The 49,613-nt window shown below is 48.2% G+C and carries 48 protein-coding genes; 31 read left to right on the top strand and 17 right to left on the bottom strand.

Features of this window, described 5'->3' with window-relative positions:
* Positions 1-210: 210 nt before the first annotated feature.
* Positions 211-684: a hypothetical protein gene (locus OXN25_12790; protein ID MDE0425734.1), complete on the top strand. Its 474-nt coding sequence runs from the start codon at positions 211-213 to the stop codon at positions 682-684.
* On the opposite strand, the gene OXN25_12795 is transcribed toward OXN25_12790, so the two are convergent.
* Positions 678-806 carry a hypothetical protein gene (locus OXN25_12795; protein MDE0425735.1) on the bottom strand — a complete coding sequence of 43 codons (129 nt, stop codon included), beginning with the start codon at positions 804-806 and terminating at the stop codon, positions 678-680. The genes OXN25_12790 and OXN25_12795 overlap by 7 nt on opposite strands.
* Before the next feature lie 268 nt (positions 807-1,074).
* Between OXN25_12795 and OXN25_12800 the strand changes: the two genes are divergently transcribed.
* The 22 genes from OXN25_12800 (at position 1,075) to OXN25_12905 (ending at position 22,262) form a co-directional block, all read left to right on the top strand.
* Positions 1,075-2,316 (top strand): alcohol dehydrogenase catalytic domain-containing protein, encoded by a 1,242-nt coding sequence (locus OXN25_12800; protein ID MDE0425736.1) that lies wholly within the window; start codon positions 1,075-1,077, stop codon positions 2,314-2,316.
* 5 nt (positions 2,317-2,321) lie between these two features.
* Positions 2,322-2,594: a BrnT family toxin gene (locus OXN25_12805; GenBank protein MDE0425737.1), complete on the top strand. Its 273-nt coding sequence runs from the start codon at positions 2,322-2,324 to the stop codon at positions 2,592-2,594.
* Positions 2,581-2,820, top strand: coding sequence for a hypothetical protein (locus OXN25_12810; protein MDE0425738.1), 240 nt, complete (start codon positions 2,581-2,583; stop codon positions 2,818-2,820). The genes OXN25_12805 and OXN25_12810 overlap by 14 nt, the downstream gene beginning before the upstream one ends.
* Positions 2,821-2,848: 28 nt before the next feature.
* Positions 2,849-4,819, top strand: a complete 1,971-nt coding sequence (locus tag OXN25_12815) for a hypothetical protein (protein MDE0425739.1) — start codon at positions 2,849-2,851, stop codon at positions 4,817-4,819.
* Positions 4,820-4,835: 16 nt separating this feature from the next.
* Positions 4,836-5,072: a hypothetical protein gene (locus OXN25_12820; GenBank protein ID MDE0425740.1), complete on the top strand. Its 237-nt coding sequence runs from the start codon at positions 4,836-4,838 to the stop codon at positions 5,070-5,072.
* Between the two features lie 301 nt (positions 5,073-5,373).
* The gene (locus OXN25_12825; protein ID MDE0425741.1) at positions 5,374-5,607 is read left to right on the top strand and encodes a hypothetical protein; all 234 of its coding nucleotides are present in this window, start codon (positions 5,374-5,376) and stop codon (positions 5,605-5,607) included.
* Between the two features lie 7 nt (positions 5,608-5,614).
* The gene (locus OXN25_12830) at positions 5,615-6,142 is read left to right on the top strand and encodes a hypothetical protein (protein MDE0425742.1); all 528 of its coding nucleotides are present in this window, start codon (positions 5,615-5,617) and stop codon (positions 6,140-6,142) included.
* Positions 6,143-6,322: 180 nt separating this feature from the next.
* Positions 6,323-7,873 (top strand): lactate racemase domain-containing protein, encoded by a 1,551-nt coding sequence (locus tag OXN25_12835; protein MDE0425743.1) that lies wholly within the window; start codon positions 6,323-6,325, stop codon positions 7,871-7,873.
* A 17-nt stretch (positions 7,874-7,890) separates the two neighbouring features.
* On the top strand, positions 7,891-8,925 hold the full coding sequence (locus OXN25_12840; protein ID MDE0425744.1) for a cobalamin-independent methionine synthase II family protein: 1,035 nt from the start codon (positions 7,891-7,893) through the stop codon (positions 8,923-8,925).
* Positions 8,926-9,070: 145 nt separating this feature from the next.
* Complete coding sequence (locus OXN25_12845) at positions 9,071-10,633, top strand: AAA family ATPase (GenBank protein ID MDE0425745.1); 1,563 nt, start codon at positions 9,071-9,073, stop codon at positions 10,631-10,633.
* A 63-nt stretch (positions 10,634-10,696) separates the two neighbouring features.
* Entirely contained in the window at positions 10,697-11,431 is a 735-nt protein-coding gene (locus OXN25_12850) for a chlorite dismutase family protein (protein ID MDE0425746.1), read from the top strand.
* A 40-nt stretch (positions 11,432-11,471) separates the two neighbouring features.
* Positions 11,472-12,197, top strand: a complete 726-nt coding sequence (locus tag OXN25_12855; protein MDE0425747.1) for an ABC transporter permease — start codon at positions 11,472-11,474, stop codon at positions 12,195-12,197.
* A 3-nt stretch (positions 12,198-12,200) separates the two neighbouring features.
* Complete coding sequence (locus OXN25_12860) at positions 12,201-13,799, top strand: Gldg family protein (protein ID MDE0425748.1); 1,599 nt, start codon at positions 12,201-12,203, stop codon at positions 13,797-13,799.
* Positions 13,796-15,694, top strand: a complete 1,899-nt coding sequence (locus tag OXN25_12865) for a DUF4340 domain-containing protein (GenBank protein ID MDE0425749.1) — start codon at positions 13,796-13,798, stop codon at positions 15,692-15,694. The genes OXN25_12860 and OXN25_12865 overlap by 4 nt, the downstream gene beginning before the upstream one ends.
* 13 nt (positions 15,695-15,707) lie before the next feature.
* Positions 15,708-16,916 (top strand): glycosyltransferase family 2 protein, encoded by a 1,209-nt coding sequence (locus OXN25_12870; GenBank protein MDE0425750.1) that lies wholly within the window; start codon positions 15,708-15,710, stop codon positions 16,914-16,916.
* 115 nt (positions 16,917-17,031) lie between these two features.
* Complete coding sequence (gene msrB, locus OXN25_12875; protein MDE0425751.1) at positions 17,032-17,448, top strand: peptide-methionine (R)-S-oxide reductase MsrB; 417 nt, start codon at positions 17,032-17,034, stop codon at positions 17,446-17,448.
* 119 nt (positions 17,449-17,567) lie between these two features.
* On the top strand, positions 17,568-18,788 hold the full coding sequence (locus tag OXN25_12880; GenBank protein MDE0425752.1) for a radical SAM protein: 1,221 nt from the start codon (positions 17,568-17,570) through the stop codon (positions 18,786-18,788).
* A gap of 143 nt (positions 18,789-18,931) precedes the next feature.
* Positions 18,932-19,795: a sugar phosphate isomerase/epimerase gene (locus OXN25_12885; GenBank protein MDE0425753.1), complete on the top strand. Its 864-nt coding sequence runs from the start codon at positions 18,932-18,934 to the stop codon at positions 19,793-19,795.
* Positions 19,796-19,874: 79 nt separating this feature from the next.
* Positions 19,875-20,801: a phytanoyl-CoA dioxygenase family protein gene (locus tag OXN25_12890; GenBank protein MDE0425754.1), complete on the top strand. Its 927-nt coding sequence runs from the start codon at positions 19,875-19,877 to the stop codon at positions 20,799-20,801.
* A gap of 79 nt (positions 20,802-20,880) precedes the next feature.
* A complete protein-coding gene (locus OXN25_12895) occupies positions 20,881-21,204 on the top strand; it encodes a hypothetical protein (protein MDE0425755.1) in 324 nt (107 codons plus the stop codon).
* A 242-nt stretch (positions 21,205-21,446) separates the two neighbouring features.
* Positions 21,447-21,710 (top strand): hypothetical protein, encoded by a 264-nt coding sequence (locus OXN25_12900; protein ID MDE0425756.1) that lies wholly within the window; start codon positions 21,447-21,449, stop codon positions 21,708-21,710.
* Positions 21,711-21,887: 177 nt separating this feature from the next.
* Positions 21,888-22,262, top strand: coding sequence for a hypothetical protein (locus tag OXN25_12905; protein ID MDE0425757.1), 375 nt, complete (start codon positions 21,888-21,890; stop codon positions 22,260-22,262).
* 49 nt (positions 22,263-22,311) lie between these two features.
* Here the strand turns inward: OXN25_12905 and OXN25_12910 are convergent, their stop codons facing one another.
* Entirely contained in the window at positions 22,312-22,803 is a 492-nt protein-coding gene (locus OXN25_12910) for a hypothetical protein (GenBank protein MDE0425758.1), read from the bottom strand.
* Complete coding sequence (locus OXN25_12915) at positions 22,803-23,363, bottom strand: sigma-70 family RNA polymerase sigma factor (GenBank protein MDE0425759.1); 561 nt, start codon at positions 23,361-23,363, stop codon at positions 22,803-22,805. The genes OXN25_12910 and OXN25_12915 overlap by 1 nt, the downstream gene beginning before the upstream one ends.
* A gap of 269 nt (positions 23,364-23,632) precedes the next feature.
* Between OXN25_12915 and mdh the strand changes: the two genes are divergently transcribed.
* Positions 23,633-24,559, top strand: coding sequence for a malate dehydrogenase (gene mdh, locus OXN25_12920; GenBank protein MDE0425760.1), 927 nt, complete (start codon positions 23,633-23,635; stop codon positions 24,557-24,559).
* A gap of 87 nt (positions 24,560-24,646) precedes the next feature.
* Here the strand turns inward: mdh and OXN25_12925 are convergent, their stop codons facing one another.
* The 9 genes from OXN25_12925 to OXN25_12965 form a co-directional block, all read right to left on the bottom strand.
* Positions 24,647-25,252, bottom strand: coding sequence for a hypothetical protein (locus tag OXN25_12925; GenBank protein ID MDE0425761.1), 606 nt, complete (start codon positions 25,250-25,252; stop codon positions 24,647-24,649).
* A gap of 51 nt (positions 25,253-25,303) precedes the next feature.
* Positions 25,304-27,238, bottom strand: a complete 1,935-nt coding sequence (dnaK, locus tag OXN25_12930; protein MDE0425762.1) for a molecular chaperone DnaK — start codon at positions 27,236-27,238, stop codon at positions 25,304-25,306.
* A gap of 525 nt (positions 27,239-27,763) precedes the next feature.
* On the bottom strand, positions 27,764-28,486 hold the full coding sequence (locus tag OXN25_12935) for a phytanoyl-CoA dioxygenase family protein (protein ID MDE0425763.1): 723 nt from the start codon (positions 28,484-28,486) through the stop codon (positions 27,764-27,766).
* Between the two features lie 73 nt (positions 28,487-28,559).
* Positions 28,560-30,056 (bottom strand): Nramp family divalent metal transporter, encoded by a 1,497-nt coding sequence (locus OXN25_12940; protein MDE0425764.1) that lies wholly within the window; start codon positions 30,054-30,056, stop codon positions 28,560-28,562.
* A gap of 54 nt (positions 30,057-30,110) precedes the next feature.
* Positions 30,111-30,839 (bottom strand): ThuA domain-containing protein, encoded by a 729-nt coding sequence (locus tag OXN25_12945; protein ID MDE0425765.1) that lies wholly within the window; start codon positions 30,837-30,839, stop codon positions 30,111-30,113.
* Between the two features lie 129 nt (positions 30,840-30,968).
* Positions 30,969-31,373 (bottom strand): hypothetical protein, encoded by a 405-nt coding sequence (locus OXN25_12950; GenBank protein MDE0425766.1) that lies wholly within the window; start codon positions 31,371-31,373, stop codon positions 30,969-30,971.
* Positions 31,370-31,705: a type II toxin-antitoxin system RelE/ParE family toxin gene (locus tag OXN25_12955; GenBank protein ID MDE0425767.1), complete on the bottom strand. Its 336-nt coding sequence runs from the start codon at positions 31,703-31,705 to the stop codon at positions 31,370-31,372. The genes OXN25_12950 and OXN25_12955 overlap by 4 nt, the downstream gene beginning before the upstream one ends.
* A 39-nt stretch (positions 31,706-31,744) precedes the next feature.
* Positions 31,745-32,938: a trans-2-enoyl-CoA reductase family protein gene (locus OXN25_12960; protein MDE0425768.1), complete on the bottom strand. Its 1,194-nt coding sequence runs from the start codon at positions 32,936-32,938 to the stop codon at positions 31,745-31,747.
* Positions 32,939-32,961: 23 nt separating this feature from the next.
* The gene (locus tag OXN25_12965) at positions 32,962-33,423 is read right to left on the bottom strand and encodes a RidA family protein (GenBank protein ID MDE0425769.1); all 462 of its coding nucleotides are present in this window, start codon (positions 33,421-33,423) and stop codon (positions 32,962-32,964) included.
* A gap of 429 nt (positions 33,424-33,852) precedes the next feature.
* Between OXN25_12965 and OXN25_12970 the strand changes: the two genes are divergently transcribed.
* The gene (locus tag OXN25_12970) at positions 33,853-34,875 is read left to right on the top strand and encodes a zinc-binding dehydrogenase (protein MDE0425770.1); all 1,023 of its coding nucleotides are present in this window, start codon (positions 33,853-33,855) and stop codon (positions 34,873-34,875) included.
* Between the two features lie 233 nt (positions 34,876-35,108).
* Here OXN25_12970 and OXN25_12975 read toward each other — a convergent pair whose 3' ends face one another.
* Positions 35,109-35,930, bottom strand: coding sequence for a LamG domain-containing protein (locus tag OXN25_12975; protein ID MDE0425771.1), 822 nt, complete (start codon positions 35,928-35,930; stop codon positions 35,109-35,111).
* A gap of 83 nt (positions 35,931-36,013) precedes the next feature.
* On the bottom strand, positions 36,014-36,325 hold the full coding sequence (locus tag OXN25_12980; GenBank protein MDE0425772.1) for a nucleotidyltransferase family protein: 312 nt from the start codon (positions 36,323-36,325) through the stop codon (positions 36,014-36,016).
* Between the two features lie 143 nt (positions 36,326-36,468).
* Here OXN25_12980 and OXN25_12985 point away from each other — a divergent pair, with 143 nt between their 5' ends.
* The 4 genes from OXN25_12985 (at position 36,469) to OXN25_13000 (ending at position 39,585) form a co-directional block, all read left to right on the top strand.
* Complete coding sequence (locus OXN25_12985) at positions 36,469-37,281, top strand: phytanoyl-CoA dioxygenase family protein (protein ID MDE0425773.1); 813 nt, start codon at positions 36,469-36,471, stop codon at positions 37,279-37,281.
* A gap of 128 nt (positions 37,282-37,409) precedes the next feature.
* Positions 37,410-38,177: a hypothetical protein gene (locus tag OXN25_12990; GenBank protein ID MDE0425774.1), complete on the top strand. Its 768-nt coding sequence runs from the start codon at positions 37,410-37,412 to the stop codon at positions 38,175-38,177.
* Positions 38,178-38,243: 66 nt separating this feature from the next.
* Positions 38,244-38,651 (top strand): GNAT family N-acetyltransferase, encoded by a 408-nt coding sequence (locus tag OXN25_12995; GenBank protein ID MDE0425775.1) that lies wholly within the window; start codon positions 38,244-38,246, stop codon positions 38,649-38,651.
* A gap of 19 nt (positions 38,652-38,670) precedes the next feature.
* Positions 38,671-39,585 (top strand): phytanoyl-CoA dioxygenase family protein, encoded by a 915-nt coding sequence (locus OXN25_13000; protein MDE0425776.1) that lies wholly within the window; start codon positions 38,671-38,673, stop codon positions 39,583-39,585.
* A 66-nt stretch (positions 39,586-39,651) separates the two neighbouring features.
* On the opposite strand, the gene OXN25_13005 is transcribed toward OXN25_13000, so the two are convergent.
* Entirely contained in the window at positions 39,652-41,313 is a 1,662-nt protein-coding gene (locus tag OXN25_13005) for a CRTAC1 family protein (GenBank protein MDE0425777.1), read from the bottom strand.
* Between the two features lie 166 nt (positions 41,314-41,479).
* Between OXN25_13005 and OXN25_13010 the strand changes: the two genes are divergently transcribed.
* Both OXN25_13010 and mtaB read left to right on the top strand, forming a co-directional pair.
* Entirely contained in the window at positions 41,480-42,451 is a 972-nt protein-coding gene (locus tag OXN25_13010) for a Gfo/Idh/MocA family oxidoreductase (GenBank protein ID MDE0425778.1), read from the top strand.
* 238 nt (positions 42,452-42,689) lie between these two features.
* Positions 42,690-44,045, top strand: coding sequence for a tRNA (N(6)-L-threonylcarbamoyladenosine(37)-C(2))-methylthiotransferase MtaB (gene mtaB, locus OXN25_13015; protein ID MDE0425779.1), 1,356 nt, complete (start codon positions 42,690-42,692; stop codon positions 44,043-44,045).
* Between the two features lie 2 nt (positions 44,046-44,047).
* Here mtaB and mutS read toward each other — a convergent pair whose 3' ends face one another.
* Together mutS and OXN25_13025 are read right to left on the bottom strand one after the other, a co-directional pair.
* Positions 44,048-46,735 carry a DNA mismatch repair protein MutS gene (gene mutS / locus OXN25_13020; protein ID MDE0425780.1) on the bottom strand — a complete coding sequence of 896 codons (2,688 nt, stop codon included), beginning with the start codon at positions 46,733-46,735 and terminating at the stop codon, positions 44,048-44,050.
* 277 nt (positions 46,736-47,012) lie between these two features.
* Entirely contained in the window at positions 47,013-49,529 is a 2,517-nt protein-coding gene (locus OXN25_13025) for a DEAD/DEAH box helicase family protein (GenBank protein MDE0425781.1), read from the bottom strand.
* Positions 49,530-49,613: the final 84 nt, after the last annotated feature.

Raw genomic sequence — 49,613 nt, forward strand, 5'->3', positions numbered from 1 at the left:
TCGTGATAACATTAAGAAAACTGAAATTGCCTATGTCCAAAACTACTTATTGCGAAAAAGAATCGTCTAAAAAAAGACGAATCTGATTTGATAGACCTTGTGCTTGCTATGACATGGACAAGAAATCGTATGTTAGAAATCAGAAAAGAAAAAGAACAAGAACCAAAGCAAATTGACTTGTTCCAAAATAATCCATAAAGGAGAGCTATAATGTGTAAAACCGTTTATGATAATTTCAAGTCCGAGCATATTCAATACAATATGTTTGATGAAGTAGATAATCCCAAATATCCGAAACATGCCCGCAAAGCATTTCCAATTCTTATTGAAAGAGCAAAAAGTAAAGAGCAACCCATCGGCTATAACGAACTTGCAAACCAGCTGCATATAGAGCCTTACCCATCCCGTGCCATTAATATAGGCAAATGGGTGTTACCGTGTATCTCTACAATGCTCTATCAACTGGAACAAAGAACAGGCGAAAAACTGCCGAGACTCACAAATATCGTTTTCTCCTACGATTCTTTATCTAATAGCGATAACTGGATTGTAAGAAATTATAAACAATTACATGGAGACGTACTAACATGGAACGATTATAATAATAAGCTACTTGCACCTATTCATGCTTACGAAAAGTGGGAACAAGTGTCTAACCAGATAAATGAATTTTTTGATCAGTAGTTGAGAAGAAAAAGTAATGTATCAATAAACTGTGAATCTGCTTTTAACCGATCCCAACACTGCTTATTGCGAAGGGTTTTGTCAATATAGAGGCATGTGAGGCTTGGACGTGATCGTCTCATTGACAAGCATTCCGACAACGCATCAATCACAACCGATGCCGAACACTAAAGAGTATTCTAACATCTTTGACACTATTTGTCAATAGAAAACATAGGCAGCGGCTACATCTCCGCCTTAAAAGGCTCGAGTTTTGACGCTGAAGAAATTGATAAATCCGTGGTCCCGTAACCTAAGGTAAGTTCAGGGAAACTTTGGTAAGTCGATCGTCTGAGGGATCGCGACAGAGAGCACTCCTATCCGAGAACCGAGGCAAGTTAGTATAGCACAGTGGAATCCGTCCAATATACCAAAAGCATCCCACGTTATCTTACAATGCGCTACCTTGGGAAGAGGTGGGGAAGCCTCTATACGTCTCCATTCTCCTGCACGCGCCTCGTTGATATCCCAGAGCCGCAACTGCTAACGCCTGAATGGGTCAAAGTCAAAACCCGACTCAGTGGTATCTGTGGCTCCGATTTAGCGACAATCACTGCGAAAGGGAGTCCCTACTTCTCGCCGTTCACATCAACGCCCTTTGTGTTAGGACATGAAATTGTCGGTGATATTGCAGAGATTGGTGATGCAGTGGACGGCTTCCCTGTCGGCGCACGCGTGGTCATCGAACCTGCCTTGTCGTGTAAGGTGAGAGGTATATCGCCGGAGTGTCATCAGTGTCGAAACTTCCGTTTCGCCAACTGCGAAAATATCACAAAAGGCGATATTTCCGAAGGCGTTCAGACGGGTTATTGTCGTGACACAGGCGGTGGATGGAGCCGATACGTCCTCGCACATCAATCACAACTTCATCTCGTTCCTGATGGGATTTCGGACGAAGCGGCGGTACTCCTCGAACCTTTTGCCTGCGCGTTACACGGCGTTCTGAAAGCACAACACCCGGTAGGAGGGATTTGTAATCCCGACTCTTCGATCTGTGTTATCGGCGGCGGTACGATGGGGCTGCTGACCGTTGCTGCGCTGCGGATCCTCGGTCATCGGAATCGAATTATCGTCTTCGCCAAATATCCGCATCAACAGGAATTGGCACGCCAACTCGGTGCGGACGATGTACTCTCACCAAACAAAAGTCGATACGCCGCGTTCTGTGAACTCACCGGCGCAGCATCGCATCAACCCGAACTCGGACAGCAGGTACTGATTGGTGGTGTGGATGTGACCTTCGATTGTATCGGCTCCAGTGTTACGATAGACGACGCGCTCCGTTTTACACGTGCAGGTGGAGAAGTTATTTTAGTCGGTATGCCGGGGATACCGAAAAATGTTGACTGGACATCTATTTGGTATAAGCAGTTGCAAGTAAAGGGTGCTTATACCTACGGACTCGAAACCCACAACGGCGAACAGATCCATACCTTCGCGCTCGGTATGCGACTCCTTCAGCAGATGGAGTCCCATTTGCGTCCGCTGGTGAGCACGCTGTTTCCGCTGAGGGATTACAAACGCGCCATTCAGACGGCTCTGAATACTGGCAAGACCGCTACGGTGAAAACTGTATTTGATTTACGGAACTAATTTTAATGGAGTTTGAGTGGAACGCAAACAAAGCAGCATCTAATCTGTCAAAACATGGAGTGTCATTTGATGAAGCACAGACTGTTTTTGATGATACCTTCTATGTCGACTTTTATGATCCAGACCACTCTTACGATGAACATAGGTATATTATTATTGGACAATCGGCACAGAACCATTTATTGATTGTGTCATATACCGAACGAGGCAATGTAATTCGTTTAATCAGCGCGAGAAAAGCAACGCGCGGGGAGAGAGAAATGTATGAAGAAAGATAAAACAACAACCGAAGACGAACTGAGACCGGAATACGATTTAAAGAGTTTGCAGGTAAGAAAAATGGGACCCGAACGGAAGCACTTCGGTAGATTTGTTGTCCAATTAGAGCCTGATGTTGCTGAGGTATTTCCAGATGCTGCATCTGTAAATGAGGCACTACGGTTTCTCATCCGGATCACCAAAGAAAACAGCGAGACCACTCAGAGCATTGGTACCGATATCTAATATCCGATGTGAAACTGACGCACTTTCTATGACACCTCTCGCTACTTTGCAGAACTCTCCACAAACTACGCTTTCCACCCACAGAGGCATTACAGCACGGAGTCTACTTATCGGCATAGTCGGGGTAATATGTCAATGCCTCGCCACGCCTTACAACGACTTCCGCGTCGGCGGCACCTACCTCGCAGGCAACCACCTGCCGATCGCCGTTGTCTTCATCATGCTCATCTTCGTACTCGGCGTTAATGTCCTTCTCAAGCGACTGAAGCCGGGCAGCGAATTACAAGCGAGCGAACTCCTCATCATCTGGGGCATGATGCTGGTTGCCTCCGGCATTCCGTCTTCAGGATTGATGCGATACCTCGTTCCGCTCGCTGTGAGTCCATACTATTTCGCAACCGCTGAAAACGAATGGGCAACCCTGTTCCACCAGCACCTTCCAGAGTGGATGGTCGTAAGTGATCCGAAAGCCGTCTTCTATTTCTATGAACAGTTACCAGAGGGGGATCCGATCCCGTGGCGGGCATGGTTAAAACCGATTGTTGGGTGGAGCGTGTTTGTCTTAATTTTTTATTTTGTCACAATCTGCTGGACAGTGCTTCTCCGAAAACAGTGGGTCGAATACGAACGGTTCACCTTTCCGCTTGTTCAATTGCCGATAGAGATGTTCCAATCGCCATCCGGTGGCAATCTTCTGAACCGATTCTTTAAATCACGCCTGATGTGGTGCGGTTTTGCAATACCGGTCATCCTACACGGTTTGAGGGGGTTACACCTCTACTTTCCATCTACACCCAACCCACCGCTCTATTTTCCGATCGCCCAATTTTTTACCGAAAAACCGTTCTCCGCCTTGGCGTGGTGGCCCTCGGTGCATCTTTTTATCTACCCGACCGTCATTGCGATTGTCTATCTGCTGACGCTTGAAATCTCGTTCAGCTTCTGGTTTTTCTTTCTACTCGGAAAAATGGAGACGGTATTCATCTACGCAACAGGTTCAAAAGTGAACCAGTGGGACTTCCACCAAAATCAACAGATGGGTGGGTTCATCGTTTTCATCGGATTAATCCTATGGAGTGGCAAACGGCATTTCACGCGTGCCTTCACCACAATATTTGGACGAACACACGCGAATGACACTGACGAACCGCTCTCTTACGCCTTTGCAGCCTGGGGAATGGTTCTCGGCATCCTGGCACTCTGTCTGATATGTGCCAGTGGTGGTATGAGTTTCTGGGTTGCGCTTTTCATTTTAGTTCTTTTCCTCGGATTGACAACAGTTATGACATGGATGGTTGCCAATGGCGGACTGTTGTTTGTGCTTTATTCCTTTCTGCCGGGTGAATATCTGATTACACTTTTCGGGAGTGCGCGTGTAAACGCACCGAGTTGGACGTTTGTCGCCTACGAACGTGTCTTGATGTTTGACATGCGTGAAATCCTGATGCCGAGTGTGATGAACAACTTTAAACTTGCGGAACCGTTGCGTCTCAAACAACGTCCATTTCTACTGGCGATGGGAATCGCAATCGTCTTAGCAATGGGTGTCTCCTACTATTCCTCTATAGATCTCGGCTACAGGTACGGTGCAGTCAATCTACAGCACTGGACGTATATGATCTCTACAACGGTTCCATTTAACCGACTCACAAGCATCCTCCAACATCCAAGTGGTATTGAATTAGAGCGGCTGGGTTCGTTCATCTTCGGTGGTGCTATGATGTTCGGGATGCTCTGGATGCGCCACCACTATCTCTGGTGGAAATTGCATCCGATCGGTTCCCTCATGATGACGAGTTATGCGACTTACTGTTTTTGGGGATCGTTTTTCATCGGTTGGTTTCTGAAATACACTGTTTTGAAGTTTGGCGGTGTTGCGCAGTATCGGAAACTCCGTCCACTCGTTTTGGGTGTTGTATTAGGGGAGTGCTTTATTGGGGGCATCTGGATCGTTGTTGGGCTTTTTACGGGTATTGGGTATCGTTTATTGCCGGGTTGATATAAGGAGAACTATTATGTACATCGTTACGGATGACTTGGAAATCATAAACTTCGATCAGTACCAAAACCTGCGTGTAGAAGGGGAAGATCCTGGTAAAGGCCAACTCGTTTTAACTGCCCAGGATGGTTCCAAACGCGTTATTGCCGAATTTACTAACTTTGATGAAGCATTCAATACCTTTGAAGATATTCGCGAGGCCCTTGCAGCAGGGGAGACATACTATAGTTTAGAGGAATACGAGCGCGGATAGGTAGTCTAATTTTGTTCATCTTAAGAATATCTGCTGACAGCCGTCTGCCATCTGTATCAGATTTTCCCATACTTTCCCATACTTTTGCACACACATACCTATCAGCACGCCAGACAACAAAAAATGGGGGAAATGAGCTCTACGAATGTATTGATTTTCGCTTTGGAATATGTTAAGATATAATCATGATAGACAGCCTTATTCTATAGAAAGATTAACTTACTTTTTAGGAAACCATCATGGCGAATAATGCCCCAACACCTCGTGAGGACCACTGGAACCGTCCAGAGGGGATAATACAATGAACGATCAACAATTCCATAAAAATGTAAAAATAACATATCCAAACGACAGGAATGAACCCATCGTTGTGGAATGTTATGTCAACGAGTATATGCAGGTTAATGTTAACGACCCGAACATCCTCCGTTATGCCGATGAAAGTGGTCAAATTCAAATTGAGTTTCGCGTCGTTAACCGTGAAACAGATTCTGTCATTCGGAGCGAAGTAAAGAATATAGCCATGGAGACCTGAATTCATAATGGAGTGGTTGAATGACAACAGTGGCGCGCTTACTGTAATTTCGACTTTCGTGCTGGTAATCATCACGGGTTGGTACGCCTATTTGACAAGGAAACTCGTAGATACTGCCAACAAACCTGAAATTATAGTTTATCTACTTCGTGAGAAGGTAATCAGCGGTCTTGTAAGTGAGAAAGAGTTACACCAAAGCATTTTTGAAACCACTGTGGCTACACTTTGTGTAGAAAACGTAGGTACAGGAGTTGCCCGTAAAATCAAGTTTGGAGTCCCCGTTGATTTCACGCCTCACGGAGGGATACCCCTCAATCAGATTGGGTTTCTTAATAAGGGAATCACTCTCCTGGCCCCTGGACAGAAAATAGAGCGTAATCAAGTCAGCCGGTTAACTGAATCTGTTGATTTGAGCCAAGTGTCAGTCGATATTGATGTTACCTACGAGGACTTACAAGGCAAAGAATATTCCCGGACTTTTACGCTTGATTTTAATGAATCAGACTTACCACCTCTTCAAGGTGTACCTCAATGAACAAACCCTCGGAGGTTTGTTGATAACCGACCACTGATCGCTAACGATCGGATCCTACAAATCCCAAAATCCTATCCCTCCTGATCCCGATAATTTCACAAAAAGATTTGCAACACCCGCATAAACTATGCTAAAATAGAATAAAATTAGGAGTGAAACAACATCAGTTAAAACCGTCGCATGAAATACTTCACCTACTTCGGAAACCACCTTATCAACGCGAAACTGCCCGATAATTCGGAGGTCTACTACGCGAAGCCACCACTGCCGGGCATTAAGCGCGACGCACTCAGTGAACACACGCAGCACGCCTTTGAAAACCCGCTTGAGATGTCACCGCTCCGTGAACTCGTCAACGGCAACTCAAAGGTCCTCATCCTGTTCGACGACAACTGTCAACCTTTTCCGCTTACCAAAAAACCGGATATGCGGCAGATTATGATTGAGACGCTTCTGAAGATGCTGGACGGGTACGGCGTGGAGAAAAAGAATATCCAACTGATGTGTGCCGTTGCGCTGCACCGAAAGATGAAAGAACACGAACTCGCCTATATGCTCGGCAAAAACATTATGGACGCGTTCTATCCGCATCAACTCCGAAACTTCGATGCCGAAGACCCTGAACAGATCGTCTACGTCGGGAAAACGGAAAAAGATGAAACAGTCGAGACGGATAAGGCAGTGCTTGAAGCCGATCTGGTGATTTATGTCGATATGATACAGATTCCGCTCAACGGTGGACATAAGTCTGTAGCGGTGGGTCTCGGCACGTATAACTCTATCGCGCCGCACCACTCGCCACACATGACATCAGAAAGTCCGCATGTGATGCAACCCGAAGGCTCACACATGCATGCCTGTATCGAACGGATGAGCCGCCTCATTCAGAAAGAGACACCGATCTTGGTCCTCGAAGCCGCAATGAACGGTGCAATCTATCCGTTTCATCTACGCTACGTTGGGAAACCGAACGGGGATTGCAACATCGCAGAGAAGGTTTTGAAAACCTTTACACCCGCAACCTTATCACTCCTGCCTGAATCGCTTCGCTACGGAATTCTCAAGAGCGTCCGGACAGACTATGAACCGATACAGATTAACGCGGGCGACATCGATGCAGTCCACGAGAGAACGTTGACATCCATGAAGGAACAATTAACAGTAGACATTCCGCGCCAGTTCAGCACATTGGTGTTCGGATTGCCCGATATGAGTCCCTACGCCGTTGATGCACGTATCAATCCTGTGTTGGTGGTCAGTGACATCTTGGGATACGTCTTCAACTGGTTCTATAATAAACCTATCATCAAAAAGAATGGGGTTGTTATCATCATGAATCCAACGTATGAAATCTTTCATGAAGCGTATCACGTTGCCTATAAGATGTTCTACGATGAGGTGCTCGCTGAGACAACAGAACCGTTTGAGATGCAACAGAAGTTTCAGGAGAAATACGCGAAGGATCCGTATTTAATCGACTGCTATCGGAACAAGTTTGCGCACCACGGTTTCCACCCGTTCACAGTTTGGTATTGGGCGACGTATCCGCTGAAATATCTCGCGAAGGTCATTCTTGTGGGTCCAAAAGAGCCGCGGGTGGCGCAACGGTTAGGTGTTGATTGGGCGAAAAACTTAGACGATGCGCTCGCAATGGCACGCGAAATCTCTGGGGAAGATGACGTGGTTGCCTTGACGATGCCACCGTTTTTCTATGCGAATGTTGGAGGATAGGACAACAAGAGGAATTTATGATAGAATCGGACATTTTGATACCAACCAGTACTATTGGGAGTTATGCACCGCCGAGTTGGTTGTGTGTGACATTAGAAGCCATCGGACGCGGAGAACTTGGCGAAACCGACATCAACGAAACGCTTGACGACGCAGTTCGCACCGCCATTGCGGATCAAGAACGCGCCGGTGTTGACATCATCACAGAGGGTGAGATGCGTAGGCAGGACTTTGTGCTCGGTTTCTATGAACGGTTTACGGGATTAGAGGAACTCCCTGCGCCGAGAACACAGGGACCCGACGGACACGACCAACGTGGCAAATGGTTGCCGTCTGTCCCGCTTGTCGCACCTGATGGCCTCGGTATTCTCGCTGAATTTGAATTCGCGAAAAACGAGACAACAAAACCGCTCAAGGTGACGTGTCCCGGTCCATTCACGCTCTCTGGACGAATCCAGACCGGAGGCATCTACAAAGAACGGCTCGAAGTCGCCTACGCCTGTGCTGAGATTATTAACACAGAACTCCGGCAGCTCGTCGCAGCAGGCGCAGAATTCATCCAACTCGATGAACCTTCCTATGCTGTTTACCCCGACCGTCCACAGGAGTTCGTGAAGTTGTTCAATCACACCCTCGAAGACGTTTCGGCAAAGATTGGACTGCATATCTGTTTCGGCAACTACCGCGGGAGAGCCGTCGGCAAGCGTTCGTATCGTCCACTTTTTCCACACATCCTTGAAGCGAATTTCGACCAACTTGCCCTCGAATTTGCGAATCGCGAGATGGCAGAAATCGCATTGTGGAGTGAATTCCCGAACGACAAAGAACTTGCCGTAGGGTTAATCGACGTTAAAAACTACTATGTGGAAACACCAGAGGATGTCGCCGAACTCCTGCGCGAATCACTCAAGCACGTACGTCCTGAAAAACTTGCTATTACCCCAGATTGCGGTTTCAGCCAAACGGCGCGATGGGCGGCGGCAGCCAAACTGAAAGCGATGGTTGCTGGTACTGAGATTGTTCGTCGCGAATTAACAAGAACAACATCCTAATGGTCTATCCAGTTTCAACTCGGAGACGATACTGTTAGTAGTAGGGCAATTCATTGCCCGTTCGGAACGTGCGATAAATCGCACTACTACAAACCAACCCTTAAATTTAAGGTGAACAGAACACCAATAGAAATTACATAAAGCCATGAATACAAATAAAAAAATACCCACAGCCGAAGAGATTGAACAAGAATTCCAAGATTTCGTTCAACGCAAGTATGGCGGCAGCGTCCGTCTGATTAACGCCACTGCGAGCGAAGCAAAACCGGAAGCGCAAACCGAAGAGCCGGAACCTAAAAAGACTTTCGATCTGAAGTTTGATCTCAAACCGAAGGAAATCAAGAAATATCTCGACCGATATGTTATTAAACAGGACGAGGCAAAGAAGGCACTCGCGATTGCTGTCTGTGACCACTACAACCACGTCCGAGAATGCCACGAAAACCCAGAGGCTGCCGATACCGATTACTCAAAACAGAATATCGTCATGCTCGGTCCAACGGGGGTCGGTAAAACCTATCTCATTAGACATATCGCTAAACTCATCGGCGTTCCGTTTGTCAAAGCCGATGCCACCCGATTCAGCGAAACCGGCTATGTCGGTGCGAATGTAGACGATTTAATTCGGGAACTGGTGGCACAAGCCGAAGACAACCTCGAATTAGCACAATACGGCATTATCTATCTCGATGAAGCCGATAAAATCGCGACACCGCCGAATATCATTGGGCGTGATGTCAGCGGACGTGGGGTGCAGATTGGACTCCTCAAGTTGATGGAGGAGACTGAAGTAGACCTACGCGCTGGAAACGATGTCGCTTCACAGATGCGCGCGGCGATGGAATTCCAGAGACGCGGCAAAGTCGAAAAAGAGGTTATTAACACGCGCCACATCCTCTTTATCATCAGCGGCGCGTTCACGGGTATAGAAAAAATTATTAAAAAACGGTTGCATCAAAGCCGAATTGGGTTCAACGCAGCGGTAGTGAGTCAAAGTGAGGACGCAGCAGACTATTTTGGACACGTTACACCGCGAGACTTCATCGACTTCGGTTTTGAACCTGAATTCATCGGACGCCTTCCCGTACATGTCGTTTGCACAGAACTGGAAGTTGATGACCTTTTCCACATTCTGAAACACTCTGAAGGCTCAATTGTTCGACAATATGAAAACGCCTTTCGCGCTTACGGTATTACGGCTCTATTTGCAGACAGTGGACTACACCGAATTGCTGAAAAAGCCATTGAACAGAAAACAGGGGCGCGCGCCTTGATGACGGTCTGTGAAAAGGTCTTACGCAACTACAAATTTGAACTCCCGTCCACAGGTGTTAGCGAATTTGTTATTACCGCTGAGGTTGTCGATGATCCAGATACCGAACTAAAGCGCATTATTGAAGATGCCGACTACAACCGGAACATTGTGATGCACGAGCAGGTGCGTCGGTATGAAGCACGGTTTTATGCCGAGCATCAATTGCAAATTCAGTTTGACCCCGAAGCGACTGCCCTTATCTGCGAACGTGCGATCGCCGAAGAAAAATCGACAGCGCAGATATGCGATGAACGCCTCGAAAGTTACCAACACGGTCTGAACCTCATCAAGCAGAATACAGGGCAATTTACATTCACCCTTCCAAAGGCAGTCGTGGAAAACCCGGATGAACGCCTCGAAGCGTGGATTCGTGAATCGTATACCAAAAAGTGAACTAAAGTCCGTAAAGTGTCCCTAAAGTCTGTAAAGTTAGATTAAGGATATATAAAAACAACTATGCACACTCAGCCGCATGAACCGATAGATATCCGAGAAACCGGTGCGCCGATTGAGGGAGAACCGCAGTTTGGTGATCAACGCCTATATTTTCAACTCCATGTCTTTTCAAAATGCTTAGACGCACAGTCCGTCAGTCAAATACTTGAACATCAAGTGCGTGAAAAAGACAGTCTAAACGCCGTTTTATATGACGATTTGAATCATCCAATAGGTGTCGGTGTGCTTCTTATTGCAGAAGATCCGGGAGTGCTAAAAACGGAGTCGCGCCTTCTACTGGTGAACGTACAAAATTACCTGCTTTCGTATCGTCCAGAAATGACGATGCTCGGTCGCACCTATTCAAGCGGTAGAGAGCCGAATTTAGAGGAGTGGCTTATCAACAAACCGCTCCGAAACGTCTTGAATCCCAATTTCCCGTGGGCGATTTGGTATCCATTGCGTCGAAAACCAGAATTCTATCAACTTGAACGCCGTGAACAAGGCAGAATCTTAGGGGAACACGCTATGCTCGGCCGCAGCTACGCTGCGGGTGGGCATGCCAGTGACATTCGGCTCGCCTGTTTCGGATTAGATACCAACGACAATGAATTCGTTATCGGGTTAGTCGGTCCCGAATTATACCCGTTATCACGGCTCATACAGGATATGCGCCGAACAGAACAGACGACCAAATACATTGAATCGCTCGGTCCCTTTTTCGTTGGAAAAGTTCGGAAGCAATTTAGCAGATAGCAAACCGCGAATAGCGAACCGCGAATAGCCAATAGCAACAATGAGAAATATCCTTGCCGTTTGCGCAAAAGAACTCTACACCTATTTCGTCTCACCGATCGCCTATTTCGTCTGTTTCGTATTCACAGCGATTTCAGGCTTCCTCTTCTCCATTTTGCTAATTAGCACAAGCAACATCGGCGGAACGGGTGCGGATGTGATGCAGACCCTCTTTGGCAATATGGCGATCATTCTACTCTTCTTTACACCCGTGTTAACAATGAAACTCTTCGCCGAGGAACGGAAATCCGGAACGATTGAACTCCTACTCACGTCTCCGATTACAGACGGACAGGTCGTTCTCGGTAAATTTCTGGCGAGTTGTACGCTTGTACTGATTATGCTCGCTTTAACGCTTCTATTCCCGTTACTTGCAGGACGTTTTGGATACCTCGACGCAGGTCCGTTGCTAACGGGTTACTTGGGCATCATCCTGATTAGTTCCTCCTTCCTCGCACTGGGGCTGCTCATGTCGTCAATGTGCAGAAACCAACTCGTTGCGGCACTCACGAGTTTCGGCATTCTGATAACGCTTTGGGTCATCGGTGCGCTCTCAGCCCGCGGGGGTCCAATTGGACAATTTCTCAGCTACCTGTCACTACCTGAACACTATGCCGATTTTGGGCGTGGTGTCATTCTTCTGCGAGATGTCGTCTATTATGTTAGCTTCACGTGTGTTTGCCTGTTTGCGACGTTCAAGTCCATCGAATCGTCAAAATGGAGATAAGACATGGAAACTAACAAACGCATTGCAGCCCCACTTTTTGGAGTGCTTACCCTAATTTTTACTTTTGTTGGGATCGCCAACTGGATTTTCCAAGCGCGACTCGCCTCTTGGATTTGCCTGCTCCTCGCACTCGTCTCGTTCATTATCTTTGTTCGCTTGAGATTTTCGGCGGTCATGGACTTCTTCGTCAGTCGTCAAGCCCGTTATGGTGCCAACGTTGCGTTGAGCATTCTCGGCGTTATCGGTATCGCAGTCTTCGTAAATGCTATTGTTGTACAGCGTTTTGATAAAAGGGTAGATATTACGCTTAACCAACTGTATACCTTATCAGAACAGACGCGGAAGATTCTCAAAACCGTTGACAAAGACATCCGTGTCACGGCATTTTTGGGACAAAACGTTCCTGCCCAAAACCAGCAACGTGCCAGAGATATGTTAGAATTGTATACATACGAAACCCAATTCGTGACCGTCTCCTACGCCGATCCGTACATCGACCAACTCCTTCGCAATAAGTACGATATTCGAGTAGACGGAACAATAGTTTTTGAAAGCGACACGCGGTACGAAAAGGTAACAACGATTGAAGAGCAGAAATTCACGAGTGCGATCCTCAAACTCATCAAGGACGAAACGAAAAAAATCTACTTTCTTGTCGGTCATGAAGAACATGAAATAGAGGATTTTAACACCGAAGGATACAGTAGCGTGCGCGCCGAACTGGAGAATCAGAATTACGCTGCATTCTCGCTCTCGCTTTTGACGGAACCAGACATTCCAGCGGATTGTGAAGTGCTTGTCATCGCGGGTCCAAAAACCGCCTTAAGTCGTCATGAACTCGATATAGTAACGAAATACTTAGCACGGAACGGAAAATTGCTCCTCATGTTAGACCCATCACTTACTTCTGCAGAAGACGCAAATAGGGGACTCGTTCGTCTCATGAAAAGATGGGGGATCACGATAGGAAACGATTTTGTCATCGATGAAACAGACTTTGTTCCGCTATTTGGACCGAGTGCCCCTGTGCCGGGATTTGAATTACACGAGATTACACGTGCCATGCGGGATTTTGTAGCGTTTCCGATAACGCGTTCGGTTACACCGGCTGCTGATAGTCCGGCAAACCTCAGCGTTAAATCCCTCGCGAAGACCGTGGGTGGTACACAAGACAGTTGGGGTGAAACCGAGCGCACTCCTGACGGCACTTTCAGCACTGAATTCAATTACACTGCAGGTGTGGATACCGCGCCCCCGGTATCTGTCGCTGTTGCGATTGAACAGAAGATTGACAGCAACAATCAAGATGAAGCTACAGGTGCTTCCACCCGGATTGTCGTTTTCGGGGATTCAGATTTCGCAGTGAATGCCGCCCTCCGAGAGGCAAATCGCGACCTCTTTTTAGCGACAATCAATTGGCTCACATTAGAGGAGGACCTCATTGCGATTCGTCCCCTCGATTTACAAAAGCAGGCTTTGCGTCAGATGCGTGTCCAAGATGTCCAACTCGTACAAATAATCTCTGTTTTTCTGATACCTGCAATCGTCTTTATTGCTGGGTTAGTTGTCTGGTGGCAACGTCGTAAAGGAGAAGACGTGTGAATTTTCGGACGACCTTGGTCATTATCATTCTGCTCGTAGGCACTGCTGGCGCGTATTTTCTATTCTTTCAGGAACCGACGGATAACGGGTCAACAGACGAAAAACCCCCAATTCATGAGGTCTACGGTATAGCCCGTGACAGCTTACAACAAATAGAACTTTTGTTCGCAGACGCAGCATATCAAAATTTGAAGTTGGTCAGAGAGGTAAATAGAAATTGGGAACTACAGACTCCGTTTCTGGCAAATGCTGACAACGAAAAAGTGAAGCAAATGTTAGACGATATTCTCAACAAACGCGTCAAACACACGCTTGAAGTACCAGAGTTGACACAGTATGGACTCGATACACCGAACATCACGCTTTCACTTTGGACGGATGGCACTCATCCGGCAGCGACCTTCTTCATCGGCAGTAAAGCGATTAACTACTCAGTTTACATCAAGGAGAAATCAGAAACGCACATATTTTTAATTGAATCCAGTGCGCTTGATGATCTGACGAAATCACCGACCGATCTTCGAGACCGGTCAGTTGTTAGATTCAACCCGGAAACAGTGTCTAATATTACGTTTAAATCTGAAGATGCCGATTCATCTTCGCAATCAAGAACCGTGAATTGTGAAAAGCAAGGTGGCACGTGGCACCTTACATCCCCAATTGAGGTGAAGGCGGATGTTCAAGAAATTGAACGGATTCTTTCGGAGTTGCTTCTATTGCAAGTGGTGACCTTTGAGGTAGATAACACAGATACAATCTCCTCATCCGAATTAACAACATACGGATTAGGGGCACCGCGTATCCAAGTGAAACTCACAGATACAGATCGGGCCTATGCCCTTGACGTCGGTTCGACACTCCCGACAGAAACCGGGAGTCCCAGACACGTCTATGTTAAGTTAGCCGTCAGCCGTCAGCCGTCAGCCATCAGTAAAGAAGCTCTTGATGTCTTGGAGGCTAATAGCCAATATACTGAAGGTCCTCACTCAATCTCCATTGTCCCTGATGACATCTATCACCTTCTCAACAAATCCGTTTTTGACTTACGCGATAAGCGGGTTATCGACTTTGAAAGGACTGCTACAAACCGTTTCGTTATTTCCATAAACGGGGAACAAGACACTGTCTGCACAAAAGGTTATGATAATATATGGGAATTGCAAACACCGACAGGAAAAATAAAGGCAGATGCAAAGGCAGTGGATGACCTACTTTTTGGCGTAGACTCGCTCGAAGCCGTTGCCTTTGTTGAATCATCCGCTAAAAATCTACAGACGTATGGGTTAGCAGCACCGTCAATCAAGGTTGCATTTACACAGCGCGGTGAAGAAAAGCCAACTATTTTGCTGATTGGAGACACCGCGGAAGATAGAACTGTCTACGTCAAAGCGGAGCATTCATCGCAAATCGTCCGTGTTAAACGGGCACTCATTGATAAGATTGCACTCGGTACAGCGTGGTTACGAGATAAGCAAATCCTCAATTTCCACATTGACGATGTAATCCGACTTACGCTGCGTAGCGAGGACACAGAACCTCTCACATGTCAACGTCTCGGAACGAGTTGGCGACTTACAGCACCCGTGAAAGAGGCAGCGAATAATATAACGGTAAACGCCATCATCTACGAACTCGACACTCTAATGGCAGACGCTTATGTTGGGAGCAATCCTGTCCTTACGGATGACATCACAGGTTTCAGCAATCCGCACGTGCAGCTAACTGTTGAGTTAGGGAATCAAAAAGTCTATACCTTGCAAATCGGCAACCCAGACACTTCCGGGCATTATTACGCACGACTTCAACATGAACCCGGTTTAATCTTTCTCCTTAATGCGGATCTCGTTCCAAAATTGAAAACGACGCTTGCACTGCTCCGGACCTCGGAACAGTAGACGATTGAACGCTATGCAGACGTACATTATCGCAACCGCCTATTTCCTCTTTATCCTTGAGTTACTCATCATCAGCCGTTCTTTTTGGTACGCGCGGCGTGAACGTAACGCAGAACGTCCACCCTATACACCAAAGGTGGCGATCATCGCACCTCACTATGGGTGGGACGCTGACACGGTAGAACACGCTAAAAGTCTTTTACGCCAAGACTACGCGGGTGTGTACGAAGTCTTCTTTGTCACACATGAAAAAGCGGACTCAGGGCACGATGCCTCCTATCCCCACCTATGTGAGATTGCCGAATCGCACCCGAATATTCATGTCCTCTTAGCACCGAACATCGTCGAGAACAACCTCCCACGCTCGCAAAAGGTTCAGAACCTGCTGACGGCGATAGAAAAACTCCCTGACGATACCGAAGTCATTGCCTTTGTGGATGCCGATGTCGCTATCCGAGAAGATTGGTTAACACTCCTTGTTACTCCACTCCAAGAATCAGACATAGGAACAACTGTCGGTGGACGGTTCTACTTCCCACAAACATGGAACCTCGCGTCCCTCGTGGAAGCCATTTGGGTAAACTTCCAAATGAGTTTCCAAGGGGACCATTCGCATACAATGGTGTGGGGTGGTTCTAACGCATTTCGACGCGAAATGCTCAAAAAAGCCCGAATCCTTCAACGCTGGGAAGAGGCAACAATCGAAGATCACAATACCACGCTTGCGATGAAAGATGTCAAACGCAAGGTGCATTTTGTCCCAGACTGCGTAGCCATTACGCGTACTGCGAATCGCAGATGGCATCAAATCGTTGAATTTACGAATCGCCAGATGATTATGACCCTTCACATGGGACTCTGGAGGCAGTGGCTTGCGAGCCTCATTGTGCTTCTACCGAAAGGCATCTTCGTGTTTGGGGCAATTCCATTTCTATTCTTTCGTGAAGGGCTACTCCCTATTGTCTTCATCCCTTTTTTGGAAGCATTTGGTTACAGACTCTACACCAAAAATCTACCGCAATGGCTCCGTGAAATGCCTAAGATGCGGGAAACAATTGGCATAACCTCTTATGTCACTTCAATTTCGGTATTCCTCGGCGGTATCAATGCTCTCTATGCAGTCTTCCAACGCAAAATCACGTGGGGTGGCGTGCGATACGAAATCTTGTCGGCGACAAAATGTAAAGTTTTAGGACGGGTTAAGCCAAAACGAGAAAAATGATGGTTTTCAGTTTTCAACCGTTGACCAGCATGCCATGAAAACAGTCTTGTTTTTTTTTTGAAAATATGGCATAGTATTTTTCAAAGAAATCTGGCACATTCGTAAGGGGTAAAAAATGGGTGTAGAAAAGGTTGTTAAATCAGAAAAAGAATGGAAAGAACAACTCTCACAGGAAGAGTATCAGGTAACCCGGAAGAAAGGGACAGAACGCGCCTTCACGGGGCAATACCACGATTGCAAAGAGCAAGGGACCTATCACTGTATCTGCTGCGGCAGTCCACTTTTTAGCTCGGAGACCAAATACGATTCAGGGACAGGGTGGCCGAGTTTTTGGGAATCTATTACGCCCGAATCTGTTGAGACCAAACCGGATCGTAGCATATTTTTTATGCCACGCACGGAAGTCGTCTGTAGTCGGTGCGACGCACATCTCGGACACGTCTTTAATGACGGACCTAATCCGACAGGTAAGCGTTATTGTTTGAACTCTGCGGCACTTACATTGGTCAAAGAAGAACCAGATAGCGAATAGCAATTGGCAGTTGGCAATTAGCGATTGGCAGTTGGCGAATAGCCATAAACCATAGACCAGCAGCCATAGACCTGACTGCTATTTGCTAACAGCAAACTGCGAGAAAAAAAGGAGAATTAATGGCACTACGTAGCCGAATTTCACCACGATTTTTTATCAATGAACTTTCGAGTGCTATATCGGAAGATTGGGATACCTCCAGGAAGTTCGCGCGCTACCAACTCGCTAAGGAAAGTTTCAACTGGCGACATCCGCTCGGCGCAAAACACGGTAGAGGCGACGCTATCCAACTGGTGAGTCTCCGCATTACCGATATGTGTAACCTCCGTTGCCATTCCTGCGGACAATGGGGCGATAACGGCTACCTCCTCGGAAAATCCATGAAAGAGCTCAAGCAGCGCGAGGTCCCAGTCGAAGTCTATAAAGACCTCGTGGACCAGATTGTGGATGAAGGCTGGTCTCCTGTGTGGTACATCTGGGGTGGCGAACCGATGCTTTACCCTGACATCATCGAATTGATGCACTACATCAAGGATCGTGGAATGCCGATATCACTCGTTAGCAACGCGACACACATCGCCAGACGCGCTGAAGATATTTTGGAAACCTGTAAAATTATCTACTTGAGCGTTGATGGACCGAATGAGGAAATTCACAATACACAACGTCCGGGTCTAACCGCAAACTACGACAACTTTAAAGATGTCAAGGCTGCGTTAGAAATACTCAGCGCAGAAAAAGAGAAGCGGAATGTCAAGTTTCCTTATATTATTCCGCTCAGCTGCGTTACGATGTATAACATTGACGTTGTTGTAGACCTCTACAAGTTCACGAGCCAATACGCTGATGCGCAGATCTTCTATCTGACATGGTGGATAGACTCGGAATCGGCACAGGAACACACGGAAGACTTTGAGAGCCGTTTCGGTTTTAAGCCACAAACCCATTACGGTTGGATAGGGACGTGGAAGGACTTCGACCATGGGGTCATTCTTGACAGATTTGAAGAGATGGAAAGCCTTTCCGAAAAACAGCAGAAATGTCCGCCTATCATGATGCCACGCCTCAATACACGTGGCGAAATTCAACGGTATTATACCGACCACCAGCAGACCTTCGGTTATAACCAGTGTGTCAGTATCTATATGACGATGGAGATTGACAGCAACGGCGATGTGAGCCTCTGCCGCGATTACCACGATTACATCATCGGCAATATCAAAACAGATAAGGCTGTCGATATGTGGAACAACCAGAAGGCGATGAAGTTCCGGCAGTCCGTGAGTAATGATGGGCCGATGCCTGTCTGCCGTCGCTGCTGTGGACTCATGGGGTTTTAATGGTTGTTAGTTGTTAGTTGTTGGTTGTTGGTTGTCAGTTAAAAGAGTTTCTGTAACAATTTACCAAGGCTTGTTTTACACCAGCGGAAACAATTTTTTGTAGAAATGCGTTAATTGATAATCGATGATATATTGGAGAGACTATGAAAATAGGATTACGTATCCCCGGCACAGCCCGTCAACTGCCTTTTGCAGATTTCTGTAAATGGTGTGCAGACAACGGGTTTGAAGCCGTTGATATTGGAGAAGTTACACCCGGAATTGTTCAAACCGCGCGGGATGCCGGTCTCGCGATCGGCAGTGCGGACCTCCCCGGTGTCCGAGACCTACTCAGCCCTAAGAAATCCAAGCAGAAAGCCGGTGCTTCAGCAGCAAAGGACGCTATCGAAGCCGCCGCTGACAACGATGTGCATATCATGTTCTGTGTCTTCGTACCCGAAGATGCAAGTCTCGGTCGCGCCAAAAACTTTGAGATTTGGAAGGATACTATCCCACCGATCGCTGAGTTTGCGGCATCTAAGGATGTGACAATCGCGATTGAAGGGTGGCCGGGTCCCGGACCTGCTTATCCTGCCCTCGGCTGCACACCAGAGATGTGGCGTGCGATGTTCGAGGTGTGTTCCTCTCCGGGTTTGGGAATCAACTACGATCCGTCCCATCTCGTCAGAATCGGCATTGATTACCTCCGCGCGCTTGACGAATTCGCATCCTATGTTAAACACGTCCACGGCAAAGATACCGACTTCGACGAAGAAGCACTCTATCTGCACGGTAATCTGGGACCGAGTTTCCGTGATGCTCGTGGGTTCGGTGAAGATTGGTGGCGGTATACCATTCCTGGCGATGGTATCGTCGATTGGCTGAAAGTCGTTCAACGTTTAGAAGATGAAGGTTTTGACGGTATCGTTAGCGTGGAACTCGAAGATTACCGCTATTGGCGAACATGGGAAGCAGAATCTGACGGTCTGCGCCGCTCACGCGAATACCTGGCACAGTACGTACGCTAACTTGTTGTGGGAGGGGTTTTTAACCCCCGATATATCCAACTATTCAGAACAGGCAACAGCACTGCTAAGGAGAATCACTATGAAGGAACTTCTTAATATGGGCATGGAAGCTGCACCTGAAAAATACCTTGCCCACCTCATCACAGAAGAAGAACGCACCTTTTTTGAAGAACACGGGTATCTATACGTCCCGAACGCTCTCTCTACAGAGATGCGCGAACAGCTAATCAATGCTGTAGATACCTTGCATAACAAAGCACTTGCCAATGGCAGAGCAACGCCGGGTTCACATTGGGGCTGGTCGGATTTCCTCGGTGCCGATGACGCACTCTTAAATCTCGTCGATCTACCGACGACGTTACCGAAAGTCTGGGGCATCTTGGGTTGGAATATCTACCTCTACCATGCCCACATGCACATCAAACCCCCCGCGGCACCTGACACCGAAGCGGGTGAAGGCTGGCTGGAATGGCATCAAGACAGCGGACGCGTTAATATCGAGTTGGAGACGAATCCACGCCCGCGTTTGTCTCTGAAAGTGGGGTATTTCCTCACCGATGTCTCTGAACCCGGTCGCGGTAACTTCTATATCCGTCCGGGCAGTCATTTGTCAGATATGGACGTTCCAATGGCTGAAATTGCACGAGACCCGCGCGAAGCGACAGCAGACGATGTGCCTGACGATGCGATGCCGGTCTGTGTAGCGCCTGGAACCGCCGTGTTGTTTGATAGGAGACTCTGGCACTCCCGGAGTCCGAACCACTCCGATATGACTCGGAAAGCACTCTTCTACGGTTACGGCTACCGCTGGATCCGTCCAAAAGACGAGATGAGCGTTGAAGCACTCTACGACCGGTGCGGTCCAATCCGTCGGCAGCTCCTCGGTGCCGCCACCCGAAATAACGGACGCTACGTTCCCTCCGAAGATGACGTACCGCTCCGCGGTTGGTTGATTGATAACCTTGGGGACAACCCTGCATTCGCAATGGGACCCCGCCATGCTTAAGCTCTAATCTCTCAAGGCGAGGCTTAGTGCCTCGCCTAACGCTCTCCTCTCAATCTGTAGTACTCCGTAGGAATTTCAAATGGACGACGAGCTGCAAAGGAAACGCGAAGCTGTCAAAAAACAGATGATTGACTTCGGACATTCAAAAAAAGCGCAAATTATTTTCTTCGGTACAATAGGTGTATGTTGCACAGGTGCTTTCATCACCCTTTTCCTGGGTGATGCCTATACGATTCTGAATCTCTGTTTGGTGGTGCCGAGTATATGGATGGCGTTTTTACGGTTGCTGCTTTTTAGAATGGAGTTTCCGGAGTCGCGTTTCCTCCGCTGTGCCTTCTATTTTGTCCTCCTTCTCAGCGTTGTCAGCTCCATATTACTCATCAAACATCTGGTAAAAGGATGATGACTAATGAACAGTGGAATGGTGGAAACTCCTGATTTTAGGTGTTCTCTGCGTAGGAATGTATTCTTGGCGGATATGGCAGTGGCGGCGGCTGCCGCCGAAACGTAAGAAATGGTGGTAGTAGAGACCTCTGTTTGATGTGAGGAAGTTCTGCATTTTTCTGAACATTTTCAGGGAATGTTGCTCTCTTTAAGAGGAGGATCTGGGACAAGGATATTATTTTTTAGAGTAAGGAGTATGTTATGAAATTCCGAATTTTAACAAGCAGCCAACGCAGGCGAGAGAGGGTATTTGATATGTGCCTTGTGATGTCTTACATTGGATGGCTACTGAAGAGTGTTCGCGAAGCACATCTTTTGCAAATGGTTGGCTCTCTTGGGCTCTTATGGGCGTGCATGTCCTGGTTGATGCAAAAAATTGAAATTGACAAACTTTGGTTTCACATTGCCGCAACTGTTCTACTATTAGTGTGGATGTATCTGGCACCAATTCTTTTTACCCCGTAAATTTACTCGAGGCGATTCACGTGAACGCGAATCGCCCCACAGCATATTGCAACAGTTAGTTAGTTAACTAAATTTGATTCCAACGCACTGGGTGAACATTGATTATCATTTTACACTGACACCACTGCGACACTTCAAACATCCTGTTATTTCATAAGGCTATAAGGAGGTATTCTAATGGCTGAGTCTTTTTGGACAGGCATAAGTAGTATACTAACCTTGATCACTCTACTGACAAGTTGTCTGTTGGTCCTTCCAGTCTACTATAGTTTAAAAGAAAAAAAAATCAAATTTAGAGTTTTAACATCTTCAAAACGTACTCAGGAGAGAATATTTGATGCCGGTGCGCTGTTATTGTTTATCGGTATACTGCTTGGAAGAAATCCTGGAGCAGAGGATTTGCGGTGCTTTGGAGCACTTTTTTTGGCATGGAGCACCATGTCATGGGTTTTTCAACGAAGAAGAATCCAAGATACTGTTCAGGTTCATTTGATAGCATTGGGGTTATTGATTTTGATTGTTTGTTTGATTATGATTTTTATGGTCAGATAAAAAATAGCACGGGCAGCAATGCCGCCCGTGAGGATAGAAAGAATTCTCTCTATTGAGATTGTTCTGCTACGCCATTATAGGTATTACCCATGTAGCCACCTGAGTTTCGAGTTGTTTCCCCCATTTCCCTATTAACGGCTGGATTAAAGATAGTCTCACCAACAGCAATAACCACATTTATCACTGGAGCCTCTTTAAGAAGACCTACAAAAGACTTTGCAGCATTCCACAAGCTCGATCCTCCACCACTGTTAGAGCTAGACTCACGCTTTTCTACACACTCCGAACAAGAGCAATCAGAGGCATGAGCATATTTGACACAATCATTTGGATCATGATGCGCTGCGCCCCCACAGTCGGAACAACGTGCTCCGAATGCGAAAACCAAAGCTGGTGTAAGTGTCAGCGTAATTAACATAATCAGTACTATCAATCGTGAATATTGACACATTCTTTTTCTCCTTAATTGGAAAGTCGTATTATGCCCAACAGAAAGGTTGAGCAAACTTAAAACACAATCCAACCAAGCCACCGCTCTCATCACTCAGGCTCCACGCCGAACTCTTTTCGGAGAAGTCCTCTCGCTTCATGAAGTTTGCGCTTGACCGTGCCAAGTGGCAGATCAAGTTCTTCCGCAATCTCCTTTAGCGACACATCGTGAAGATAAAACAATATCGCAACTTCCCGCAGATACTCAGGCTTATTCGGTAGATGTCGCACTGCCTCAACTAACCTTGCCTTCAATTCTGTCTCGCGAAAAAGCATGAAAGCATTCCGATCGGCGTGGTATGTCAACACTTCATCCTCGTAAGGACGCTCGCCCCGCGAATGGTAGGCGGTGTTGTAATACCGTCTACATTGGTTAGAGGCGATTTGTCGCAACCATCCCCCGAAGCTGCTGACATTCCGTAAGCCGCCTATGTTCTCCCAGACCGCCTGCCAAGTATCTTGTAGGATTTCCATGGCATCTTCATAGTTACGCGATTCTGCAAGGATCAAGGGCCATACACGCGGGGTGTAGTGTTCCATCAACGCACGAAGATGTCTATCATCTCCCGCTTGGAGCCTCCGAATTAAATTTGTTGCTATATCGTTGTTCATTCAGCGATAACCCGTTCGGATTTGGGCATAGAGGGAAGGTTATCGCAAAAAGGTTCAGAAAAATGTGAAAAAAAGCAAGTTAGGAAGTTGGAAAAGAGGAAGGTTGGAAGGGAGCGGTGTTTATCTGATGACGCGAATTTTAAGAGCAAGAGGTCGGTATTGGAAAATCCCAGTCCTACAAGAGACTTGATTATTTCCAAATTTCTGGGTATAATTAATAGAAGTCATTTTAAGAATAAAAACTGTATATTTTCACATTGGAGGTAGAAGTGGCAAGAAAAAAAATCAGTGTTATTGGTGCGGGGAATGTCGGTGCAACAGCGGCGTTTCTGATCGCACAGAAACAACTCGGGGATGTCGTCCTGATAGACATCGTTGACGGGGTCCCGCAAGGTAAGGCATTGGACATGGCACAAATGGGGCCCGTGGAACTGTTTGATGCCGCAGTTGACGGCGATCTCGATTACAGTGCAACTGCAGGTTCCGATCTCGTAATTATTACATCAGGTTCCCCACGTAAACCGGGGATGACGCGCGAAGACCTGTTGCAAACGAATGCCAATATCGTCGGCAGCGTCACAGAAAACGTCGTGAAACAGTCGCCAGACTGCGTTATTGTGATGCTCACCAACCCGTTGGACATCATGACCTACCACGCGTGGAAAGTCTCAGGATTTCCTTCACACCGCGTCGTCGGGCAGGCGGGCATACTCGACTCGGCGAGGTTCCGTTATTTCATCTCTCTTGAACTCGGTGTTTCCGTAGAAGACATCCATGCGCTCGTTCTCGGTGGACACGGCGACACGATGGTGCCGCTTCCGCGCTATACGACCGTCAACGGCATCCCGATTCCGCAACTCATACCGGAAGATCGTATTGAAGCGATGGCACAACGCACGCGGGACGGTGGTGCTGAGATCGTTAACCTTCTCAAAACAAGTGGCTATTACGCTGCGGGTTCATCGTTAGCACAGATGGCGGAAGCCATTATTCTCGATAAGAAACGGCTGCTGCCCTGTTCTGCACATCTCACGGGGCAATATGGGATTGACGATTTGTATATTGGGGTTCCGATTAAACTCGGTGGGAACGGTGTGGAGGAGATTCTTGAGATCGAATTGACTGATGACGAACTTGGGTCTTTACAGCATTCTGCTGCGACCTATCGGGAAGGGATTGCGTTGTTGGGATATTAGATAGATAAGAAAAAAAGCACCCATCACGCCGATTCGCTGTTGAATCGAGCGATGGGTGCTATAATAAACCCTATTGCCTGTCTAACCTCACGCCTTTTGTGCCACCATACCGGCGAGGGTGCCGAGGATCCTGTCGCACCGCTCAATCGTATAGGTTGCGATATCAATCTGTAAGCACTTCCCTTGCAACTTGAGGAACTGCCACTCTATTCCTGTTGTGGAGGCACCGTAAATCCAAGAGATGTCATTCTCTCTTTCAGTGTTAAAGCGTTGGGCAGCGAGCATCTCTGCGACACACTGCCCAAGCCCAAGTTTCAGATCAAGATTCTTTGCCTCAACAAGCGCGATAACAGGTGCCTCTACATAAGATTGCCGAGGCGACAGGCTCACCAAAAAATCACACACACCAGTTAATCCACTTTCAGCGTCAACGTTGAAGTCGATTCCCGAAAAAAGACTAATTTTGCGATCAAATTTCTCCCGCAATTCAACGAGAACAGGGGAGACAATCAGTTCCGAGCGGGCTTTCTCTGTGTTTATAGTAGCGGCTAAAGGCACATTTCTCGCCAACGCATTTGTGAGTTCTGCACTTAGGCTCACCGGTTCGATTTCGGCAAAGATACCGGCGTGTTCAACCAATTCAAGTTCAAATTCTTTTTCCACTGTTTCGAGAGTAAAGTTGCTATAAGCCATCGTGGAAACCTCCTACATCACACCAAGGGAATCGCAATTTAGAGGGCCCGCTTAACTTTTATCCTTTTTTTCATCTTCGTCAACAACTTCATATTCAGCGTCAACGACATCGCTGTCAGCGGCATCAGTTGTCGCCTCAGCAGCGGACGGATCGCCTGCAGCTGCCCCTGGATCTGCCTCTGCTGCTTGTTGATATATCAACTGAGAGACCTCGTGCCAGACCTGCGTTAATTCGTCTGTTGCGGATTGGATCTCGGCGTTGTTATTAGACTCCAACGCCTGCTTGACACGGGCAACAGCGGCGTTCACCTTCTCCTTGGAAGCGTCGTCTATCTTGTCTCCCAATTCGCTGAGGTTTTTCTCTGTCTCGTAAACCAGAGAATCCGCACGGTTGCGCGCTTCGACTTCTTCCCGTTTCTGCTTATCCTCTTCAGCGTGCGTTTCGGCATCCTTGACCATCTGATCAATTTCGGCTTCGCTCAGTCCAGAGGATGCGGTAATGGTAATCTTCTGCTCTTTACCCGTCGCTGTATCTTTCGCGGATACGTTAAGTATACCATTTGCATCAATATCAAAGGTCACTTCAATCTGCGGAACACCTCTCGGTGCAGGTGGCAGTTCACCCAATCGGAACCGTCCAATGGTTTTGTTGTAAACCGCTTGCTCCCGTTCGCCTTGGAGGACATGGACATCAACGGCTGTCTGATTGTTCTCAGCAGTCGTGAATATATTCGATTTCTTAGTAGGAATCGTCGTGTTCCTATCAATCAACCGTGTGAACATCCCACCGAGGGTTTCAATACCGAGGGAAAGCGGTGTAACGTCTAATAAGAGGATGTCCTTAACCTCTTCATCGCCTGCGAGGACTCCCCCTTGAATTGCGGCACCGATTGCGACGACCTCATCCGGATTGACCCCTTTGTGCGGTTCTTTGCCGAAGAGTTGCTCAACAGCCTCCTGGACTTTGGGCATACGCGTCTGACCACCGACGAGGATAATCTCATCAATGTCAGCGGGTTGCATCTCCGCATCGGCGAGTGCCTGTCTGCAGGGTTCAAGCGAACGTTGGACTAAATTATCTGTAATTTGTTCCAACTTTGCCCGGGTAAGCGTCAGGTTCAGGTGCTTCGGACCACTGGCATCGACAGTGATAAAAGGCAAGTTGATGTCGGTTTGTAGTGTACTGGAGAGTTCACACTTCGCGGTCTCTGCCGCCTCTTTTAGCCGTTGCAGTGCCATCTGATCAGTGCGTAAATCAATCCCTTGGCTACTGAGGAACTCCTGCGCCATCCAGTCGATAACCGCCTGATCAAAATCGTCGCCACCGAGGTGTGTATCGCCGTTTGTGCTTTTTACCTCAAAAACCCCGTCCCCGATTTCCAGAATAGAGATGTCAAACGTCCCACCACCGAGGTCATAAACAGCAATCTTTTTGTCGCCTTCATTCTGAAGACCATAAGCGAGCGATGCGGCGGTCGGTTCATTGATAATCCGCTCGACTTCCAATCCAGCGATTTTACCGGCATCCGCCGTCGCCTGACGTTGGGAATCATTGAAGTAAGCGGGAACAGTGACAACCGCTTTCGTAACATCTTCACCGAGATACGCCTCAGCAGTTTCCTTCATCTTCCGCAAAACCATAGCAGAAATTTCAGGGGGCGAATAATCTTTTCCGTCGATGTTCACGGCGACATCGCCGCCTGTATCGGCTTTTAATTCATAAGGCACGCGGGAAGCATCATTACCTATTTCGTTAAATTTCCGCCCCATGAACCTTTTAATCGAAAAAATTGTATTTTGCGGGTTCGTGATCGCTTGTCTTTTAGCAACGAGTCCAACGGGGCGCTCTCCCTCTTTGGTAAAACCGACAACAGAGGGGGTAGTCCGATTCCCTTCCGTATTTTCGATGACCTTGGCATCACCGCTTTCTAAAACGGCTACGCACGAATTTGTTGTACCTAAATCAATTCCAATGACTTTGCTCATTTCTCAATACTCCTATGCATAAATAATTTCAAAGGCAGGCAGATTACGCAACAACGTACCTACCCGTTATAAGGCATTTCCTCGTTCTCCACTGCCTCCACACATTCCACAGCAGAAAGTCCACCGACAACACCTCACCCGTTTATAGTAGATTTTAGAATTAATTTTACACTTCGCATCGGTGCGGTTAGAAACCGCACCTACTGGGGGTGTTTGAGAATGTAAATGTATTTACGGAATCTACTATAATGAATAAGTTGCAATATTCATGCCAACGTTAATTGCTTGAAATAGCCAAATTCCTATCAAATGTCTGCCAAATTGGCACGGTCTTAAGAATGCAGCGATACCACAAGTCAATTTGACTGACCACGGACATCGTATTTCTGCTTGAGAAGTCCCCAAGCCGTCGGCAGTTTTGCATCAGGGTTAACTGCCAAAATTTCTTGGATGCCTCCTTGGATATTTTAAAAAAAACTGAGGCGGATGTAAGACACACCCGCCCTTGAAAACTAAGGCATCTCTCTAAGCGAAGGGGAATGTGCCTTGATAACCGCGCGGGCGAGAGACATGCCAAACGCCCTCATACATCGGGGTTACCTGATAATGACACACGACGTTGCTCCGTTCCATATCGTCGCGTTCTTTCGCGCCTTGGTGTGGAATGTGATTGATGAACAGGACACAATCACCGGCTTTCGGATGCAGGATCACGTGTTCTTGCGCCTCACACCACGCTTCAAATTTGGGACGATCTAACGGGTAGAGATGCGGTGGTTCTGACAGATGCCCGCCTTTGATGAACTTGAGGTGTCCCTCACCGGGATCGTTGTCCTGAAAATAGAACGTCGTGTTAATTCCTACAGGTGCCATCGCAAACGGATGTTCTTCGACGTATCGCTTCTCCTGCCAGTAGCCGTAAAAATCCATGTGCCACTCTTGGAGATACGGCCCCGGATTGATGTGTGCCCGTAGGCTTCGGAGCTGGCACTGCTTGCCCATTAACCCTTCCAAATAGGGACGGACACTGGGATGCCCGACGAGAGGATCGTAGGTATCGGGTTCCCGATCCAAGAGGGTATCAAACCACATGTTCCCTACGGCGTTTAAGCCCTCTTCCCACCCCATTTCGCGTGCATAATTGATGCGCTGACGAATACGTTCTGTCTCTTCTGGAGACAACGCGCCCTCTATTAAAACGAAACCTTCTTCTTGTAGTTGCGCGAGTTTATCTTTGATGTCTGCCATGTTCCATCTCCTTCTGAAGATTCAGAGTTATTGACGGTATTTTATACCTTTACGTGAAAGGGGTCAACCTTCATTAGAACCATTGAGCGAGAAGTTTGGAGATTTTGACGTACAACCCCCAGCCACTAATTCCAGCAAACACAATAAGCACCCCTGCCGAAATAAGCGCACCGACGAACATAAACGGCTTCGTCCGATACGCGCGCGGCAGTTTAGCGTTCAAATATAACGCAGCAAGCATCATCACAGCAATTGAAAAATTTGCCAAAATAAATCCAGCAATCTGTGTCAAAATGTCAAATGGGATGTTCAACCAGATGAGTACCATCGTCGTAACAAAGATGTAGAGACAGACCCATTTGCGAAGCGTCCCGTAGTTCCATTGGTGTTGGGGCCAGATCGCCTGAAAGAACTCCTGCATCACGCGGGCATAAATCTCTGGGAGTGCCTGCAGTGTTCCCCACAATGCGACGATGATACAAATATAATACACCCAGACGAGTGAGCCGTGAATATTTTGCCAGACGCTCGCCTGATCGGTCAGCAAACTCCACCCTTCAAAGGTGCTTTGCATGCCATACAGGACAGCCGCACCTGAAATCATGAAAGCACCCGTCACAATGAAGAGGACGATTGCACCCATGCCGATATCCCAACGGAGCGGTGCCAGGATTTTACGGAGTTGGCTTACTTGTTCGGGTTGCTCAGGGAGGTAATCGATTCTATCACGTTCACCGGCGAGTCGGCGCACATCCACAATGTTCTGATGGGAGGTCATACCCCAGCGGTGGATGCCGACCCAATTGGCGTAGACGATGTACCCCATCACAGATCCGCCGACATAACCGAATGCCGTCGCCATTGTCAATAACGGGTTCTCAACTGCATCCTGCGGTGCCCATTCAGGAAATTCAGGCAGATGTCCAAAACGGAGGCTCCCGACAACGGCTTTACCTAAGTCTGGACGCACCATCAAGGTGCCGATGATAGTCCCGACAACGAGGATAGCACAGATGATGAGTTGCTGCTTTTCGAGCCTTTCAAAGGAGATACGCAAACCGAAAAGGAGGGCAAGGGTGATGAAACAGGACGTGATAAGGTTTTCCCAAACAGGTTGCGAGATCCCGGAAGGCAGGGCGTCCCTAAATAAATGATGGAGCAACGCGCCGCACGGTTTTCCAATTGGCACCCACGCCAAAGGCGCGCCTATCATTTCAAAGAGAACAATCCCGATAAGAAGCCATCCGCGCGGTCCAGGCAGCTTGACGAGCCGGTGTCCGATATATTCGCCGCTGACTGCGGTATAACGCCCAAGGAGATACGTGACAAAAATGCCTTTGACAGCGCAACTGAGAAGCACAAGCCAGAGCAAGTTATATCCTGCCCACGCCCCTGCTCGAACGACAACAATCGTTTCACCTGCGCCAATACTCACAGAAGCGACAATCGCCGCGGGTCCAAATACGGCAGCGAGCGCAATTATTTTCTTCAGAGACCACGGTTCAGCATGAGGACCCGTAACGGGTGGAATATCCACAGTCTCAGTACTTCGGTTTTCTTCTGTCTGCATAGAGATTACCCAATGAAATGAGCGGGTTCAGAGACCCGCTCACTTCTATATACCCTATTCCAAAGGCTCTAAGGGTTGTGCGTTTCCAAAGACCGGTGTCGGCGCGTTACCGGGTGCTGCCCACCGTGCAGCGTTTGCGATGACATGCCGAACGTTTTCATCGTAATAGATCGGGTAGGTCTCATGACCGGGACGGAAATAGAAGATTTTGCCCCGCCCGCGATAATAACAGCATCCACTTCGGAAGACTTCACCGCCGGGGAACCAACTCACGAAAATAAGTGTATCGGGTTCAGGAATATCAAAGGGTTCGCCATACATTTCGGCGTGCTCTATTTCAAAGTATTCACCCAAGCCTTCAACAATCGGATGTCCGTGTTCAATCACCCAAAGCCGTTCTTTTTCAGCGGCTTCACGCCATTTGAGGCTACACGAGGTCCCCATCAAACCGGTGAAGGGTTTAGAATAGTGTGCAGAATGGAGGACGATAAGTCCCATGCCGTCCAACACACGTGCGCGAACTTTCGCAGCGATAGCGTCATCAACGGCACCGTGTGCGGCATGTCCCCACCATATTAAGACATCCGTGTTTGTGAGCACATCGTCGGTTAAGCCGTGTTCGGGTTCATCTAACGTTGCGGTCTGAATTTTGAAACCGCCCGCTTTGTCGAGACCCTCCGCAATCGCACCGTGAATCCCATTGGGGTAGAGACCACCAATGAATTCGTTTGTTTTCTCGTGCCTAAATTCATTCCAGACCGTAACTTGAATTGGTTGCGCCATAACTTTCTCCTTTAGAATAATTATCAGTTAAATCAACGGTATGAATGCGAATCAACGGTATGAAGCCCGTATGGGCTTCCCCGGATGGCATTCCCCGGGTTGTCGGTTAAGAGGTTTCTATGTAACAATTCATCTTTTTTCTACTGAAACTTCAGAACTGGGGGTTGATATTTCTGATGCCACTATTGAGGTTTCTGCTGCAGCGAGTTCAGCATTAGGTTCTATCGGCTCTAAGGGTTGAATCAACAGTCGGCATCCGAGGGCAGCAAGAATCGTGATAAGCATATCCAGACGCGGTGCTTCGTCGCTTGCGAGCATATCCGAGAGGCATTGTGCCTTAATACCCGCTTGCTTAGCAACTTCCGCGACCCCGCCTCGCGCTTCTACAACATTCTGGAGGCCAAGCAGAAAGAAGGGCGTATCCCCATCCTCTTGATATTCCTCAAGTGCTACATCAAGATAACCGATTGCCTCCTCCCAGTCGGAAGTAAACCGTTCCATTAGAATTTCTTCCCATGTTCGATACTCTCTCATCGTTGCGCCTCCTTATATTCCAGCCAACACCTTTTCGCGCGTTCAATATCCCGCGCCTGGGATGACTTGTCACCCCCACAGAGCAGCAGAACGATCGTGTCATCCACTTCACCAAAGTAGATACGATAACCTGCCCCTAAAGAAAACCTCAATTCAAACACGCCAGCACCAACAGTGCGGTAATCCCCAAAATTGCCAGATCTGATCCGGTCAAGTCGCCTTTCAATTCTGTTTCGCGTATTTCTATCGTGAATGGATATAAGCCACTCGGTAAAAGGCTCTCGTCCCTTTGAAGTCCGGTAGGCTTGGAGTTTTCTCGGTCGTATGCTCAGCATTCAGGTTCTGTTTGACCTCCACAGCCTACTATGTCCTTAAAACACCAACTCCGTCTCCACCGCTTCATCGTAGTCCACCCGTTCAACCTCAAACCCAAAAAGGTTTCGGAAGCGTTGCCTGAAGCCTGCGTAATCAGAGAGTTCGTAGAAATTGTCGGTATCAATCTGGTCCCACCGCTCCGTCACTGCGTCGGTCACCTCAGGCTGCAACTCACGATCATCAAGACGGATATAGCGTTCAGCGTCGAGTTGGGGTTCCAACCCCGGTCCGAGATGCTCAGAGAAAAGCCGTTTCATCTGTCCAATGGGTGCTTCGTTGATGCCTTTAGCGTTCATAATGTCATAGAGGATGCTGACGTAAAGCGGCACAACAGGAATTGCTGCGGAGGCTTGCGTAACGACGGCTTTGTTCACCGAAATATAGGCACTCCCACCGAGTTGGTTCGCGAGCCGTTCATCAAGTGCGTCCACACGCGTCTTCAAATCGTCTTTTGCTCTGCCGATAGTCCCATCTCGGTAAATCGACCACGTCAAGGCACTTCCGATGTAGGTATAGGCAACGACTGTCACCTCTGGTGCCAGCAATTCCGCCTCGGTTAATGCGTCAACCCACATCTCTAAGTCTTCACCTCCCATCACGGCGATTGTATCAGTGATCTCCTGCTCATTTGCAGGTGCAATCATTACAGGCGTAATGACTTCACGATTCAGATCAATCGTTTTTCCCGTATACGGTTCGCCGATCGGTTTGAGGACGGATTCATGTGAGGTCCCTGTGTTCGGATGGATTCTACGGGGTGCGGCGATACTGTAGACGAGGATGTCTATTTTTCCGAAATCTGATTTGAGTCGGCTAATAGCTTCCGCTTTCATCTCATTGGAAAACGCGTCTCCATTGAGACTGGCGGCGGAGAATCCGTCTGCTGCTGCCTGTTGATGGAAGGCAGCAGTGTTATAGTAACCAGCAGTTGCAGTGCGTCTGTCATCAGGTGGACGTTCATAGAGGAGCCCAAGCGTTTTGGCACCGTAAGCGTACGTCAAAGCGATACGCGAGGCGAGTCCATATCCCGTCGATGCCCCGACAACAAGTGCATTCATACCCGTCTCTTTGTGTGGAATGCCCTGTTTAATTTCATCGATTTGGTTTTGAACATTGGTCTGACACCCAACGGGATGGGCGTTGGTACAGATAAACCCGCGTATCCGCGGTTTAATAATTTGAAGTGCCATTGTCCCCTTCTTTTCTGAAGCGATTAGTCTTCAATTTCGACAACCATTTCAACCTCAACGGGAATCCCACCCGGGAGCTGTACCATACCGACTGCGGAGCGGGCATGTCTGCCTTTATCACCGAATACCTCGACGAAAAAATCGGAGGCACCGTTGACAACGGCGGGTTGGTCGGTGAAGTCGGGTGCCGAGTTGACGAACCCGACCACTTTGACGACGCGTTTGATTCGGTCGAGATCGCCGAGTGCGTGTTTGAGGGTGCTTAGCAAGCAAATCGCCACTTGGCGCGCCGAGGCATAGCCTTCTTCAATCGTGGCATCCGTACCGAGTTGGCTCTTATAGATTGGACCCTCGCCGTTTCCGGGTCCATGTCCCGAAGTAAATATGATATTACCGGTCTGCACAGTTGTGACGTAATTCGCCACGGGCACCGCTGGTTCCGGGAGTTCGACACCTAATTCTTCAAGTCTTTGTTCTATTTTCATCTGATATGTCCTTTTACAAATGGATTAAATTATAGTATGCCGCGAACATGGTGTTCTTCGCGTGCTTTGGCATATTCGGTCTACAAACCGCATTCTAAAGCATGCGGTAATTGTTTACATCCGCCCCTATTATTAAACAGATTTTCGCCAATTTTGTCAAGCAAAGTTTTTGGCAGTCAGCGGTCCGCAAGCGTGACAATTATCAGCATTTGTTGTTTGAATCCGGTTTTGAGGATAGTGAACTAACCTATCAGGACAGTGGACTTCGGTTCGCTGCCTTGTTTTTTTACCTCACTGTTCGCGGTTCGCGAATCGCGGTTCGCTATATCAAAACTCCACAATTTGCTTTATAGGTTTACTTATGCTAAAATGTGCGGAGACTTAACTGAAATATTCCTATACCTTTAGCAGAAAGAACGAGGAACAACCATGAAAGTAGCAGCAATTTTAGGTGAACGGCAGGCAGGATTGATTGACGTTCCAGATCCAACACCGAAAGAGGATTGGGTCGTCGTAAAAATTCACGCATCCCCGATGTGTAATGAATACCATTCTTTTGAACACGGGCACAAAAGCGATTGGCTTGGACACGAAGCGGCGGGTGAGGTTGTTGACATCGCTCAACCCGGAAAAGTGAAAGTCGGTGATCGGGTGGTTGTGATGCCGCAATATCCGTGTGGGAAATGCGTGCTTTGCACCGATGGAGATTACATCCACTGTGAAAACAACTACAATTTCGAGGAATTCACCGGTTCCCGTTACGGTAGTGCGACGATGGCACAGTATATCGTCAAGCCGTCTTGGTTGCTCCCGAAGATTCCAAACAATGTGTCTTACGAACACGCCTCGCTGGCATGTTGCGCCTTGGGACCGTCCTATCGCGCCTTCGACGAGATGGGTGTCAACGCGACCCACACTGTGTTAATCACGGGGATCGGTCCTGTCGGTTTCGGTGCGATTACCAACGCCCGTTTCCGTGGCGCGAAAGTCATCGCGGCGGAACTGATTCCGTGGCGCGTCGAACGCGCAAAACAGATGGGAGCCGAAGCGGTCATCAACCCAACGGATGAAGATGCAGTCGACCAGATTCGCGATCTCACAACAGATGGACGCGGTGTCGATTTCGCCCTCGACTGTTCAGGGAACGTCCAAGCACATAGACTCTGTATTGACGCGACGCGTAGACGCGGCACCATCGCCTTCGTCGGTCAAAGCGGTGGAAACGACACTATTATTCACGTCAGCCCTGATCTCATCGGTAAAGGGTTACGCCTCGCTGGTGCATGGCACTATAACTTGAGTCAATTTCCGGGATTGATGAGGGTTATCGAAGGTTCACCGATCCTCGATCTGCTCATTAGTAATATCTTTCCGATGAGCGAGATTCAACAGGCATTCGAGACCTCTGCATCTCACGAAAGCTCTAAGATTATCCTCAAACCTTGGGAATAAGCTATGTCAACGACCCACAAACCCAATATACTCCTCATTGTATCCGGTGACCATGCTGCACCTGCAATTAGCTGCTATGGGAGCGAGATGGGTGAATTGGTCGCTTACTCAATATAACAAGGTCTCGGATGAGGCTTATAGTAAAGCCCGAAAATATCTGCACATACTGATGTGGGACATCCTTCGCCGCTGGCGAGGTTTCCTAACCTCGCCAACACTAACCTGTAAAGTTGTTATCGCTCAGATTTTATCCTACCCCAAGTAACAGCGAGTTTACCCTCAGGCTCAACATCGGAGACACGGAGGTCCATTTCCGTCTGGATATCTTTATCCGATAAAGCCTCACCGTAAATGGCAAATTCATCAATAACACCGTTAGCACCCGATGCAGCGACTCTGTAATTAAACTTGTTATTGCCCCCAATCCTTGGCGGTCTATGGAATTCAGGAAACGGTCCGATGCCAGTTTTCGTTGCGACTTCCTCGCCGTTAATGTAGATGAAAGCGTCATCTACAAAATTCCACGTCACCGCTATGTGCATCCACTCATCCTTCTTAACAACATCAGCGGCGGGAACGGTCATCAGCGCATCTATATCCAGAGCACTCTCTATCAAAAAAACGAACTGGTCTTCAAGTTGCCCTACTAAGGTGCCTTTCCCAATAGAGAAGGAGAGCGCAACCGTGCTTGCATCGAATAACCGGTAAGTTCCGTCACCCGCGCCGTCCCAATACGGTTTAAACCAGAATCCAAGCGTGCCGGGGTTAGGCATCAAGTAATCAAATTCAATAAAGTCCTCCTTGTTATCACCGAACTCCATTCCCATTCCAAAGACACCCTCTTTACTCGGCACCCGCTGTGGACCACCGATAATCACACCATCAATGCCATTCCCACTGGCATCCTCAGCAATATTCGCATCTTCTCCCTTGAAGGAGAACCAGACTTCAGGTTCTGCAGTATGCCCACTATGAGAAAGGATTGCCAAACCGATCCCAAGTATCAAACACAACGTTAAGGGTCCATAGATAGACTGGATTGTTCGGTTAAACATAGCGTCCTCCGTTTCTCTCCTTAAGGATTTGTTGAATTTGTGTTTTCAGCATCGGAAGTTTAAATATGTCTTGGAGGTATAAGTTATAGTTCCGTGACATATTCTACTTCTCTTTCAATATAAGGTTTGTAACCCGGTTTGATGGATGTGGGGGTCACAAGGTCAACGTCCTTCTCAAATAGATCTTCCAGAAAAACAGCCAACCCCATGTAATCGTCAAAAGTTAGTCTTTCGAGTTCAACAAGGAAATCAATGTCGCTTGCGGCGGTTGCCGTCCCCCGCACGTAAGAGCCGAACAAGCCAATCCGTTTGACCCCGTATTTCTGCAGGGCCTGCCGATTATCCACAAGGGTCTGCTTGATAAACTCCTTGCTGAGAACTACTTGATTGTCCACCTTGAATTCCTCCATTGCGGCAGTCGTTCATATACCTAAAAGAACCTTCGTTGTCGTATGCCCGATACTTACTATTGTAAATTATCTTGAAATATAAAGCAAACCTTTATATCATATTTAGCAAAGAAACGTGAGGGACAGACATGACACCGAAACAGAAGTATCTCTTTGATCTACGCGGCTACCTGCATTTAGAGAACGTCCTAACACCAAAAGAACTCAGTAACGCACAGGCAGCGGTCGAACGACTCGTGCAAGCATCGTCAGATGAATTGCCGCCCGGAATTAGTCGCGGTAGTGAAGGGTTTTCAAATGGGTTCTCTGCTGACAAATCGCTTGAGGCGTTGACTTTACATCCTACTACGTGGTCCATCATCAAGGAACTGACGTGGAACAAACCGCGCTTCAATCGCGGGTCGCTTGTTGTGAATACACACGAGCGACAGGAGATGACACCGCTCCACTGTGGCGGTGAAGATTTCCGCTGGACGCGACGCTACGGTGTCAGACACAATCAGATCTTCACAAATGATATTGTGTGTTTCTTCTATTTCACGGATGTCTATCCGGGGGACGGCGGTCTGATCGTCTTACCGGGTTCCCATAAAAGCGAATTTGAACGTCCAGAAAATCTGTTTTTCCCTGACCCTGATACTATAGATGCACCGCTCCATCCGGCTCTCGTCAATGTAACACCAAAAGCAGGAGACGTTGTGATTATTACCGAGATGCTGACACACGGTGTCCTTGTTTGGAAACCGAAAGACAGAGATCGGCGATTCCTGATTTTGCGCTATAAGACGCAGTTTTTCCAAGACGAGCGCGGTCTCCGCGACCCGTTCCCACCGGAAGTGATGGAGCGACTCTCGCCAGAGACAAAGGCGTTGGCGGCTTATGGTTCAGAATGGGAAATAAAAGACCTTGTAAAACAGGATAACGTGACGCTGACTTTATAGATAGGATAAATAAAGATAAATCGTGTAATTTCATAGTGATGCCCGGTGCGGTTAGAAACCGCACCTACCGAGTCTTGGGAAAATCTGCTTTACCCGATAAAATTCTTAGTCTTCATAGGAAATAGACAATGCTTAAGGAGTTAACGAAGAAAGATTGGTTGTCGCTTTTAAACATCCCTGAGAACAGAATACCCACCGTTTTAGTCTTACGAGGGACACGGAATCTAAAGGTCAACTACACCAAACATAGTGCTTTTTTCACAGACGTTTTTGAAGTCGGTTCACCGAACGGTATCTTTGAGGATGTGCTGATTGGAACGTATAAAAATATAGATGTAGGTTATGCTTCTGTGTACGGGGATGCAATGGCATCTGAAGTCACACATCTTTTCGGTGTGTTGGGAACATCCTTGGTCATACAGACAGGCTGTTGTGGCGCACTCACAGATAGCATTCAGGCAGGCGATCTTGTCTGTGCAACATCGGCGTATTGCGGTGAAGGGGCAGCACAGTATTATTTATCAGATAAACAAGAAATCAACGCTTCACCTGAACTCGTTGAAGGGATCCCCTCTTTCACTGGACACAAAGGTCGCATCTGGACGACTTCGGCACTGTTTGCTGAGGGAGCAGCAGAGATTCAGGACTGGTCTCATCAAGGTTATATTGCTGTAGATATGGAAACGGCGAGCACTTTCGCAGTTGCGGAATACTTTGGTATGCAACGCCTATCGTTGTTGTTTACTTTTGATAATCCGAGTCAAGGTGATCATATTCTCTTGAGCGATGCTGAAAAGCAGAAACGAAGAGAAGACGGAGAACAAACTCTTATTGATACGGTCTTTGCCATTATAACACAAGCGGGTAGGCACAAGACCTACCCCTACAGCCCCTGACGTCTGTTTGGCAAGCAACAAAGCGGGTAGGCACAAGACCTACCCCTACAGAGGTCTATCACTACAATGGAAGTCGTTAGAGCAGCACTTAGGGATGCTGACATACTCGCTGAACTGAACAAAGAACTTATCGAGGATGAACAACACCCGAATCCAATGAATATCGCCCAACTCACAGAACGTATGCGAGACTGGCTGGCGACCGACTATATCTGTTATATGGCAAAGGAGAAGGGCAGCATTGTCGCCTATTGTTTATACAGAGATGACGAATCACACTACTACATGCGGCAGTTGTACGTAGACAGAGCACATCGCCGAAAGGGTATCGCTACGCGATTGCTTGATTGGTTACACAAAAACGTGTGGACAGATAAGAAGGTCAGATTGGATGTCCTTGCCCATAACGAAGATGCGGTCGCTTTTTATGAGAGATACGGCTTTAGGATTGGTGTCTTCAGAATGGAAAAGTGAAAGTGTGAGGAAACTAACAATGAAATATGACGCAACAAACCGAACCTTTGACTGCGAACCGACCCTCACCGATACAGAGGTGCTGCAGTATTGCAGAGACGGCTATCTGCAACTCCAAGGGGTTGTCCCTGATGAGATTAACCAGCGGACGTGTGATTATCTGAACGGCGATCTGCCGATAAATCCCTGCTTTATTCCAAAAGGCATGACACACGCCGATTTAGAGCGGATGCGGGATACACACGAACCGAGTTCGATTCTCTTAGAAGACTGGTACATTGAGCATGTACTACTGAATCGGGAACTCGCTGGCGCATTGCGTTCACTGCTGGGTAAAAACGTCGGGTTACCCGTATTGGTAAGCAACCACCGCGTGGAATGTCCCATGCCTGCACAGGGATGGCATCACGATGCCGATCACGTCTTCGGACCTGAAACTAATTTCGTTGAGGTTTTCTATTTTCCGCAAGATACGCCGATGGAACTCGGACCGACAGAACTTCTGCCGGGTTCGCACATCCATTCCACAAGTCGAGACATCGCCGAGAAAGGCGTTTCAAGCGAGGGCCCCGCAGGTTCTTTCGTTATCCACTCGCAAAGTATTCTTCATCGTCGTGGTGCATCGACTGCGGAAGGGTTACGCCACATGCTAAAATATAGTTATTGGCGGACAACACCACCGACACGGGATTGGAAAGAAGAACCTGATTTCGATTTTCAAATGGCGGAGTATGGTGGACACGGCGTTGCGAGATACGTGGCACATACCTTCTATTGGTTATGCGGCAAAGGTGATGCGTTCCGTCTTATCGGTGGGCAGGCGTGGCCTTGGTCGAGTGTGAATCAAATTGGACCCTCTTACGGTTTCGGACACAAAGAGGGGTATCTCCCGAACTGGCGGAAGGACAATCCGGATGATTATGCGGTGCCATAATACGCGAGGGTAGGCACAAGACCTAGGGGAAACACCCAAGCAAAAACCCCTACAATGGAATATGCATCATCTCTCGGAGATAACAAGGACCTGGTTCGTTTTAACGTTTTGTAAGGTTTGGACTTTGCCACAGGTCCACCGTACCGTCAGCGTATCCACCGATGCCGCGGTGCCTAATCCGAAATGTAAACGGAGATCGTTCTGGCTGAGGTAGCCTGAACCACTTTTGACCTCACGGATCTGTGTCAAGTCCCCAGAAACAACCGTCACCCGTGCGCCAATGGCATCCCGGTTGCAATGTGTGCCGACAAGTTTGACCCGCAACCACTGCGCCGTGTTGCCTCCATCGTTTCGCAAGACGGTCGGTGAATCCTTTAAGTTAGAAACGACGATATCTATATCGCCGTCGTTATCAATATCACCGAACGCTGCGCCTCGGCTCACTTTCTGGGTCGCTATTGCCGCATCGATGGGCTCCGAAAAATTGACTCCCCGGTTATTGAGAAAAAGTTGATTCGGCTGGGAGTATGTGCCTATTGGATCAATCTCAGCGATATTGTCGTCAAGGTGACCATTCGCAATAAACAGGTCCAACCAACCGTCGTTGTTAAAATCGACGAAATCGACACCCCATGCCAAATAGGGGAGGCTTCTTTCGCCGACCCCTCTGGCGAAACTATCTTCCGTGAAAAAACCGCTCTGGGCATTGTGATAGAGGCTATTCGTCTGGTCCTGAAAATTTGTGATGACAATATCAAGATAGCCGTCGTTGTCAAAATCGCCGAGGTTCGCGCCCATTCCGCTATAAGTGCGTCCTTCTTCGCTCAGCGCAACGCCTGAGAAAAGCGCGTCTTCTGTCATCTCAATGCTGTTCGGATTGTTACGGTAGAGGAGGTTGGGTGTGGTATCGTTGGCAACGAAGATATCCACGTCTCCGTCGTTATCCACATCCCCACAGACGACCCCTAACCCTTTGCCCCGTGCCTCACTTATCCCTGTTTTCTCCGACACATCCGTGAAAGTGCCGTCGTCGTTGTTAAGGTAAAGCACATCTGAAACGCCGGGCAGTGCCTCTGGTGTGCAGTAGGTCTGAATCCCTTGTCGCGTGCATATCGGATTCGTCTCTGGATCGAACTGAACATAGTTGACGACATAAAGATCCAGATCGCCATCTACATCTATATCCACGAAAGCACAACCGCTACTAAACTGATCGCCGCCGACCCCAGTAGCCGCAGTAACATCTGTGAAAGTGCCATCGCCGTTGTTGCGATAGAGAACATTCACGCCGTAGTTGGTTATGTAGAGATCTGTAAAACCGTCGTTGTTGTAGTCGCCGACGCAGCATCCTAATCCGTAGCCGGTATCGCCAACGGCTGCTTGTGTTGTTACGTCGGTGAAGGTGTCGCCATCGTTGCGATAGAGACGATTCGTGGGTAAGGTTGGAGAGGCCATCCCTGGCAAATCACTGCCGTTGACGAAATAGAGGTCCAAATCGGCGTCGTTATCAAAATCGAAGAGGGCAACCCCACTGCCGATCGGCTCAATAAAGTATTTCTGTCCACTCTCACCGTTCGCATGTCGAAACGCAATACCGAGTTCCGTTGTTATATCCGTAAAACCGATTGCATCCGCTTCTGAAGACGCTGGTTGTCCATTCAAGAGAGAAAAGATAAAAGCAACGAGAAGGAGACGCATCGCTTGTCCCGTCAATTTTTTGTAACGCATAGTCTCTGTATGTGGTATAATGGCAGTCAGCATATTGGCTATCGGCAATCAGCCATCGGCTTCCAGTTAAGAGGTTTTCTGATGAAGTTACGACTTCTTGCTGAAGGCTGACTGCTGAAGGCTGAGGGCTATTCCTTTGACGACTTCTAAAAAAGGAGAATTTCTAATGGCTAATACTCTACGTTTTGGCGTTGTCGGTTTAGGTATGGGCATGAATCGCTCGCGTATGATTCACGGCACGGACGGTGCAGAACTTGTCGCCGTGGCAGACCTCGTTGAAGAACGGCGTAAGAAGGCTGAAGAAGAATTCGGTTGCGAAAGCCACGACGATGCGCTTGAGATGTTCGACCGTGATGATATCGACGTGGGGATGATTATGACCCCCAGCGGGCTCCACGGTAAATTCGGAGAGGAAGCCGCACGCCGCGGCAAACACGTCATCACTACAAAACCGATGGATGTCAGCGTTGAAAATTGCAACTCCCTCATCAAAACCTGCGAAGACAACGATGTCAAACTACTTGTCGATTTCGGTGAACGCTACGGTACACATAACCGTAGAATCCAGAAAGCACTCGCAACAGGTGCTATCGGTAGACCGCTTTTGTGCGAACTCCGTATGAAGTGGAAACGTCCGGATAGTTACTACATCGGCTGGCACGGGACGTGGGAACTCGACGGCGGCGGCTCTATCATGAATCAAGGCGTACACTACGTCGATCTCATGCTCTGGTTCATGGGACCGGTCAAACGGATCATCGGTGCGCACTTCGATGTCTACGATCACGAAAACTGTGAAACTGAAGACATGACTTCAGCGATCCTTGAATTTGAGAACGGCGCGCTCGGTCACGTCCTGACGACAACAACATACCCCGGCGGTAACGTCTCAATGATTCACGTCCACGGCGAAAAAGGCATTATCGGTCTCGGACCAGAAGTATGGGAATTCGCCGATGATGACGAACCCGAAATCGAACTGCCACCCTATCCGAATAACGTCATTGAAGATGCAATCCAAGTTATCAACAACGGTGGATCACCAGCAGTCGATGGCTATGAAGGCAGACGTTCTGTCGCGCTGAACATGGCTATCTACGAGTGCGCACGCACTGGCAAAGCGGTTGAATTGTCGTAGAGCTCTCTGCAAGGCGGGTCCCTGTGTCCGCCTATTTTTATGTTTCAAACCCATAGATTCGTCTGTTTGTAGTAGTGCGATTCATCGCACGTCATAAAACTATAAGAACGGGCAATAAATTGCCCTACTACGAACCAGCAAGATTTTAGGAGGCAAACCAAATAACTCTGCTTGCAATTCGGGCAAAAACTCGGTATAATATTTACTCAGAAAACAGAAACGGAAGCGGAAAAGATTCATGAGAACCGCAAAACTCATTACGATGGGTTGCAAGGTCAATCAATACGATACACAATCCATGCGCGAAACCCTCTATCGCAACGGATATACCGTCCTCGACGATGAAACATCGCGTCAGGGTGCTGACCTTTATCTCATCAATACATGCACCGTAACAAATACCGCTGACCAGAAGGCACGGCAGGTCATTCGGCGAGCGATCCGTCAAAATCCGAATGCGAAAGTGCTTGTTACCGGTTGCTATGCCGAAAGCGACCGCGAGACGATTGAAGAGATACCGGGTGTAACGTTCGTTTTCGGCAATAGAGAGAAGGCAGATTTTCAGAGCTACCTCGACGTATTGCACACCGAAACACCGTCTTTGACTCCTGAAACAGCACACACACCGAACCCGCTTCTCTCCATAGAACCCGTTCAACACGACGCTATCCGTGAACACGCACGCTTCAGCAAAGGTGTGAGTGATGCTGGTAAAAGGACACGCGCCCTTATCAAGGTGCAAGACGGTTGCAGCGCATTTTGTACGTATTGCATCATCCCTTATGTGCGCGGTCGGATGACGAGTCGTCCGCTCAACGATATCGCTGACGAAGCACGTCGTATCGCTGATAGCGGTATCAAAGAGATCGTCATCACCGGTGTGCATCTGGGTGCCTACGGTATGGATACCGGTAGGGACAGAGACATCGTCGACATTTTAGCGCATATCCACGACATTGAAGGCATCGAACGAATCCGTTTCAGTTCCATCGAACCGATGTATTTCCCAGATAGCCTCGGTGAACGGATGGCAGCACTCCCGAAATGCATGCCCCACTTCCATCTACCAGTTCAAGCCGGTTCCGATGAAATATTGCGACAGATGCGCAGGCGTTACACCACCGCACAGTTCGCGCACCTCGTTGAGAACTTACGAGATGTCTTTGGTGAAGATGTCGGGATTACAACCGATATTATGGTCGGGTTCCCCGGTGAAACGGACGTACACTTTGAGGAATCGTGCCGGTTCGTTGAAGACATCGGGTTCAGCCAACTTCATGTGTTCCGCTATTCCCCACGCAAAGGCACACCCGCAGCAACCTATCCGAATCAGGTATCACCGCACGTCGCTGCTGCACGTAGTCAGACGATGATTGCGCTCGGCGAACGCCTCAACACAGCATTTCGACAACGGATGCTTGGGAAACAGAAAGAGGTGCTCATCGAAGCGAGCAGAGAGGGGCAAAATAACCATCTCGCCGGTTTCACCGACAACTATCTTCGGGTCCTCGTGGACGCGCCAGAGAGCGCGATTAATCAGATCCAGCGCGTCACGCTCGGTGCGTTAGAAGGGGACTGCATCGCTGCCGCCTAATCTTAAGACTTCTCCGCTTTTGCCTTTAAATCATAAAGAATATTCACTGCATCCAACGGCGTTACCTGTGAGAGTTCCAATTGTTGGATCTCTTCGACGAGGGGGTGCGTCTTAGGTGTAAAGAGTGCCATCTGCAGCGAATCGCTTTGCATTGTTTTTCGTGAGACGCGGCGGCGGGGTTTCGGCATCGTCGGATGCCCTTTTGCGGACTGTCCGGTCGCGCCATCTGCCTCGACGCTGAGGTTGTGCTGTTCAAGCACCTCGAGTATTTGCTGCGCGCGGGTGATTACAACTTGTGGTAACCCAGCGAGTCGTGCAACGTGGATTCCGTAACTCTGATCTGCGCCACCCGGAACAACCTTTCGGAGAAACGTCACCTTCTGTCCATCCTCATGGACAGCAACGTTGTAGTTCTTCGCACGTTTATATTTGCTGGCGAGTTCCACTAACTCATGATAGTGTGTCGCAAAAAGCGTTTTCGCACCCATCCGTTTTTCATCTAAGAGGTACTCCGATACCGCCCATGCGATGCTGAGTCCGTCAAACGTGCTGGTGCCGCGACCGACTTCGTCGAAGATGACGAGGCTGTTTCGGGTCGCATTGTTGAGGATATTTGCCGTCTCGTTCATTTCAACGAGGAAAGTACTCTGCCCCATCACGAGGTTGTCCGAGGCACCGACCCGTGTAAAAATCCGATCCACCAATCCGATTTTCGCAGCGGAGGCAGGCACGAAACACCCGATTTGTGCCATCAAAACGATGAGTGCGGTTTGACGGAGATAGGTGCTCTTGCCGCTCATATTCGGTCCCGTGATGATATGCAACTGCTCGTCATCACAGTTGAGTATTGTATCGTTCGGAACAAAACCCTCTTGCGTGAAGAGTTGTTCGACGACAGGATGCCTACCGTCCCGGATAACGATCTCATCCACCGCTGCCACGGTCGGCTTGACGTAGTTGTATCTCGATGCGATATAGGCGAAATTGGCGAGAACATCCGTCATTGCGACCGCCCCCGCAATCTGCTGGATGGCTTCCGTCCATTTGGATACCTCCTCGCGAATCTGGCAGAAGAGATCATACTCCAACGTCTGTATCCGATCTTCTGCGTTCAGCACCTTTGCCTCCTGCTCCTTGAGTTCGGGTGTGATGAACCGTTCAGAGTTCCGAAGCGTCTGTTTGCGGATATAGTCGTCAGGCACCATGTGTAGGTTCGGTTTTGTTACATCAATGTAATAACCGAAGACCTGATTGAATCCAATCTTCAAGGACTGAATACCGCTCCGTTTGCGTTCTTCTTCTTGCATTGCAGCGATCCAGTCCTTTCCTTGCCCTACAATCTGCCGAAGTTCATCAAGTTCCTCATTATAGCCGTCGTTTATGATGCCGCCTTCGCGAATTGTTGCGGGCGGGTCCGGATGAATACCGTGTTCAATCAATTCGACTAACTCCGGAAGCGTATCCAATGCGTCGTTAAGAGACACCAACAGCGCGCTACCGCAATTTTGGAGCTGCACCTTGACATCGGGAATCAGACAGAGAGACTCTTTCAAGGCATGCAGGTCGCGTCCATTTACAGAGCCGAGACTGATACGCGAAATAAGCCGCTCTATGTCAAACATCTGTCTAAGTGCTTCGCGCAATTCCTCTTGCAGGTTAATCTGGGTTTTGAGTTCATCGACTGCCCTGAGGCGTTCTTCAATCTCTTTTTCATCAAGGAGCGGTTGCAAGAGGCATTGACGTATCTTCCTACCCCCCATTGATGTCACCGTTTGATCAAGGACTTCAAGGAGTGTCCCTTTTGTGGAACCGTCGCGAATGGAGGCTGTGAGTTCAAGGTTGCGTTGTGTATCTGCATCCAGCACCATAAAGTCTGAGAGGGTATAGGTCTGGAGAGAGACGATGTGTTCGACTTCCTGTTTCTGTGTTTCGTTGAGATAATAGATGAGCGCGCCTGCCGCAGAGATAGCCGTCGGGAGATGTTCGCATCCGAATCCGTCAAGCGAAATTGTCTGAAAATGTTCAAGGAGTTCCGTGCGGGCAGTGTCGGTTTCAAAACGCCAGTCGGGTAAGTTGTTGAGGGTCACCTTGAGTTCGGTTTTGAGACGGTCAAACATCTCTTCGTCCTCAAACGTATCGGAGAAGAGGCATTCTTTCGGGGAAAAACGGTGAATCTCTGACCAGAGCCGCGAGGGGTCTGTCAGTTCGGTCACGAAAAATTCACCGGTAGAAATATCTGCAATCGCAACGCCATAAGTGCCTCTATTGAGATAGATGGAGACGATATAGTTGTTCACCTTATGCTCAAGCACCTTCGGATCGGTCACGGTGCCGGGTGTAACGATTCGGACGACATCGCGTTTGACGAGGCGGTTCTCATCGCGTGCCACTTTTGCGTCTTCGGTCTGCTCTAAGATGGCGATCTTATGTCCGGCTTTGACGAGTTTATAGAGATAAGAATCGAGTGCGTGGTGTGGGATACCTGCCATCGGTGGCGGTGGGGATTGTTGGTTTTTATGACTTCTTGCTGTCAAGGCGATTTCAAGGACGCGTGCGATGAGTTCTGCATCCTCAAAGAACGCCTCATAGAAATCGCCGACGCGACAGAGAAGAATCGCGTCTCCGTGTTGTTTTTTTACCTGTTTATAGAGTTCCATCAACGACAGATCTGACTGTCTCGAACGTGCCATAGCGTTTTCCTTGTTGTGATGTGCGTGGTTGTCTGTTATGCGAAAGGTTAATTTTAATACCGTAACACATTTTGGGTTTTATGTCAAATGTATTTTGGTGATTGGCTGTTAGCGGTTGGTGTTTAGAAGGGTGGAAGATAGGGGTGTCGGGATTAGGAATCCCCCTACAGTGGATTCTCACTACGCGGTAGGTGCGGAATGTAATACAAGGAATGGATTTGGTCTATTTAAAGACCAAATCCCCCAACCGCACCGCTTGTGAACGAAATAGGAAACGTCAACTTTCAGAAGATAGCAACCAATTCAGTTCGTGTCTTAGGCGTTGTGGGTTTTTAGTGACATAGAAAGCCCATCGTCCCCGTTGCTCTGGTTCTCCAAGTTTCTCTCGATTCCAATTATTGACCGCGGTAACCCATCGCTTCGCGGCTTCACGTTTCATAAGATCCTGATCGGGTTCAAATCCCTTAGTCTCCAAAATTAGATTAACCCCATTCCTGAGTCTGACGATAAAATCAGGTTCATAACTATGCGTAACGCCTTGGTATTCATAGGGAATACTTAAGCCAAGGTGGTCATTACGAACATAGCATTTTACAGATTCGGATTGCTCCAACCAAAAACAGGCAGAGCGTTCCCATTTTTCGGTATCCAGTACAACTTGATTGACCTGACTTCGTTGTGTACCATGGCATGTGCGTTTAGTGAAAAAATCCACAGCAGCTGATGTACCAACGGATTTATAGCGATTCAAGATAGGCAGCAGTGGAACTTCGCCTTGTGTTTCATCTGGTTGGATTGCTGCCAGCAATCGTTCAACAATCCGCATTACATATTTTTGGTGTCCGAGTTCACAACGATTACATCCCTGGAAATCAACTTTTGTCTCAATATAAGCATCAACTAACCTGAAAACTTGTGGAAAGAGACGGTGTCGAGCGAAGAGTCTACGTTTTGGATTGCTATCTGGATCTGTTGAGGTTTCATGGTCGCCGACTAATTTCCAGACAATCTGCCCAGCAATTTCAAATTTGATAGCTTGGATGTGTGTTGTTTTATAGTATTCTTCCCGATTTTGCTCTTTGAACTCACCGGGCCCCAAAGTGGTTGTTTGTCCAATATGATAACCAACTGCCGCTTTAACAAAAACGGCGGTTGGGGTGAGTTCCGGTTCAAGGTGAAGTTGTTCCATTGATTTGATGTCAGCCTTGATTTCGTTTTTTTGCAGTGCGAAGGCGTATCCTTCCACAACTGGAAATCGAATCTCATAGTGTTCCCGTCCGGGGACTGCTCGTACATGATTCAGTGGTTTGTCATCAGGTTCTCGGGCGTTCGTACGCCTGCCTTTGAAAGGGATGACCGAAAACGGGATGCCGTAGACATCGACGTATTCCTCGGTGAGTAGACCGGTTTCTGGATCGGGTGTGTAATTCATGCGGCGTAACCCGCGTCCAACGACCTGTTCGCAGAGCAATTGGCTGCTAAAGGCGCGCAATCCGAGAATATGTGTAACATTGTTTGCATCCCATCCTTCGTTGAGCATAGCGACGGAGACAACGCATCGGATCTGTTCACCAGGCTGTCCACGTTTGCCAATTGTCGCGACGATTTGCCGCAAGTCTTCAGCAGCTTGGCTCCGGTTCTTATTTGGATCTTCGCTCTCTGCTTTTGCCAATATTTTGCTATCTATCCGCAGCGTTCGTGTAACACCGTTGCTGTTGTCAAGGAATTCTGGAAAGACCGACCCTTTCCCGTAGGTTATTTCGGTTTCTTTCTTCTTTCGTCCTTTTCTACTTGTGTCGTTTTCGGCAATGACTTCTACTACTCGTTCACCGGAAATTTCCCGGTAAAAATGCTCCGCGATATAGGTATTATCGCAAACAATAATTAGCACAGGGGGTGTTTTCTCTTGGGCATCTGATGCTTCCTGAATGTATTCAAAGCGTTCATTCCACTGGCTTGCAAGCGTATTAAGAGCATCCTCTGCCTCTCGGTAGACTACTTCAGGTTTGGGTTTTCCACCCGGTAATTTCTCTGCTGGCAAAAGATCGTCCGTAATTGTCTTCCACAGTCGAAAATATCTGGGTTCAGGTCTACCGGTGTTATCACTGACAGGTAACCGTGGAATCTTGGTAATACCACTCTCAATCGCGTCCACTAAACCGAAATCGCTGACGAGCCACGGGAAGGGTTTGCCTTCAATGTGCCCACTGCCTTGGATGTAGAAGGGTGTAGCGGAAAGATCAACGCAAAACTTCACACCGCATGCTTGGTTAAACCTATCCAAACCGCTAATCCAAACGGTGGCTTCTTGGCGTTCTTTTTTTTCTTCAGCAGAGAGTCTATCGTCAGTCGGTGCAGGACGGTAGGCGTGATGTCCTTCATCGTTCAACACCATAATCGGGGTGCTGTCATAGAGTTCTCCCAAGACCCGTTTGGCAAAAGCGTCCGGTGTTTCCGCACCTTTATCGACAACGGTATAAGTTTGACCACCTTCACTATGCGGCGATTCGGGTGCAAACTGGTGCCAATTGGTAACCATCACCTTCCCGCTGTTGAGCAACGGACGGAATTTTGTCGGAATGAGTTCAAATTCGTCGTAGTAGTTATCACTATCTTCGGGACGCAACACCTGCAGCCGTTTTTTGATGGTGAGGTTTGGACAAACGACGAGTGCTGCCTGCGGGAAGCGCTCGTCGGAAGACACTTTGCCGCGATTGCAGAACGCCCACGCGATAAGCATCGCCATCACGACGGTCTTGCCGCTACCAGTTGCCATTTTGCACCCGTAACGGATGAGATCTGGGATGTTGGGTTCGTTGGGTGTGTCTACGTAGTGTTTACATTTTGTTAGCAGTGATCAATATAGCTGCGAAATAAA

It is taken from the genome of Candidatus Poribacteria bacterium, from assembly GCA_028820845.1.
In the GTDB taxonomy this organism is placed as follows: Bacteria; Poribacteria; WGA-4E; order WGA-4E; family WGA-3G; genus WGA-3G.

Coding starts and splice junctions, on each gene's coding strand:
- OXN25_12790 (MDE0425734.1), top strand. CDS start 211: ATGTGTAAAACCGTTTATGATAATTTCAAGTCCGAGCATATTCAATAC.
- OXN25_12795 (MDE0425735.1), bottom strand. CDS start 806: ATGAGACGATCACGTCCAAGCCTCACATGCCTCTATATTGACAAAACC.
- OXN25_12805 (MDE0425737.1), top strand. CDS start 2,322: ATGGAGTTTGAGTGGAACGCAAACAAAGCAGCATCTAATCTGTCAAAA.
- OXN25_12810 (MDE0425738.1), top strand. CDS start 2,581: ATGAAGAAAGATAAAACAACAACCGAAGACGAACTGAGACCGGAATAC.
- OXN25_12815 (MDE0425739.1), top strand. CDS start 2,849: ATGACACCTCTCGCTACTTTGCAGAACTCTCCACAAACTACGCTTTCC.
- OXN25_12820 (MDE0425740.1), top strand. CDS start 4,836: ATGTACATCGTTACGGATGACTTGGAAATCATAAACTTCGATCAGTAC.
- OXN25_12825 (MDE0425741.1), top strand. CDS start 5,374: ATGAACGATCAACAATTCCATAAAAATGTAAAAATAACATATCCAAAC.
- OXN25_12830 (MDE0425742.1), top strand. CDS start 5,615: ATGGAGTGGTTGAATGACAACAGTGGCGCGCTTACTGTAATTTCGACT.
- OXN25_12835 (MDE0425743.1), top strand. CDS start 6,323: ATGAAATACTTCACCTACTTCGGAAACCACCTTATCAACGCGAAACTG.
- OXN25_12840 (MDE0425744.1), top strand. CDS start 7,891: ATGATAGAATCGGACATTTTGATACCAACCAGTACTATTGGGAGTTAT.
- OXN25_12845 (MDE0425745.1), top strand. CDS start 9,071: ATGAATACAAATAAAAAAATACCCACAGCCGAAGAGATTGAACAAGAA.
- OXN25_12850 (MDE0425746.1), top strand. CDS start 10,697: ATGCACACTCAGCCGCATGAACCGATAGATATCCGAGAAACCGGTGCG.
- OXN25_12855 (MDE0425747.1), top strand. CDS start 11,472: ATGAGAAATATCCTTGCCGTTTGCGCAAAAGAACTCTACACCTATTTC.
- OXN25_12860 (MDE0425748.1), top strand. CDS start 12,201: ATGGAAACTAACAAACGCATTGCAGCCCCACTTTTTGGAGTGCTTACC.
- OXN25_12870 (MDE0425750.1), top strand. CDS start 15,708: ATGCAGACGTACATTATCGCAACCGCCTATTTCCTCTTTATCCTTGAG.
- msrB (MDE0425751.1), top strand. CDS start 17,032: ATGGGTGTAGAAAAGGTTGTTAAATCAGAAAAAGAATGGAAAGAACAA.
- OXN25_12880 (MDE0425752.1), top strand. CDS start 17,568: ATGGCACTACGTAGCCGAATTTCACCACGATTTTTTATCAATGAACTT.
- OXN25_12885 (MDE0425753.1), top strand. CDS start 18,932: ATGAAAATAGGATTACGTATCCCCGGCACAGCCCGTCAACTGCCTTTT.
- OXN25_12890 (MDE0425754.1), top strand. CDS start 19,875: ATGAAGGAACTTCTTAATATGGGCATGGAAGCTGCACCTGAAAAATAC.
- OXN25_12895 (MDE0425755.1), top strand. CDS start 20,881: ATGGACGACGAGCTGCAAAGGAAACGCGAAGCTGTCAAAAAACAGATG.
- OXN25_12900 (MDE0425756.1), top strand. CDS start 21,447: ATGAAATTCCGAATTTTAACAAGCAGCCAACGCAGGCGAGAGAGGGTA.
- OXN25_12905 (MDE0425757.1), top strand. CDS start 21,888: ATGGCTGAGTCTTTTTGGACAGGCATAAGTAGTATACTAACCTTGATC.
- OXN25_12910 (MDE0425758.1), bottom strand. CDS start 22,803: ATGAGAGCGGTGGCTTGGTTGGATTGTGTTTTAAGTTTGCTCAACCTT.
- OXN25_12915 (MDE0425759.1), bottom strand. CDS start 23,363: ATGAACAACGATATAGCAACAAATTTAATTCGGAGGCTCCAAGCGGGA.
- OXN25_12925 (MDE0425761.1), bottom strand. CDS start 25,252: ATGGCTTATAGCAACTTTACTCTCGAAACAGTGGAAAAAGAATTTGAA.
- dnaK (MDE0425762.1), bottom strand. CDS start 27,238: ATGAGCAAAGTCATTGGAATTGATTTAGGTACAACAAATTCGTGCGTA.
- OXN25_12935 (MDE0425763.1), bottom strand. CDS start 28,486: ATGGCAGACATCAAAGATAAACTCGCGCAACTACAAGAAGAAGGTTTC.
- OXN25_12940 (MDE0425764.1), bottom strand. CDS start 30,056: ATGCAGACAGAAGAAAACCGAAGTACTGAGACTGTGGATATTCCACCC.
- OXN25_12945 (MDE0425765.1), bottom strand. CDS start 30,839: ATGGCGCAACCAATTCAAGTTACGGTCTGGAATGAATTTAGGCACGAG.
- OXN25_12950 (MDE0425766.1), bottom strand. CDS start 31,373: ATGAGAGAGTATCGAACATGGGAAGAAATTCTAATGGAACGGTTTACT.
- OXN25_12960 (MDE0425768.1), bottom strand. CDS start 32,938: ATGGCACTTCAAATTATTAAACCGCGGATACGCGGGTTTATCTGTACC.
- OXN25_12965 (MDE0425769.1), bottom strand. CDS start 33,423: ATGAAAATAGAACAAAGACTTGAAGAATTAGGTGTCGAACTCCCGGAA.
- OXN25_12970 (MDE0425770.1), top strand. CDS start 33,853: ATGAAAGTAGCAGCAATTTTAGGTGAACGGCAGGCAGGATTGATTGAC.
- OXN25_12975 (MDE0425771.1), bottom strand. CDS start 35,930: ATGTTTAACCGAACAATCCAGTCTATCTATGGACCCTTAACGTTGTGT.
- OXN25_12985 (MDE0425773.1), top strand. CDS start 36,469: ATGACACCGAAACAGAAGTATCTCTTTGATCTACGCGGCTACCTGCAT.
- OXN25_12990 (MDE0425774.1), top strand. CDS start 37,410: ATGCTTAAGGAGTTAACGAAGAAAGATTGGTTGTCGCTTTTAAACATC.
- OXN25_12995 (MDE0425775.1), top strand. CDS start 38,244: ATGGAAGTCGTTAGAGCAGCACTTAGGGATGCTGACATACTCGCTGAA.
- OXN25_13000 (MDE0425776.1), top strand. CDS start 38,671: ATGAAATATGACGCAACAAACCGAACCTTTGACTGCGAACCGACCCTC.
- OXN25_13005 (MDE0425777.1), bottom strand. CDS start 41,313: ATGCGTTACAAAAAATTGACGGGACAAGCGATGCGTCTCCTTCTCGTT.
- OXN25_13010 (MDE0425778.1), top strand. CDS start 41,480: ATGGCTAATACTCTACGTTTTGGCGTTGTCGGTTTAGGTATGGGCATG.
- mtaB (MDE0425779.1), top strand. CDS start 42,690: ATGAGAACCGCAAAACTCATTACGATGGGTTGCAAGGTCAATCAATAC.
- mutS (MDE0425780.1), bottom strand. CDS start 46,735: ATGGCACGTTCGAGACAGTCAGATCTGTCGTTGATGGAACTCTATAAA.